The organism is Staphylococcus petrasii (assembly GCF_002902565.1).
GTDB lineage: Bacteria > Bacillota > Bacilli > Staphylococcales > Staphylococcaceae > Staphylococcus > Staphylococcus petrasii.
Map to the genome: position 1 here is coordinate 1 of NZ_PPRC01000022.1, position 46517 is coordinate 46517.

At 32.8% G+C, this 46517-nt stretch carries 45 protein-coding genes; 35 read left to right on the forward strand and 10 right to left on the reverse strand.

What is annotated here, in order from left to right:
- Positions 1-160: 160 nt before the first annotated feature.
- The gene (gene tagH, locus CD127_RS04805) at positions 161-955 is read right to left on the reverse strand and encodes a teichoic acids export ABC transporter ATP-binding subunit TagH (protein ID WP_103298946.1); all 795 of its coding nucleotides are present in this window, start codon (positions 953-955) and stop codon (positions 161-163) included.
- Positions 956-1286: 331 nt separating this feature from the next.
- Here tagH and CD127_RS04810 point away from each other — a divergent pair, with 331 nt between their 5' ends.
- From CD127_RS04810 to tagD, 4 genes are all read left to right on the forward strand, one after another.
- Positions 1287-2099 (forward strand): ABC transporter permease, encoded by an 813-nt coding sequence (locus CD127_RS04810; protein WP_103298522.1) that lies wholly within the window; start codon positions 1287-1289, stop codon positions 2097-2099.
- 103 nt (positions 2100-2202) lie between these two features.
- A complete protein-coding gene (tarB, locus tag CD127_RS04815; protein ID WP_103365959.1) occupies positions 2203-3291 on the forward strand; it encodes a teichoic acid glycerol-phosphate primase TarB in 1089 nt (362 codons plus the stop codon).
- Entirely contained in the window at positions 3288-4352 is a 1065-nt protein-coding gene (locus CD127_RS04820) for a glycosyltransferase family 2 protein (protein WP_103365960.1), read from the forward strand. The genes tarB and CD127_RS04820 overlap by 4 nt, the downstream gene beginning before the upstream one ends.
- Positions 4353-4491: 139 nt before the next feature.
- Positions 4492-4890, forward strand: coding sequence for a glycerol-3-phosphate cytidylyltransferase (tagD, locus tag CD127_RS04825; RefSeq protein WP_103298519.1), 399 nt, complete (start codon positions 4492-4494; stop codon positions 4888-4890).
- A gap of 72 nt (positions 4891-4962) precedes the next feature.
- On the opposite strand, the gene pbp4 is transcribed toward tagD, so the two are convergent.
- Positions 4963-6255, reverse strand: a complete 1293-nt coding sequence (gene pbp4 / locus CD127_RS04830; protein WP_103365961.1) for a penicillin-binding protein PBP4 — start codon at positions 6253-6255, stop codon at positions 4963-4965.
- Positions 6256-6412: 157 nt separating this feature from the next.
- Here pbp4 and CD127_RS04835 point away from each other — a divergent pair, with 157 nt between their 5' ends.
- The 11 genes from CD127_RS04835 to CD127_RS04885 all read left to right on the forward strand — a co-directional run bounded on the left by CD127_RS04835 (position 6413) and on the right by CD127_RS04885 (position 20347).
- Positions 6413-8140 carry an ABC transporter ATP-binding protein gene (locus CD127_RS04835; protein WP_103365962.1) on the forward strand — a complete coding sequence of 576 codons (1728 nt, stop codon included), beginning with the start codon at positions 6413-6415 and terminating at the stop codon, positions 8138-8140.
- 341 nt (positions 8141-8481) lie between these two features.
- Positions 8482-10653 carry a bifunctional glycosyltransferase/CDP-glycerol:glycerophosphate glycerophosphotransferase gene (locus CD127_RS04840; protein ID WP_103365963.1) on the forward strand — a complete coding sequence of 724 codons (2172 nt, stop codon included), beginning with the start codon at positions 8482-8484 and terminating at the stop codon, positions 10651-10653.
- 267 nt (positions 10654-10920) lie between these two features.
- Positions 10921-12150, forward strand: coding sequence for a NupC/NupG family nucleoside CNT transporter (locus CD127_RS04845; RefSeq protein WP_103298515.1), 1230 nt, complete (start codon positions 10921-10923; stop codon positions 12148-12150).
- Between the two features lie 549 nt (positions 12151-12699).
- The gene (locus CD127_RS04850) at positions 12700-13533 is read left to right on the forward strand and encodes a YitT family protein (RefSeq protein ID WP_103365964.1); all 834 of its coding nucleotides are present in this window, start codon (positions 12700-12702) and stop codon (positions 13531-13533) included.
- 208 nt (positions 13534-13741) lie between these two features.
- A complete protein-coding gene (locus CD127_RS04855) occupies positions 13742-14539 on the forward strand; it encodes an ABC transporter ATP-binding protein (RefSeq protein ID WP_103298513.1) in 798 nt (265 codons plus the stop codon).
- A gap of 32 nt (positions 14540-14571) precedes the next feature.
- The gene (locus CD127_RS04860; protein ID WP_103365965.1) at positions 14572-15576 is read left to right on the forward strand and encodes a FecCD family ABC transporter permease; all 1005 of its coding nucleotides are present in this window, start codon (positions 14572-14574) and stop codon (positions 15574-15576) included.
- Positions 15573-16589 carry a FecCD family ABC transporter permease gene (locus tag CD127_RS04865; RefSeq protein ID WP_103365966.1) on the forward strand — a complete coding sequence of 339 codons (1017 nt, stop codon included), beginning with the start codon at positions 15573-15575 and terminating at the stop codon, positions 16587-16589. The genes CD127_RS04860 and CD127_RS04865 overlap by 4 nt, the downstream gene beginning before the upstream one ends.
- Before the next feature lie 212 nt (positions 16590-16801).
- The gene (gene dhaM, locus CD127_RS04870; RefSeq protein WP_103365967.1) at positions 16802-17182 is read left to right on the forward strand and encodes a dihydroxyacetone kinase phosphoryl donor subunit DhaM; all 381 of its coding nucleotides are present in this window, start codon (positions 16802-16804) and stop codon (positions 17180-17182) included.
- 130 nt (positions 17183-17312) lie between these two features.
- On the forward strand, positions 17313-17813 hold the full coding sequence (locus CD127_RS04875) for a hypothetical protein (RefSeq protein WP_103298509.1): 501 nt from the start codon (positions 17313-17315) through the stop codon (positions 17811-17813).
- A 288-nt stretch (positions 17814-18101) separates the two neighbouring features.
- Positions 18102-19169, forward strand: a complete 1068-nt coding sequence (locus CD127_RS04880) for a YkvI family membrane protein (protein WP_103365968.1) — start codon at positions 18102-18104, stop codon at positions 19167-19169.
- Between the two features lie 131 nt (positions 19170-19300).
- Positions 19301-20347: an alpha/beta hydrolase gene (locus tag CD127_RS04885; RefSeq protein WP_103365969.1), complete on the forward strand. Its 1047-nt coding sequence runs from the start codon at positions 19301-19303 to the stop codon at positions 20345-20347.
- Between the two features lie 134 nt (positions 20348-20481).
- Here the strand turns inward: CD127_RS04885 and CD127_RS04890 are convergent, their stop codons facing one another.
- A complete protein-coding gene (locus CD127_RS04890) occupies positions 20482-20988 on the reverse strand; it encodes a GNAT family N-acetyltransferase (RefSeq protein ID WP_103365970.1) in 507 nt (168 codons plus the stop codon).
- 162 nt (positions 20989-21150) lie between these two features.
- Between CD127_RS04890 and CD127_RS04895 the strand changes: the two genes are divergently transcribed.
- The 7 genes from CD127_RS04895 to CD127_RS04925 all read left to right on the forward strand — a co-directional run bounded on the left by CD127_RS04895 (position 21151) and on the right by CD127_RS04925 (position 28472).
- Complete coding sequence (locus CD127_RS04895) at positions 21151-22074, forward strand: NAD(P)H-binding protein (protein ID WP_103365971.1); 924 nt, start codon at positions 21151-21153, stop codon at positions 22072-22074.
- Between the two features lie 15 nt (positions 22075-22089).
- A complete protein-coding gene (graR, locus tag CD127_RS04900) occupies positions 22090-22764 on the forward strand; it encodes a response regulator transcription factor GraR/ApsR (protein ID WP_103365972.1) in 675 nt (224 codons plus the stop codon).
- A complete protein-coding gene (locus CD127_RS04905) occupies positions 22757-23797 on the forward strand; it encodes a sensor histidine kinase (RefSeq protein ID WP_103365973.1) in 1041 nt (346 codons plus the stop codon). The genes graR and CD127_RS04905 overlap by 8 nt, the downstream gene beginning before the upstream one ends.
- Positions 23798-23922: 125 nt before the next feature.
- Complete coding sequence (locus tag CD127_RS04910; protein ID WP_103365974.1) at positions 23923-24684, forward strand: ABC transporter ATP-binding protein; 762 nt, start codon at positions 23923-23925, stop codon at positions 24682-24684.
- Positions 24674-26563: an FtsX-like permease family protein gene (locus CD127_RS04915; protein ID WP_103365975.1), complete on the forward strand. Its 1890-nt coding sequence runs from the start codon at positions 24674-24676 to the stop codon at positions 26561-26563. Before CD127_RS04910 ends, CD127_RS04915 begins: the two co-directional genes overlap by 11 nt.
- A 272-nt stretch (positions 26564-26835) precedes the next feature.
- Entirely contained in the window at positions 26836-27453 is a 618-nt protein-coding gene (locus CD127_RS04920; protein ID WP_103298500.1) for a DUF47 domain-containing protein, read from the forward strand.
- A 14-nt stretch (positions 27454-27467) separates the two neighbouring features.
- Positions 27468-28472: an inorganic phosphate transporter gene (locus CD127_RS04925; protein WP_103298499.1), complete on the forward strand. Its 1005-nt coding sequence runs from the start codon at positions 27468-27470 to the stop codon at positions 28470-28472.
- Positions 28473-29087: 615 nt separating this feature from the next.
- Here the strand turns inward: CD127_RS04925 and CD127_RS04930 are convergent.
- Positions 29088-29915 carry a LysM peptidoglycan-binding domain-containing protein gene (locus CD127_RS04930; RefSeq protein ID WP_103365976.1) on the reverse strand — a complete coding sequence of 276 codons (828 nt, stop codon included), beginning with the start codon at positions 29913-29915 and terminating at the stop codon, positions 29088-29090.
- Between the two features lie 437 nt (positions 29916-30352).
- Between CD127_RS04930 and CD127_RS04935 the strand changes: the two genes are divergently transcribed.
- From CD127_RS04935 to CD127_RS04955, 5 genes are all read left to right on the forward strand, one after another.
- Positions 30353-31030, forward strand: a complete 678-nt coding sequence (locus CD127_RS04935; RefSeq protein WP_103298497.1) for a Bax inhibitor-1/YccA family protein — start codon at positions 30353-30355, stop codon at positions 31028-31030.
- A gap of 321 nt (positions 31031-31351) precedes the next feature.
- A complete protein-coding gene (locus CD127_RS04940) occupies positions 31352-33511 on the forward strand; it encodes a helix-turn-helix transcriptional regulator (protein ID WP_103365977.1) in 2160 nt (719 codons plus the stop codon).
- Between the two features lie 139 nt (positions 33512-33650).
- Complete coding sequence (locus CD127_RS04945; protein ID WP_103298187.1) at positions 33651-34010, forward strand: transcriptional regulator, SarA/Rot family; 360 nt, start codon at positions 33651-33653, stop codon at positions 34008-34010.
- A gap of 163 nt (positions 34011-34173) precedes the next feature.
- Positions 34174-34890, forward strand: a complete 717-nt coding sequence (locus tag CD127_RS04950; RefSeq protein WP_103298188.1) for a YebC/PmpR family DNA-binding transcriptional regulator — start codon at positions 34174-34176, stop codon at positions 34888-34890.
- Positions 34890-35372 (forward strand): cupin domain-containing protein, encoded by a 483-nt coding sequence (locus CD127_RS04955; RefSeq protein WP_103365978.1) that lies wholly within the window; start codon positions 34890-34892, stop codon positions 35370-35372. Before CD127_RS04950 ends, CD127_RS04955 begins: the two co-directional genes overlap by 1 nt.
- A gap of 88 nt (positions 35373-35460) precedes the next feature.
- Here the strand turns inward: CD127_RS04955 and CD127_RS04960 are convergent, their stop codons facing one another.
- A complete protein-coding gene (locus CD127_RS04960; RefSeq protein ID WP_103365979.1) occupies positions 35461-36564 on the reverse strand; it encodes a 5-methyltetrahydropteroyltriglutamate--homocysteine S-methyltransferase in 1104 nt (367 codons plus the stop codon).
- A 218-nt stretch (positions 36565-36782) separates the two neighbouring features.
- Here CD127_RS04960 and CD127_RS04965 point away from each other — a divergent pair, with 218 nt between their 5' ends.
- From CD127_RS04965 to CD127_RS04980, 4 genes are all read left to right on the forward strand, one after another.
- Positions 36783-37421 carry a ribonuclease FAU-1 family protein gene (locus CD127_RS04965; protein WP_103365980.1) on the forward strand — a complete coding sequence of 213 codons (639 nt, stop codon included), beginning with the start codon at positions 36783-36785 and terminating at the stop codon, positions 37419-37421.
- 322 nt (positions 37422-37743) lie between these two features.
- On the forward strand, positions 37744-38598 hold the full coding sequence (locus tag CD127_RS04970) for a LysR family transcriptional regulator (RefSeq protein WP_103365981.1): 855 nt from the start codon (positions 37744-37746) through the stop codon (positions 38596-38598).
- 46 nt (positions 38599-38644) lie between these two features.
- Entirely contained in the window at positions 38645-39865 is a 1221-nt protein-coding gene (locus tag CD127_RS04975) for a sugar efflux transporter (protein WP_103365982.1), read from the forward strand.
- A complete protein-coding gene (locus tag CD127_RS04980; protein ID WP_103298194.1) occupies positions 39865-40353 on the forward strand; it encodes a DUF456 domain-containing protein in 489 nt (162 codons plus the stop codon). Before CD127_RS04975 ends, CD127_RS04980 begins: the two co-directional genes overlap by 1 nt.
- Positions 40354-40469: 116 nt before the next feature.
- Here CD127_RS04980 and CD127_RS04985 read toward each other — a convergent pair whose 3' ends face one another.
- A complete protein-coding gene (locus CD127_RS04985; protein ID WP_103298195.1) occupies positions 40470-41159 on the reverse strand; it encodes a DUF1129 family protein in 690 nt (229 codons plus the stop codon).
- 128 nt (positions 41160-41287) lie between these two features.
- Between CD127_RS04985 and CD127_RS04990 the strand changes: the two genes are divergently transcribed.
- From CD127_RS04990 to CD127_RS05005, 4 genes are all read left to right on the forward strand, one after another.
- Entirely contained in the window at positions 41288-41740 is a 453-nt protein-coding gene (locus tag CD127_RS04990; protein ID WP_103365983.1) for a GNAT family N-acetyltransferase, read from the forward strand.
- Positions 41741-41807: 67 nt separating this feature from the next.
- Complete coding sequence (locus CD127_RS04995) at positions 41808-42356, forward strand: SA0632 family lipoprotein (protein ID WP_103365984.1); 549 nt, start codon at positions 41808-41810, stop codon at positions 42354-42356.
- Positions 42357-42591: 235 nt separating this feature from the next.
- On the forward strand, positions 42592-42888 hold the full coding sequence (locus CD127_RS05000; RefSeq protein WP_103298198.1) for a hypothetical protein: 297 nt from the start codon (positions 42592-42594) through the stop codon (positions 42886-42888).
- A 106-nt stretch (positions 42889-42994) separates the two neighbouring features.
- Positions 42995-43537 (forward strand): GNAT family N-acetyltransferase, encoded by a 543-nt coding sequence (locus CD127_RS05005; RefSeq protein WP_103298199.1) that lies wholly within the window; start codon positions 42995-42997, stop codon positions 43535-43537.
- A gap of 85 nt (positions 43538-43622) precedes the next feature.
- On the opposite strand, the gene CD127_RS05010 is transcribed toward CD127_RS05005, so the two are convergent.
- The 4 genes from CD127_RS05010 to CD127_RS05025 all read right to left on the reverse strand — a co-directional run bounded on the left by CD127_RS05010 (position 43623) and on the right by CD127_RS05025 (position 46365).
- Positions 43623-44189: an LOG family protein gene (locus tag CD127_RS05010; protein WP_103365985.1), complete on the reverse strand. Its 567-nt coding sequence runs from the start codon at positions 44187-44189 to the stop codon at positions 43623-43625.
- On the reverse strand, positions 44186-44647 hold the full coding sequence (locus tag CD127_RS05015; RefSeq protein ID WP_103365986.1) for a YaiI/YqxD family protein: 462 nt from the start codon (positions 44645-44647) through the stop codon (positions 44186-44188). The genes CD127_RS05010 and CD127_RS05015 overlap by 4 nt, the downstream gene beginning before the upstream one ends.
- 5 nt (positions 44648-44652) lie before the next feature.
- Positions 44653-45327, reverse strand: coding sequence for a hypothetical protein (locus CD127_RS05020; RefSeq protein ID WP_103365987.1), 675 nt, complete (start codon positions 45325-45327; stop codon positions 44653-44655).
- Between the two features lie 168 nt (positions 45328-45495).
- Positions 45496-46365, reverse strand: coding sequence for an undecaprenyl-diphosphate phosphatase (locus tag CD127_RS05025; RefSeq protein ID WP_103298203.1), 870 nt, complete (start codon positions 46363-46365; stop codon positions 45496-45498).
- Between the last annotated feature and the right edge of the window lie 152 nt (positions 46366-46517).

Genomic DNA, 46517 nt, shown 5'->3' on the forward strand with positions numbered 1-46517 from the left:
TTGTTGTGTTTTATTAACTGAGGCTATGATGTTCACCTTCTTTATATGTGAATATTATTCATAAGTTCTATTATTTATAGTAGTACTTTTAACTCAATTTTTAAAGTAATAAACTCAAAATAAATAATAAACTTTATTTATTTTGAGTTATAAATTGTTTTTATTTTACAATGAAACGCTTCTCATCTAATTGTTTTCTAAATTTCTTCTGATCCGCTTTAGATTTCTTCTTGAAATCTTTCAAGAATTGCTCATATTTAGGTAACACATCATCTAAATCGCCAAATTCTTTTAGTTTGCCGCCTTCAATCCAGGCAATTTTAGTACAGAACTCACGCACTTGGCGGATATTATGGCTGACAAAGAAAATGGTTTTCTTTGCTTCTTTAAATTCATAAATTTTATCCAAGCATTTTTGAGTAAAGGTTTGGTCTCCCACTGAGAGAGCTTCATCAATGACTAAGATATCAGGATTAATCGTTATATTAATAGAGAATCCTAATTTCGCACGCATCCCACTAGAATAGTTTTTAACGGGTTGGTAAATAAATTCACCCAATTCACTAAATTCAATAACTTGAGGCATAAGTCTTTTAATTTCTTTCTTTTTAAAGCCCATGCATAACATCTTAAATTCAATATTTTCTACACCAGTTAAACGGCCGTTTAGTCCTGCATTAATGGCGATGACGCTAACTTCCCCGTGGCGTTCAATCGTTCCAGAACTAGGTGATAATGAGCCACCAATCATATTACTTAAGGTAGATTTCCCAGACCCATTGATGCCTACTAATCCAATCACATCGCCTTCATGGGCTGTAATTGATACATCGTCCAAAGCAAAGAATGTTTTATTCTTATTTTTAGGGATTAAGGCATCTTTAATACGCTCTTTATTATTGCGATAAATGCGATATTCTTTTGTCACATTTTTAATGTTAACAGATACGCTCATAAGTATTCCTTCCTTACAGATAGTTATATCGATTATAATACATCACACAACAGTTGTTAAATTTATTAACCTAGTGTAAAGTGTATAAGTGATTTTGTATAGTTTTTGTAAATATAAGAGATTATTTTTTCTTTTTTTGAAAATGAAGATTCTACATAAGAACCATTTTTTTAATAAGAAGATATCAGTATATAAAATAATATACCTCTATACTTCAATTATATTAAACTTTTCGAGAAATGTTATATATAATGAATGTAAGTATTCAAATGATAAGTTAAAGAATTTAAATGCCATCGTGGATATTTAAATGAAAGTGTGGTTTATTTCAATGTCGGCAGTAGGCTCTGTTTTTAAAGAACATATAAAAAATTTCTATTTAGTACAACGACTCGCACAATTCCAAATCAAAATTACAAATACTAATAACTACTTAGGTGTAGCGTGGGAATTACTTAACCCGGCCTTACAAATTATGGTTTATTGGTTTGTATTTGGTATGGGAATTAGAAGTAACGCGCCGATTCATGGCGTGCCATTTATTCTATGGTTATTAGTAGGTATCAGTATGTGGTTCTTCGTCAATCAAGGTATTCTCGAAGGTACGAAATCTGTATCTATGAAATTTAATCAAGTTGCGAAGATGAACTTCCCATTATCCATTATTCCTACTTATATTGTGACAAGTAAGTTCTATGGTCATATTGGATTATTGGCTATCATTATCGCTATTTGTATGGGTAACGGAATTTTCCCATCTATACACATTGTGCAATTACTCATCTATGTACCACTCACATTTTTCTTTACTGCATCAGTTGCATTATTCACTTCAACATTGGGCATCATCGTACGTGATACTCAAATGATTATGCAAGCATTATTGAGAATTTTATTTTACATGTCACCAATCTTATGGATTCCTAAAGATAAAGGCATTAGCAGTGTGATTAATGAAATTATGAAATTTAATCCTGTATATTTCTTAGCTCAATCTTATCGTGCAGCGATCTTATTCCATGAATGGTACTTTATTGAACATTGGAGATTATTCCTTTATAACGTAGTAGTTATCTTGATTTTCTTTGTTTTAGGTTCAATCCTACATCGCAGATATCGAGATCACTTTGCAGATTTCTTATAAATGTAAACTAAGGCTGAGACATTTCTATATTTGTCCCAGCCTGTTTTATATATACAGAACGTTTTATTATTTTTATTTTTTTGAAAAGGTGGGAGGTAAACGTATGCGACTAATTATAAAAAACATTTATATGATAATGATTGCGATATTGAACTTCATTTTTAAAAGTAAAAAAGTAAAAAACAACCATATTGTAGTGATGATGACATTCCCTCAAGATGTGTTGCCAATTATTCAGCAACTGCATGACAAAGGATATCAACTTACAGTGATAGCGAATGAGAACGAACAAGAGCGATTAAAAGAATTTAAGAATATTTCATTTATACCCGCTGGAAATAAACAGATTATCAAGCATATTAAAGCGTTAAGTAGCGCCAAAGTTATCGTTATTGATACTTACTATTTAATGTTGGGTGGCTATGCTAAGAAAAAAGGTCAGACTATTATTCAAACTTGGCATGCGTCAGGGGCTTTAAAGAATTTCGGATTAACGGACCATCAGGTAGATTTAAATAATGAAAAAATGGTTAAACAATATCAACGTGTATACCAAGCTACGGACTATTATCTTGTCGGTGGAGAAGAAATGGTGACATGTTTTAAAGAAGCTTTCGAAGCTAAAGATAACCAAATGTTACGTTTTGGATTACCACGATTAATGAATTATTTAAATTTCAACCTTAAGACTGAACAAGCGCGTTTAAAAGAACATTATAATATTACTAACAAATTGGCGATATATGTTCCTACTTATCGTGAAGATGCGAAAGATAATCGCCAATTAGATAAAGCTAAATTTGAAAGTCAGTTGCCAAATTATACGTTAATTAATCAGTTGCATCCATCAATTTCTGGGCATCATTCAGAAATATCTACTTCTGAATTAATGATAATGGCAGATGTGATTATTAGTGATTATAGTTCTCTACCTATTGAAGCAAGCTTGTTAAATAAACCTGTCTTATTCTATGTGTACGATGAAGATAAATATGAGAAAGTACGCGGTTTAAATCAATTTTATAGACAAATTCCTCAACATTATAAAATCGTTAGTGAGGAGGAATTAATTTTCAAAATAAAAAATAGTGAAGATATATTACAGCCGTTATTTAAAGATTGGCATCGCTACAATACTTCTAAAAGCTTACAACAAATTATAGAATTTATTGAAAAGTTGGTGAAAGAATGAAAATAGCTGTGATTATTCCAGTGTTTAATGCAGAACATACAATTCGAAAAGCTGTAAAATCAATTGATACAAAGCATGAAGTTGAAATTATTTGTGTTAACGATGGCTCTACGGATCAAACGAAACGAGTGTTAATGGAATTACAAAAAGAAGTTAAAAATATGATGGTCTACAATCAAGAAAATGCTGGGGCAGCTAAGAGCAGAAATTTCGGTTTAGCCTCAATGTCGGATGATGTTGAAGCATTTATGTTCTTAGATGCGGATGATCAATTCTTGCCAGGCAGATTAGACAAAATGATTGATTATTATGAGAAAAATAAAGAGGTCGATATTGTCATTGGGCAAATTGGTCGTGGTGTAAACGGAGACTGGAAAGTCGTGCCTACGCATGAAGAGATTAATCGCGAGGGCGTGGTTACACTTGCCGAAGCACCTGAAATATTACAATCTATTGGCCCGGGTGGGAAATTATTTAACTCTAAATTTAACGCATTAAGATTCGATGAAGATGTGGTATTTTGTGAAGAACATACATTTATTACGCGTGCTTATTTAACTGCGCGAGATATTCAGTTAATACCGCTTCTTGTTTATGGGTATAATGAGCGAGAAGGGTCGGTAACCGATAAGCGTGCGGATACCTTTTTATCTTATATAGACGATGCGCGTAAAGTGCGCCATCGTGTAATGGAAATGTTGTTACTAACGAATGAGAAAGTATATTACAGTTATCGTATGGATGACTTGATTGTAAGTTACTTAATTCAAGCTTATCTTTTGAAAAATAGTGAAGTAACATCTACATTTATTGAACAAGTAACACGTTATATCAAAGAAATGCAACATACGGAATATTCCGGAGACGCATTATTTAGAATCGTTCAAGCCGTCGAACAAGGCGCAACAAAATGGACACATGAAACGTATGAGGTTTGGAGACAAACACTAGTTAACGTAGGAATAGGGCGTCCGGGTTACTTAAGATTTAAAGCGCAAGTCTTACCTAAAAAAGCAGCATTCAATGGTAAACAGTCGTTAAAACGTATGCTTAAACGATAAACATCTTAGAATGAAGAGGCATAGTGTTGTTTAATTGCTTAACATGTCTGCTTTTATAAAAGATGGTATGTAAAAATTATTTATGCTAAATTAAGATTATGAAAATTCATTAAAGATTTAGTAAAGGAGATAGCAAACAATGAGAAGAGTCATTACTTATGGTACTTATGATTTATTACATTATGGCCATATAGAATTATTAAGAAGAGCTCGCGAAATGGGCGATTACTTAATCGTTGCGTTATCAACAGATGAGTTCAATCAAATTAAGAACAAAAAATCTTATTATGACTTTGAGCAACGTAAAATGATGTTAGAATCTATTCGTTATGTAGATTTAGTTATTCCTGAAAGTGATTGGGGTCAAAAAGAAATCGATGTTGATCGCTACGATGTTGATGTGTTCGTTATGGGTCACGATTGGGAAGGCGAATTTGACTTCTTAAAAGACAAATGTGAAGTTGTGTACTTAAAACGTACTGAAGGTATTTCAACAACTAAAATTAAACAAGAATTATACGGCAAAGACGCGAAATAATATAACATATAAAGACGAAATCCACATTCTCTCCAATTTTAAGGGAATGTGGATTTCGTCTTTTTTAATACATTATTTATGTTTAAAAATACGATATAAAATCAAATAAATGACTAAAATAAAGGCTATGGCAATTAATCCTAATCCTGTGAAAGTTAAGATAGGATGTGTTTTCCATGTACTTTGAGCGATTGAGTCTGCGTGATGAATAGCTGAACGCGTTACTTTTACACTAGGTGGTCCATCACTGTTAGTTAAAAATTGACGAGGATAGTCTATATGAACACGACTATCTTCAATGACATACTTATAATCGTCTTTTTTCATGTTGTTTGGAATAATATCGTATAAATCTTTAGATACGTAATATTTTTTACCATTAATTTTATGTGTACCTTTTGATAATACTTTTTTATATTCATATTGATCAAATGAGCGATTCATTAATGCATTACCAATCATGTTACGTTGCATTTCGCCACCTAAATGTTCGAAATCACCAGCACCCATAATCACCTGATTAATACGTAATTTATCTCGTTTTGTAGTGATAGTATGGTTGTAATCTGCAACATCACTTGACCCTGTTTTTAATCCATCTGTGCCAGGTAAACTCATCTTCGCTCCATCTAAAGAGTGGTTGAAAGTATAATAGGTTACATCATGTACTGTAGGAGCGAGTTGTTTTGTGAAGTCTAAAATCTTAGGTGTGTCTTTAATCACATGGTGATCTAAGATAGCCATATCTTTTGCAGAGGAAACGTTATTTTGTTGATTTTTATATTTTGAGGGGGAAAACTCACGTAGACGTTTGTTCTTAGCGCCTGTAGGATTGACAAAGTGAGTCTCATCCATACCAATTTCTTTAGCTTTCTTATTCATTAAGTCAGTAAAGTTATTAACGTTACCAGATACTTCCTCACCAAGAATTAAAGCAGCTGCATTACTAGAATTGGACACAGTAATTTGAAGAAGTTCTGCGATAGTATAGTTTTCACCAGGGTATAATTTGGTATTACTTAATTCTGGTAAAGTTGACATTTGATAATGCCTTTGCGTAATATGTACTTTGTCATTTAAAGAAAGGTCGCCTTGTTTGACAGCTTCTAATGTGAGATACATCGTCATTAATTTAGTCATTGAAGCAGGATACCATTTTTTATCGGCATTATATTGATATAATATTTGTCCTGATTGGCTGACGTTGATAGCGCCTTTCGGTTGATAGGCATCTGAGACATCGGGATAACCGTATTGACGTGTAATTTCTGTAGGTGTAGGTTCTTTATCCGCGGCTTTAACTATAGGTGCTATAATGAGAGCCGTAGAGAAGATGAGTAAAATTAGGGGAATTATTCGTTTCATTTTATTTATCTTTCCTTTTTATACAAAAATTGTCAATGAAAGTATTCTATCATAATAAAAACTTGTGAGAAATATAATTTTTACACTTCAAAGTTTTGGAAAATATTTATAAGTTTTAAGTATTAAATTGAAAATGAATATAAAAGAGGGCTAATTTATGAAAGGACAAAATCCATTATTTTTCTTATTTAAACGTTTGTCGTGGCCATACGGGTTAATTATTGCAGCTATTATTATTTCTTCATTAGGAAGTATTAGTGGTTTACTTATCCCATTATTTACTGGTCGTTTAGTTGATAAATTTTCAACAAGCAGTATTAATTGGAATATCATCATTCTATTCGCAGGTATTTTTATCGCCAACGCCTTACTTAGTGGTATTGGTATTTATTTACTAAGTAAAATTGGTGAAAAAATGATTTATGATATTCGCTCAATATTATGGGAACATATTATTAAATTGAAAATGCCATTTTTTGATAAAAATGAAAGTGGTCAATTGATGAGTCGTTTAACAGATGACACAAAGGTGATTAATGAATTTATTTCACAAAAATTACCACAATTATTGCCTGCAATCATTACATTAGTAGGCTCTATCATTATGTTATTTATTATGGACTGGCAGATGACATTATTAACGTTTATTGCGATTCCATTATTCATGGCAGTAATGATTCCATTAGGCCGTAAAATGCAAAAAATCTCTATAAACACACAATCAGAAATAGCTAATTTCAGTGGATTACTAGGACGCGTGTTAACAGAAATGCGTTTAGTTAAAGTGTCTAATACAGAACGCCAAGAATTAGACAATGCGCATAGCAACTTACGTGAAATCTATAATCTTGGATTAAGACAAGCTAAAATCACTGCTGTTATTCAACCTATTTCAAGTCTCATTATGTTATTAATGATTGCGGTTATTCTAGGTTTTGGCGCTATTCGAATTGCTACAGGCGCTATCACTGCAGGTGCTTTAATTGCGATGATTTTTTACGTGATGCAATTATCTATGCCGTTAATGAACCTTACAACGCTTGTTACAGATTATAAAAAAGCGGTAGGTGCAAGTAACCGTATTTATGAAATTATGCAAGAACCAGTAGAACCAATGATTGATTTAGAACCAGTTAGTCACGTAAACATCACTGCTGGAGAAATAGAATTTGCAGATGTAAATTTCAAATATGATGTTAAAGATATTTTGAAAAATGTCTCTTTCCGTATCCCTCAAGGGGAAGTAAGTGCTTTTGTTGGCCCATCCGGTTCAGGTAAGAGTACGATTTTCAACTTAATTGAACGTATGTATGAAATTGAATCAGGGGATATCAAATATGGGAATCAAAGTATTTACGATATTCCTATGGCAAATTGGCGTAATCAAATTGGATACGTAATGCAGTCCAATTCAATGATGAGTGGTGCGATTCGCGACAATATATTATATGGTATTAACCGAGAAGTCTCTGATGAAGAACTGATTAAATATGCTAAATTAGCTAATTGTCATGACTTTATCATGCAATTTGATGATGGCTATGACACATTAGTCGGCGAACGTGGTCTGAAACTATCAGGTGGTCAAAGACAACGTATTGATATCGCCCGTAGTTTTGTTAAGAATCCAGATATTCTATTACTTGATGAGGCAACAGCGAACCTAGATAGTGAAAGCGAACAAAAAATACAAGAAGCGTTAGAAGTATTAATGGAAGGGCGTACAACTATTGTCATTGCGCACCGACTTTCTACTATTAAAAAAGCAGGACAAATTATCTTCCTCGATCAAGGCCAAGTGACAGGACAAGGTACACATGCAGAATTGATGGAGCATCATGAAAAATATCATCAATTTGTAACGACTCAAAATTTAACAGAATAAGATAATCAAGCAGGTTGGTGAATGTAATCATTCGTCAACCTGTTTTATTTTTTTCATTAACTTGATATTGTGACGAATAAAACTTTTAAAAGAAATAGAGAATCATTTGAATTGAACTTTGAGAAACCCCTAGCGAATGAATAAACGATAAAGAAAATGGTATACTTGTTAGTAACGGCGAGGTCATAGCGTTTAAGAAGCTATGGAATGGAAATGGCTAGAAATATACGCTTTAAAGATGTAAAATGAAGTGAAAATTTGGCGTAACACACGCTTGGAAAAATTAAGAAATAATTATTAAAATCTACCTATTATAAATAGATTAACTGGAGAGAAATGTTTTGAATAAATTAACGATTATTATTACATATTATAATGATGAAGATTACATTGCTGAATGTATTGATAGTTTAAAAAGTCAAAGAAATCAAGATTTCAACATTGTGATTGTGGATGATGGTTCGACAGACCAATCAACAGAAATTTTACAACAAGCCTTACAGTCTTACGATAAAGAGATTAATTTCATCCAACTTCCTGAAAATACGGGTCATGCACACGCGCGAAATGTGGCACTTAAAGAAGCGGATGGACAATATGTAATGTTTCTTGACGCAGATGATCAGTTAGCTTCATATGCAATTGATTATTATTTCCGTCACCTTAATGGTTTGGACACTTTAATTGCACCAATCCATAAATTCGCAATGCAACGCCCACAATATGTCGACCAAGATAAAGTGCGTCTACAATATTTATCACATAAAAAGAATCCTAACTCAATTTTGAGAAAAGAATCTGTATGTAATATTTTATTTAGAAACGCTATTATTAAAGCACATAATATTCAATTTAATGAGAATTTAAATATCTTTACGGATACTTCTTTCGCTTTAGAATACTTAAAATATGCGGAAAACTTTGTGAGAATATTAAACTTCCCATTTTATTTCCGCGGAGAAGTATATGATCCATTTGTTGGTAATACATTAAGTGGACAAGATTTTATTCATAAATTTGATGATTATGTAGATAGTTTCTTTGACGCTATGCAAAGAACGAAAGACAAAAAGATAAAAAACTTCTTAATTCAAAGAATGAAAAATGAAATTAAAAAAGGTTTTGATCCTTCATTAAGAGATATCAAATCAAGATATCTTACATTAGAAAGTTCTTTAGTCAAAGTAGTAAAAGCTTTAAAATGGAACATCATCAAAGACGGAAAATTATTATATAATCTAGAAGTTTTATTCTTATCAATGGATGATGTGGAAAACGCAAAATATGTTAACGATCTTCGTAAACGTTCTCGTTTAGTTAAGAACATTGTGACGAATAGTAAAATGAAAGAACGTTCAAGATATCAATTAATAGATAGTGAAGAAGCGGTTGATCCACATACGATTGTCTTTGAATCATTTGGGGGTAAAAATTATAGCGATAGTCCTAAATATATTTATGAATATATGCAAGACCATTACCCACATTTAAATTATATTTGGGTATTTAATAAACCAGAAAATAATAATGTCCCGGGAAATGCTACTAAAGTTAAAAAAGGTTCAAAAGAATATTACGACGCATATGCTAAAGCAAAATATTGGGTATCAAATGCAAGATTACCATTATATTTAAATAAAAAAGAAAACCAAATGTACATTCAAACTTGGCATGGTACGCCGCTTAAACGTCTTGCTAACGACATGAAAGTTGTGAGAATGCCAGGTACAACAACTGCTTCATATAAGAAAAACTTCTATGCTGAGGCATCTAGATGGGATCATCTTGTATCACCAAACCGCTATTCATCAGATATATTTAAAACTGCTTTTTGGATGGACGAAGATAGAATTTGGGAAATTGGATATCCTCGTAATGACGTCTTAGTAACACGTCAAAATGACACTAAATACCAAGATCAAATCAAACGTAATTTAAACTTGCCTAAAGATAAAAAAGTAATTATGTATGCACCAACTTGGCGTGATGATGAATTTGTGAAAAAAGGCCAATACTTATTTGACTTGAAGATTAACCTTGCAAATCTTCAAAAAGAAATTGGTGACGAATACGTTATCTTGTTAAGAATGCATTATCTAATTGCTAATGCTTTAGATTTACATGGTTTCGAAGATTTTGCTATCGACGTTTCCAACTACAATGATATTTCTGAATTATATCTTATCTCTGATGCATTGATTACCGACTATTCTTCAGTAATGTTTGATTTCGGTATCTTAAAACGTCCACAATTCTTCTTTGCTTATGATATTGAAAAGTATGACAAAGGATTACGTGGTTTCTATATGGATTATATGAATGATCTTCCAGGTGAAATTATTACAGATGAATTCAAACTAGCTAAAGAATTAAAACAACTAGATCAACACAAAGTAAAATATAAAGATAAAATTGAAAAATTCTATAATGATTTCTGTTCATTAGAAAAAGGTAAATCATCTCAATTTATTGGAGATTATATTTATAACGATATTGAGAAAAATGAAAAATAGAATTTTATGACAAGAGGCGCTAAAAATGTGATTTAAAACATAATACATTTTTAGCGCTTTTTAAAGTTCGCTAAAAAGAATGAAACCCCATAATTATACAAATGGTATTCTTTAAAATAATATTTTATCGAATATTCTCTCATGGTATAATGTTAAATATATTATTTACGGAACTTTAGTGCTTTAAATTTGGGGAAAGTACGGTTCTGTTAAACTGAGTAATTTTTACATAGTGAGTTGAAAAATTAAAGTCTAGGTAGGTGCCTCATGTTTTTAATCATTAATATCATTGGGTTACTTGTATTTTTGGGAATTGCCGTTCTATTTTCCAGAGATCGCAAAAATATCCAATGGAAATCAATTTTGATTCTTGTTATTTTAAACCTTTTCCTTGCCTGGTTCTTCGTATACTTCCAAATTGGTAGATCCATCGTTGAAGGCTTAGCTGCAGCAATCGCTTGGGTGATTCAATCAGCACATACTGGAACTGGCTTTGCATTTAGTAGTTTTACAAGTGGTAAACAAATGGATATGGCTATTAGCGCCTTATTCCCAATCTTGCTTGTTGTGCCACTATTTGATGTATTAATGTATTTCAATATTTTACCGAAGATTATCGGTGGTATTGGCTGGGTATTAGCTAAAATTACACGTCAGCCTAAGTTTGAGTCATTTTTCGGAATTGAAATGATGTTCTTAGGTAATACTGAGGCTTTAGCGGTTTCAAATGAACAATTAAAACGCATGAAAGAAACACGTGTTTTAACGTTAGCTATGATGTCAATGAGTTCTATTTCAGGTGCGATTGTTGGTGCTTATGTACAAATGATTCCTGGTGAACTCGTATTGACAGCCATTCCGCTAAATATTATTAATGCTATTATTGTGTCTTCTATCTTGAATCCAGTAACAGTTGAAGAACGCGAAGATGTTATTTATAGCATTAATAATGGTGAAACTGAACGCCAACCATTCTTCTCATTCTTAGGAGATTCTGTATTAAACGCAGGTAAATTAGTGTTAATTATTATTGCGTTCGTTATCAGTTTCGTAGCTTTAGCTGATTTATTAGATCGCTTTATCAATTTAATCACTGGTTTAGTAGGCGGTTGGATTGGTTTGAAAGGCAGCTTCGGATTAAACCAAATCTTAGGTGTCTTCATGTATCCATTCGCGTTATTACTTGGATTACCATGGGGAGAAGCATGGATTGTGGCTCAACAAATGGCTAAGAAGATTGTCACAAACGAGTTTGTTGTAATGGGTGAGATTACTAAAGTAGTTAAATCTTATAGTCCGCATAGACAAGCGGTTATTTCAACATTCTTAGTGTCATTTGCTAACTTCTCAACAATCGGTATGATTGTTGGTACACTTAAAGGAATCGTGGATAAGAAGACTTCGGATTTCGTATCTAAATATGTGCCAATGATGCTTTTAGCAGGTATCCTTGTATCATTATTAACAGCAGCTTTTGTAGGTCTATTTGCATGGTAAACCGACACAGCTAAATATTTCTTCGAAAGAGCAAGTTTGAAATTATGCTTATCTTACATGATTTCAGATTTGCTCTTTATTCTTTGAAAATGAAGAACAAAAACCTGACATACGATAAAAACCAAGTATGTAGAGTGAGGAGACACTCTATATACTTGGTTTTTATGGGAAATGAATATTAATGTACTTGTAACGGTAAGGACTAGGTACTGTCACAGTACTTCGAGCAAAATTTGTTTTGTTACTATAAACAACACAAAGGAGATAACTTCTCTTATTAAGAAGTTATACACAGTATAGCAGAAACCATCTTGTAAGTAAACGAAAAATTCAGAAAATTTTTATTTGTTCATAAATTGTTCTTATATTTAGATTATATTCAAACCTGAGTAAATCTATAGGGATATTCGATAATATCAAATAAATTATTATAGTTTAAATTATTTAATTTTTATTTATTTATCATTTTTTAGAATAGTATATTGTAGCTTTATCAGAGAGTATGCTAACATTTTTAATGATAATACAATAAAAAAGGGGTTGGTATGTGTGAATAAAAACATTAAAGATTTACTCCTTGTGATACTAGGCTCTTTCATATTCTCAGCTGGAGTTAATTCATTCATTATTTCAGGTAATTTAGGAGAGGGAGGCGTAACGGGGATTGCCATCGTATTATATTACGCTTTTCATATCTCTCCATCTATAACTAACTTTGTAGCCAATGCGGTACTAATAATTATCGGTTATAAATTTTTGAATAAAAAAAGTACAATTTTAACTATTATTGCTACTGTACTTATTTCTGTATTTTTAGATTTAACAGATTCTTGGCATGTAGAAACTGGAAATGTCATTATTAATGCAGTGTTTGGTGGTATCTGTGTAGGTTTAGGAATTGGTGTTATCGTACTAGCTGGTGGTACTACTGCTGGTACAACTATCCTTGCTCGTATCGCTAATAAATATTTAGAAGTAAGTACAGCTTACGCACTATTATTCTTTGATTTATTAGTAGTATTAATTTCATTAACAGTACTTCCATTGCATAAAGCACTTGTAACAGTTATCTCATTATACATTGGTACAAAAGTAATGGAATATGTTATCGAAGGTCTTAATACGAAAAAAGCTATGACAATTATTTCTAATAAACCAGAAGAAGTTGCTAAAGCGATTGATGAACAAGTAGGGCGCGGCCTTACAATTATTGATGGCCATGGCTATTATACTAGGGAAGAAAAAGATATTTTGTATGTAGTAGTAGCTAAAACACAAGTTTCACGAGCAAAACGTATTATTAGAGAATTAGATGAAAATGCATTCCTTGTAGTACATGACGTACGCGATGTATACGGAAATGGTTTCCTAGCAGATGAATAAGCAAGATCCCTAAAGAGATTAAATCATGAAATATGATTTAATCTCTACTTTTTTGAAATGGTCATTACACTGTGAAAATGTTATAATATTGCCATTGACTATGATAATTATTATCAATTAAGAATTGATATATACGAATCAACATATACGAAAAAAATATCATTTAACAACGTAGTAATAGATTTATTTTCAAGAAAGTAGGGAAATTATGAATCGTTTAAAAGCACAAGAAGTTGAGATTGGGTACGGAGATCATACGATTATTAATAATTTAGATGTTGAAATTCCAGATGGTAAAGTGACTTCTATTATTGGACCGAACGGTTGTGGGAAATCAACATTATTAAAAGCTTTATCACGTTTGTTATCTATTAAAAATGGCGAAATTAAATTAGATGGAGAGAATATTCATACGCAATCAACGAAAGAAATTGCTAAAAAGATTGCTATTTTACCTCAAACACCTGAAGTTGCAGATGGTTTAACAGTTGGAGAGCTTGTATCTTATGGACGCTTTCCACATCAAAAAGGTTTCGGACGTTTATCTGCAGAAGATAAAAAAGAAATTGATTGGGCGTTAAGCGTTACAGGTACGTCTGAATTCCGTCATCGTTCTATTAATGACTTAAGTGGTGGGCAACGTCAACGTGTATGGATCGCGATGGCATTAGCTCAAAAAACAGATATCATTTTCTTAGATGAACCAACAACTTACTTAGATATTTCACATCAATTAGAAATCTTGGAATTAGTACAACAGCTTAATAGAGAACAAGGTTGTACAATAGTCATGGTATTACATGATATTAACCAAGCTATTCGTTTCTCAGACCACTTAATTGCGATGAAAAATGGTGAAATCTTAGCTAGTGGTTCAACAGAAGAAGTATTAACGAAAGATATTCTAGAACGTGTATTTAATATTGATGTAGTGTTAAGTGAAGACCCAAGAACAGGTAAACCTTTACTTGTGACTTATGACTTATTTGAACGTACTTATTCATAATACGAACGAAAATAAAGAAAAGAGAAATAATTATGACAACGAAAGAGAATAAAGGGGCATTTGGGTTTATAGGCTATATGGTTCTAGTATTTGCCTTATTAATCATTGCCTTGTTGATTTCAATTTTAATAGGAGAAGCTAAAGTCAATTTCTCAACTATTATAGATGCGATTTTTCATTATAATCCAAAGAATCAACAACATAATATTATCAGTGAAATACGAATTCCTCGTGATTTAGGTGCTATGCTAGTAGGCATGGCACTTTCAGTAGCGGGGGCAGTCATTCAAGGCGTAACAAAAAATGGTTTAGCTGATCCGAGTTTAATTGGATTAAACGCGGGTGCTTCATTCGCATTAGCGCTCACATTTGCATTTTTCCCTCAAGCACCATTTCTTATGATCATGTTTGCATGTTTTATTGGAGCAATGTTAGGCGGTTTCATTGTGTTAACGATTGGCCGTTCAAGACGAGATGGCTTTAATCCAATGAGAATTATTTTAGCAGGTGCAGCGGTTAGTGCTTTACTTACTGCGCTCAGCCAAGGTATAGCCCTTGTATTTAAATTAAATCAATCACTTACGTATTGGACAGCAGGTGGCGTTTCAGGTACGACTTGGCCACAATTATTATGGAGCGGTCCAATCATTATCATCGCTATTGTCATTATCATTGCGATGAGTAAACAATTAACGATTTTAAATTTAGGCGAATCACTAGCTAAAGGGTTAGGACAAAACATTACCCTAGTGCGAGGTATTAGTTTATTACTAACAATGGTTTTAGCTGGTGTTGCTGTATCTATGGTCGGCCAAATTGCCTTTGTAGGTTTAATGGTACCTCATATCGTGAGATTTTTAGTCGGTACTGATTATGCAAAAGTCTTACCTTTAACAGTCTTGACAGGTGCATTATTAATGCTAGTTGCCGACACCGTAGCGCGAATGATGGGCGATGCTCCAGTAGGTGCTATCATTTCATTCATTGGTGTGCCTTACTTCTTATACTTAGTGAAAAGAGGAGGTCGCACAATATGATACATCCTAAACTAAGACGCAAACAAATCATTACACTAATTACCTTTGCTATCTTATTGTTTGCCGCATGTACATGGAGCATTTCTTCAGGAGAATATAAAATTCCGGTAGGACGTTTCTTTAAGACGTTAATTGGCCAAGGCGAATACTATGATCAGCTTATCTTAATGCAATTTAGATTTCCACGTATGCTAATTACAATTTTAGCAGGAGCAGCGTTAAGTTTAAGTGGTGCCATCATTCAAAGTGTGACTAAGAATCCAATCGCTGAACCAGGAATATTAGGAATTAACTCTGGTGGTGGATTCGCAATTGCACTGTTTCTAACAATTGGACAAATTCATCCAGATAATTTCATCTACATCTTACCTATTATCAGTGTCATTGGTGGTATAGCTACAGCTGTTATCATTTTCTTGTTTAGCGTCAATAAGAAAGACGGTATCACACCTGCTAGTATGGTATTAATTGGTGTAGGAATGAACACTGCTCTATATGGCGGTTCTATTACACTAATGTCGAAATTTGATGAAGATCAATCAGAATTTATTGCCACATGGTTCGCAGGAAATATTTGGGGCGACGATTGGCCATTTGTGATTGCTACACTTCCATGGTTAGTCATCCTTATCCCGTATTTAATTTATAAATCTAATGTACTGAATTTGATAAATACACACGAACACATCGCGAAAGGTTTAGGCGTTCGTTTAGAAAGAGAACGTGTTATCCTATTCTTTGTTGCCGTTATTCTGTCATCAGTTGCTGTTGCCGTTGCAGGTTCAATCGCCTTTATTGGCTTAATGGGCCCACATATTGCTAAATCCATTGTCGGTCCACGCCATCAATTATTTTTACCCATTGCTATCTTAGTTGGCGCATTCTTACTTGTCTTCGCAGATACGCTTGGTAAAGTAATTCTTGAACCAACCGGCGTTCCAGCAGGAATCGTAGTAGCAATTATCGGCGCACCATACTTTATTTATTTAATGTATAAATCTAAACATATTTAACTTATAGCAAGGGATATTTTCTTATTTAAGAAGATGTTCCTTGCTTTTTTTATTTTTTGAAAATGCAGAACCAAACACGTTTGCCAGTAAATAATTGATTGAAATGGTGAGTGCACTTGTTTTGCGCATTCGAAAAATGATAGCGTATACAAAAAGGGTGCATTATAATGTAGGCAAAAGATACAGTAAAAGAAAGTTGGAGGTAAATAATAATGGCGACAATCGTAATTGTGAGTCATAGTGAAGACGTCGCAAATGGGACTAAAGCCTTACTGAATAACATGGCAAAAGGTGTTAAAATAATTGCATATGGTGGCGTAGACAATGGACTAGGCACGTCGTTAGATGAAGTTAAAAAGGTATTGAATAACATAGATGATGATCCTTTATGTTTTTATGATTTAGGTTCAGCAGAAATGAACATCGATTTAGCAATTGAAACATATAAAGGTCCTTTTAAAATAAAAAAAGTAAATGCGCCAATTGTAGAAGGTAGCTTTGTAGCAGCTGTTAAATTATCAGTAGGCGGAAGTGTGAATGAGGCAATTGAAGAAATTGATAAAGCTTCGTTTAAGTCAACTGCTTTTAAATAAAAAACAGTCGTATTTCAATACCTACTAGAGTAAAAAATTAATGTTAATTTATTCATTTATAAAATAGAAAATAGAATTAATTATGGTAAAATAATAGTATTGTGAAAAACAAGAATAGGAGGGCAATACCATGCAAGAGCGCATCACGAATTATGTACTGAATGGTGAATTTGAACAAGTTAGACAACTTATGTCCCAAGCTGACTTCTTAGACTTTGAAGAAGCTTATATTTCTAGTGCCCATGAACATGAAAGTATGATGTATTATACATGTATCTTAGATATGATTAAATTTGAAGAAAGCGCTGAATTGCATGACTTAGCATTCCTATTATTAGTTTACCCATTAAGTGAAGTGGAAGGCGCGCTCGATTCAGCGTATTATCACGCACAATCTTCTATTCAGTTAACTAATGGCCAAGAAGTTAAAAGTTTACTACAAATGTTGTTACTACATGCCATTCCTGAACCTGTCATTTCAGATTCTGAAGCATTTAAAGTAGCCAAACAAATTTTAAAATTAGATCCCAATAATCATGTGGCAAGAAATGCGTTAAAAGAAACAGCAAAACGTATGGATAACGTGGTGGTTGATATTAATGAGTTGCAACAATATGGTCGCTCTAATTAAATAAATTTAACGAAACCAGTATGAGGGGGGTAAGTGCTTCTTTGATACTGGTTTTTTATTGATATATATCTTTCTTGAAAGTACATCTTCCTCTTTAACTAGTTACTCATTTATGAAAATATCTTCAAATATTTACATTTTCACGAAATTATTTAATTTGTTCTAACCGTCATCAGAATAGGTATGATAGCCCAAAACGTTGTCAATTACCGAATATACACTGTTGCATAATCTTTTCAATACGTTATAATTCACAACGTGTCAAATTTAAGGAGGTTATTATATCACATGGGGTTAAATAAAGAAGCTGTAAAAATTGGTCTCGCTTATGTGGGTATCGTAGTTGGTGCTGGTTTCTCAACTGGCCAAGAAGTTATGCAATTCTTTACACCATATGGCCTATGGTCATATATTGGCGTATTACTTTCAGGCTTAATTCTTGGTTTCATTGGTCGTCAAGTTGCGAAGATTGGTACCGCTTTTGAAGCCACAAACCATGAGTCAACATTACAATATTTATTTGGAGAAAAGTTTAGTAAAATCTTCGACTACATTCTAGTCTTTTTCTTATTTGGTATCGCTGTAACGATGATTGCTGGTGCAGGGTCAACCTTCCAAGAAAGTTTCGGAATTCCGACTTGGCTTGGCGCTCTGATTATGACAGTTATCATCTATTTAACATTATTACTCGACTTCAATAAGATTGTTAGCGCACTTGGTATCGTTACACCATTCTTAATTATTATGGTAATTCTTATTGCCGCTTATTATTTATTTGCTGGTAGCGTTCCAATCAGTGAAGTCAATCAAACAGTAGATAAAACAAGTGTCTTTTGGGGCGTTGTAAGAGGATTAATGTATGGCGGTTTAGCCTTTGCAGTAGGCTTTAGTACCATCGTTGCTATCGGCGGCGATGCTTCTAAACGTAAAGTATCAGGCGCTGGTGCAATGTTTGGTGGCGTTATTTATACTATCCTATTAGCATTAATCAATTTCGCCTTACAAGCAGAATATCCTAATATTAAAAATGTTGAAATCCCAACATTAACATTAGCTAATGAAATTAGCCCTTGGATTGGACTTGTACTAACTATTATTATGTTAGCAGTAATGTACAATACTATCTTAGGTCTATGCTATTCATTCGCTGCTCGTTTTACAGAACCTTACAGTAAAAAATATCATATCTTTATTATCATAATGATGATTGCTGCGTTTATCCTAAGTTTCGTTGGATTCGCAGACCTAATTAATTTCTTATATAACATTATGGGTGTCGTTGGTCTATTCATCGTTGTAGCCGTATTAATTAAATACTACCTACGTAAGAAAGACGATGAAGATCACATTGCTTAAACCCAGACTTTACAATTTAGATTGAATGTTTTACCCTTAAAAGCAATTCGTGAACTTGATACGGATTGCTTTTTCTTTTTTTGAAAAGGCAGAACCAAATAACCAATCTTCAGTTGAAAGGACTGCAGGGGATGACGAACCAACGTAAATGGCTAACCATTACAAGTATAGTGGTGTTAATTGTGGGAGGATTGTTAGCGTGGAATTTATATTCACATTATCAACACACCCAAAAACAGAAAATTGCCCGGGAAAAGATAAAAGTCGATAATCCGAACGTCAAACTTTTTCAAAATATAACTTATAATACACATATACCAGGCAGTCAATTAGATATCATGACGCCTACTGACGTGGATAAAGATAGTAAATTGCCCGTTATCTTTTGGATGCATGGTGGTGGTTATGTAGCAGGAGATAAACAGTATAAGAATCCATTACTTTCACAAATTGTAGAACAAGGCTATGTAGTCGTTAACGTTAACTACGCTTTAGCGCCAAATTTTAAATATCCTACACCTTTAATACAAATGAATGAAGCGGTACAATTTATTAAAAATAATAAAGAACATTTCCCGATAGACTTGGACCAAGTTGTAATAGGTGGAGATTCGGCTGGCGCGCAATTGACAAGTCAATTTGTCGCAATGCAAACTAACCCACAGTTACGACAAGAAATGAATTTCAAACAACAATTTACACCAAACCAATTGAAAGGTGCTATCTTTTTTGGAGGATTTTATGACATGAAGACAGTTAGAGCGACGGAATTTCCTAGAATTCAAATGTTTATGCGCAGTTATACCGGGAAAAGCCGTTGGGAAACTGACTTTAAAAACATTTCTCAAATGTCTACCATTAATCAAGTCACTAAAGATTATCCAGCAACCTACTTATCAGTAGGCGATGCCGATCCATTCTATAGTCAAAATATTGAGTTTTATCATAAACTGAAAGAAGAAAATGTGCCTGTTAGCACATTATTTTATGATGGTTCACATCATCTACATCATCAGTATCAATTTCATCTTGATAAACCAGAATCTAAAGAAAATATGAAACGGGTTCTTGAATTTTTAAGTCGTAATACGTCATCTTCTGGTGTTGAACAACAACAACAAGCACCACTAGACGGTTCGACAAATTCAGATAGCCATTTCTCATTATCACCCTATTAAAAATAACAATAAAAACGTCCTGAGAATTGAAGTCAATTCTTATCAGGACGTTTTTATTGTAGCGGATGAATTAAATGAGTAACTAAAATTAATAAATATGACTATGATTAGCGTATAATATATACTGTAATTATTCAGATAAGTAGCTTTGCCATGACGTATTTATTGTAGTATTTGCCATCGATGTATAATTTGTCTTTAAGTTCGCCTTCAATATTAAAACCAGCACCTTTAAAAAGTTCAACAGCACGATCATTTTCAGGAACAATTGAAGCTTCAAGACGTTTAATGTCGTGATTAATTGCCCAAGCCTCTACAGCATTGATAAGCGCTAAACCGACACCATGTTTTTGATATAATTGACTGACGCCAAGTGTAATCACGGCTTCGTGTTTGGTACGCTCTAACTCTTCAGTGGTAACTAATGCAGAGCCTACTAATTGGTCATCTTGTTCGGCAACATATATCGTATTACGTGGAGAGGTAATAATGCGTTCTAGATAGTCGCTAACACTTGAAACACTTGGTGTGAATTCGCCAGGATTATATAGTGTATAGTCCGATTCATCATAGATTTTGCTAAGAAGTTTCATAAAGTCTTCAACGTCTTTGATACTGATTTCGCGAATGATATGAGCCATTTGGCTTCCTCCCAATATAATGCATTTAAAGAGGATAGACCTTAAAATCTTTGTAATTAAATAGATTTAGGTCTTCCTCTTATCTCAAAGATTATTATACCAATATTTTTTGTATATACATATAATAAAAAAATTTTGAAAATAAAAGGAGTATTTCTAAATATGAAACCGAATGTATTATTAGCTGGCGGTAGTGGTTATATTGGTAAATATATTAGTAATGCAATAGAAAATGATGTTAACTTATATGCATTGTCAAAGTACCCGAATACGAAAAAAGAACATAACGACCGCATACAGTGGTTGCAACGAGATATTTATAACTATGAAGATGTCGTAGCAGCTATGGAAGGGATGGACATCGCCGTTTATTATTTAGATCCGAATAAAAACTCTGCTAAATTAACTCAAGCAACGGCACGTGACTTAAATTTAATTGCCGCAGATAATTTTGCGCGAGCGGCAGCTAAACAAGGAGTTCATAAAATAGTGTATGTGAGCGGTAGTCGTTTCGACAGTGAAACGGTCCAACGTCTGGAAAGTTATGGCGTGCCAGTAGAAACAACAAATACCCAAATTAAACGACCTCATATTAACGTAGAATTGCAAGTATCTAAGTATGATGATGTACGTACAGCGTTACGAATTATCTTGCCTAGAAAGTGGACATTAACGCACATAGTTGATTATTTCTTTACATGGCTTAATGAGACACGTGGAACGTTGGTACATACGTATAAAAAAGATGATAATTATATTATTTATTCACGTAATAAGGCTAAGCCATTGTTAATTTTAAAGAAGATGGAAAACGATAGTGGACTAGTTACATTACATCTTGTAGGCGGTTCAATGGTTAAACCTAATTTTAAAAAGCAAGGGAAGTTAGAATTTCGCCAAATTAAAAGCACGCGTCTCGTCATGGTTCATTTATACGATTACATTCCTAGATTATTCTGGCCAGTGTATTATTTTATTCAAGCGCCAATACAAGGTTTAATCATGAGAGGATTTGAAATTGATTGTCGTATTAAACATTTCAATGGACGCGTCCAATCTGGAGAAAAAATGAAATATACAAAATGATAAGGTGATAAAATCATGCAAGTATTATTAGTAGAAGATGATCAAACATTATTCCAAGAATTGAAGAAAGAATTAGAACATTGGGACTTCTTTGTAACAGGTATTAACGATTTCAGTGCAGTAATGGAAACATATGAAGAAGCTAAGCCAGAAATCGTCATTATGGACGTGCAATTACCTAAATATGACGGTTTTTACTGGTGCCGTAAAATTAGACAAGTATCTAACGTACCTATCTTATTTTTATCTTCTCGAGATAATCCAATGGATCAAGTAATGAGTATGGAACTTGGCGCTGACGATTATATGCAAAAACCTTTCCATACCAATGTACTAATTGCGAAATTACAAGCCATTTATCGACGTGTATATGAATTTGGTGCGGAAGAAAAGCGTACATTGAATTGGCAAGATACAATAGTTGATTTATCTAAAGATAGTATTCAAAAAGGCGAGACGGTCATTTATTTGTCTAAAACAGAAATGATTATTTTAGAAATGCTTATTCAAAAACAAAATCAAATTGTTACGCGCGATACCTTAATTACAGCATTATGGGATGACGAAGCATTTGTCAGTGATAATACGCTAACTGTGAATGTTAACCGTTTAAGAAAGAAATTAGCTGACATCGAAATGGATACGCAAATTGAAACTAAAGTAGGCAAAGGTTACATGGCACATGAGTAATATTAAGTGGTTTTGGTTGTTTCTAAAAACACGAAGTAATTGGATATTTTGGATAGTATTTTTACATCTCATTTTATTAGGTATTGCTTATATTGATTACGATATTGCGATTCGCAGTGTAGCTTATATTGTATTGTTAAATCTTGGTTTAACGTGTATATTTCTTGTTTTTACTTTTCTAAAAGAAGTAAAAATATATCAACATTTGCACAATAATAAAGAAATTGAAGAAATTAAGCATAAAGAATTAGCAGAAAATCCATTTCAACAAGAAATGGTCGATTATTTGTATCGCAAATTAACGAATCAAAAAGAAAAAGTAGTGGAACAACAGCTTCACATACAAAATACAGAACAGTCATTAACTGAATTTGTGCATGATATTAAAACACCTGTTACAGCAATGAAGCTATTGATTGACCAAGAAGAAGATGTGGAACATAAAAAAGCATTATTGTACGAATGGGCGCGCATTAATGAATTATTAGATAAGCAACTTTATTTAACTCGATTAGAATCAAAAAATAAAGATATGTACTTTGAATTAGTTCCTTTAAAGCGATTAGTAATTGATGAAATTCAATTAACACGCCATATTAGTCAAGCTAAGGGAATTGGCTATGATTTGAATTTTGATATTACGCCTGAAGTCTATACAGACGTGAAATGGTGTCGCATGATGATACGTCAAATTTTATCAAATTCATTGAAATATTCTCAAAATCAAGACATTGTCATTCGTTCTTTTAATCGCGAAGGATATGTAGCACTGGAAATTAAAGATTTCGGTAGAGGAATTAGTCATAAAGACTTACCACGTATATTTGAACGCGGATTTACTTCTACAGCGAATCGTAATGAAACCACATCGTCTGGTATAGGTTTGTACTTAGTTGATAGCGTGAAACAACAGTTAGGAATTGATGTGGAAGTAACATCTACCGTCGGCGAAGGAACTACTTTTGTGTTAACTTTTCCTAAGCAAAATGAAATCACAGAACGTATGGGTCAAGTGACAACACTGTCATATTAAATGCGTGATTTGTTATTTCATCTTCATTTCTATTATTACTTTAGAGGCTATAATAAAACTGACTAAACTAGTACGAAATACATTAACAATGTTGAATATAGAGAAGAATGAGGTGAATCATCCAGTTGACAATATTAGAGGCGAAACAAGTAACAAAGACATATGGCACGAAACAAACGGCGCAAGAAGTACTAAAAGGCATTGATTTAGTCATTGAGGAAGGCGAGTTCGTGTCTATTATGGGACCGTCTGGTTCAGGTAAAACGACTTTATTAAATGTATTAAGTTCGATTGACTATTTGACTCACGGCTCGGTTATATTAGGAGACCAACAATTAGAAAAATTATCGAATAAAGCATTATCTGAAATTAGAAAGAAAGATATAGGATTTATCTTTCAAGAGTATAACTTATTGCATACCTTAACAGTTAAAGAGAATATTATGTTGCCGTTGTCGGTTCAGAAACTGAGTAAGCAAGAAATGAATGAACGATATGAACGCATTACAAAAAGGCTTAACATTTTTGATATTAGTAATAAATATCCTTCAGAAATATCTGGTGGACAGCGTCAACGTACGTCAGCGGCGCGTGCATTTATCACACATCCAAAGATTATCTTTGCTGATGAGCCAACTGGAGCATTAGATTCCAAAAATACGCGAGATTTGTTGCAACGTTTCCAAATGATCAACGAATTATATAATGCAACGATTGTCATGGTGACACATGATCCTTTAGCGGCAAGTTTCTCTAATCGTGTCGTTATGTTGAAAGATGGGCAAGTGTTCACGCAATTGTATCAAGGTGAAGATGATAGTCAAACCTTCCATAAAGAGATTTTACGTGCTCAAAGTATTTTAGGTGGCATGGTCTATGAGTTTTAGTCATATTATATGGAAGAATTTTAAGCAAAACGTAACGCATTATGCCATTTATCTCTTCTCACTCATTCTTAGTATTGTGTTGTTTTTCAGTTTTATTACTATTAAGTATGTTCATAATTTACATATACATCAATCACTATCAATGGTACGAGAAGGCTCTCAGATTGGGAGTTATTTTCTATTTATTATTATTATCGTTTTTATTATCTATACCAACATGTTGTTTATAAAGCGACGAAGTTATGAATTTGGGCTTTTACAGACAATCGGTTTAGATAAAAAGCGTATCATTTACATGTTAATGCTAGAACAAATATTTATCTTTTTACTTACTGCTATTTTAGGTATTGGGATAGGTATTTTAGGATCTAAGATTTTATTAATGATTGTATTGAAAATTTTAGGCATACATACTTCAGTATCCATTGTCTTTAGTTTTCAAGCCATTGGCCAAACGTTATTAATTTTAGTGATGGCTTACCTTTTAATTATCATACAAGCTTGGATATATTTAACTAAGCATTCCATTCAGAGTTTAATGAAAGCGTACGAAAATAAAGATGAAAACCAAGTGACGCTCACTATTAGTGAAATTATTTTAGGAATATTGGGAATCGTTTTAATTCTCGCAGGTTATTATTTATCAACGCGCTTCTTTGATTTAATAGATAATATTTTTATACCTTTCATTATTCTATTTCTTACAGTTATCGGTGCTTATTTCTTCTTCAGAAGTACCGTTTCGCTCATATTAAAGATGATTAAGCGTTTTAAAGGTGGAAATGTCAGTGTGAATGATGTTATTTTTCCATCGTCACTAATGTTTCGTATTCGAAAGAATGCATTCTCACTAACAGTTTTGGCAGTTATTTCTGCAATTACAGTCTCTGTACTGTGCTTTGTGGCGCTTAGTCGAAGTTCTTTAAACAATGAAGTGCTTTTAGAGTCACCTCATGAAGTGACATTGAAAAATGCGAATATAGCAAATGAACTTGGAATTGAATTAGAGCGCCATCACATCAATTATAATTATGACTTTAAAGAAGTAGTTTATTCTCAATTATATAAAGACCATTTGTTTGATGTGAGCCCAGGTAAACCCTATGCCGTAACGGTTACTAGTGACAAATATTTTTCTAATATTTCTTTAGAAAAAGGGCAAGCCACGCTACTCATACCTAAAGGGGTAGCACACGGGTTGATGCAACATAGAGCTCATGGAACAGCAGTAATAGGTACTAAGAAACACAACGTTAAAATTAAACTGAATAATGTAGTAAAGAAAATCTACTTTGAAGAAGATGTGGATTTGGGTGGACCTACATTAGTTCTAAATCATGATGAATATGATTATCTTAAAGCACATTCAAAAAGTAAGAATGTGGTGTCGCAATATGGGTTTGATTTAAAACATAACAAGGATCTTCCTAAATTAGAACGAATAGTGAGTAATTTGAATAAGGATGTTCAAACAAGAAGCCAAGTCGTAAGTGAAATATCTAGTTTAACTGGTATTTTATTATTCGTTTCATCATTCTTAGGTGTCGCTTTCTTAATTGCGACAGGATGTATTATTTATATTAAGCAAATTGATGAAACTGAAGATGATCTAGAAAATTATTCAGTGCTACGTAAATTAGGCTTTACCCAAAAAGATATGGCGCAAGGCTTAAAATTAAAAGTGGCGTTTAACTTCGGTTTACCATTAATTATTGCATTGTTACATGCCTATTTTGCTGCTTTAGTATTTATGAAATTGATTGGATTCGGTAATCAAAAACCTATATTTGTAGTTATGGTAATTTATACAATCATTTATAGTATTTTCGCAATTATTGCTTATAACCATTCTAAGCGAACAATTAATCACTCAATTTAGAAAAATTGAGCTAATATTTTCTGTTTGTAAAGAATTTGTAAATGTAATTGTGGATATGTAAATTTTGTGATATTTTCAAGTAGGGACAAATTCAGTATTAGAGTCTTACATTTAAAAAAAGTAAAACATTATATTTACATAAAATTTACAAATTTTCAGAAATGGACATTTGAAAGTTCTTATCGTAAATGTATTCTGTATATTAAATTGTCTTACAACGAATAAAAATTAACGATGTGGTTGGCAACAATCGCTAAATTGGAGGCTTTATAATGTTTACTAAGAAAAAGGATAAGTTCATGGTTCAATTAGAAGAAATGGTATTTAACTTGGATCGTGCAGCAGTTGAATTCGGGAAAATGGATTTCAATACGCATTTAGATTTAAAAGCTTATTCTGACAATATCAAAACATACGAGTCACATGGTGACGAACTTATGCATCAAGTTATTACAGATTTAAACCAAACATTTATTACACCAATCGAACGTGAAGATATCTTATCTTTATGTAACGCTATCGATGATGTACTTGACGCTATGGAAGTAACAGCTGGCATGTTTGAAATGTATTCAATTGAATACACTGATGAATATATGGCTGAATTTGTAGAAAACATCCAAAAAGCAGTAGCGGAAATGAAATTAGCTGTTGGATTATTAGTTGATAAAAAATTATCTCACATGCGTATTCATTCTATTAATATTAAAGAATTTGAAACAAACTGTGACGGTATCTTAAGACAATCAATTAAACACATTTTCAATAGTGAAACAGATCCAATCACATTAATTAAAATAAAAGATATTTATGAAAGCATGGAAAAAATAGCAGATAAATGTCAAGTTGTAGCAAATAACTTTGAAACGATTATTATGAAAAATAGCTAAGGGAGTTTTAATTTATGGATTATGTACTAATTATCACTATAGCTATCGTTGTATTTTCTTTAATCTTTGACTTTATCAATGGTTTCCATGATACAGCCAATGCGATTGCTACAGCAGTATCTACACGTGCATTAACGCCAAGAACTGCAATTTTATTAGCAGCGATTATGAACTTCGTCGGTGCCTTAACTTTCACTGGCGTAGCTGGTACCATTACTAAAGATATTGTAGATCCATTCAAATTGCACCATGGTTTAGTTGTAGTATTAGCAGCAATTTTGGCAGCAATTGTATGGAACTTAGTGACTTGGCTTTATGGTATTCCTAGTTCTTCATCACATGCATTAATCGGTTCAATAGCAGGTGCTGCTATCGCCGCTGAAGGATTTGGAGCACTTCACTATCAAGGTTTCACTAAAATTATTATCGTATTAATTGTTTCACCAATTATCGCGTTCTGTGTTGGTTTTATTATGTATACTTTAGTAAAAATCATTTTCAAGAATGCGAATTTAACGAGAGCAAATCGTAATTTCCGTTTCTTCCAAGTATTTACTGCGGCATTACAATCATTCTCTCACGGTACGAATGATGCGCAAAAATCAATGGGTATTATTACATTAGCCTTGATCGTAGCAAATATACAAGATGGTTCGAATGTTGAACCTGAACTTTGGGTTAAAATAGCCTGTGCGACTGCCATGGGTCTTGGTACTGCCATTGGTGGTTGGAAGATTATTAAAACAGTTGGTGGAAACATCATGAAAATCCGTCCAGCTAATGGTGCAGCTGCTGACTTATCATCAGCATTAACAATTTTTGTAGCTTCATCATTACACTTCCCATTATCAACAACACACGTTGTATCTTCATCAATCCTTGGTGTAGGGGCTTCTAACCGTGCAAAAGGTGTAAAATGGAGTACAGCACAACGTATGATCATTACTTGGATTATCACATTACCAATTTCTGCGCTATTAGCAGCAGTTATATTCTGGATAATGAGTATCTTCTTATAAAAATCGATTCAAAATAGCTACATACAATATATAATTAAAAATCCTAGTATACTAAGTCATCTCAACAGATGAGAGTATACTAGGATTTTTTGTTTGGCTATAAATATAGAAAATGTATTTTTTGAAAGAAAAACTATAGTATTAAAGTATTTAAATCAGTGGTTCCAAAATGGATAACGAAGTGTGGGGCCCCAGCAAAGAGACTTTCGCATAGAAAGTCTACAAACAAAGCAAGCTGGGGATAATGAGGGAGCAGGTTATCAATGTACGTAAGTGTTCAAACACTTACGTAAGTAGTTCTAAGATAGATTACGAAGTGTAGTTGTGAAGACTCCTAGGGGAGCAGTGCTAGTCGAAGACTACAGGCTGAGACAGCACCCCTGGAAAGCGACACAACTTAAACGAGTAAACATCTATCTAAGAACTACTTTATAAGACTACAGGTTTAAGCCTTTCCCGCAAGAAAGCGTCGCAACAAAATGAGTAACATTCATCTAAGAACATCTTTACAAGATCACGACTCTACCTAGCCTCTACTAGTAAATAAAGAAAGACTTAAATATAAACTTAGCCCCTTCATAACATTTGGTTATGAAGGGGCTTTTTAAAACAAAATTAATGAATATAATTATAACTTGAAACTGATGATGCAGGAATAATACGTGTATTTGTATTATAAGGTCCATTTAAATAGTTCATCTCAGAAACTAGAATACTTCCATCTGCATTCACACGTTCTACATATGCCACATGTCCGTAGAAGCCATCAGTAGATTGCATAATTGAACCAACTGTAGCCACGTGGTTAACTAAATAACCATCTTGTGCAGCATTACCTGCCCAGAATTTTGCATCAGACCAATATGTACTAATAGGTAAGCCAGCTTGTGCACGACGATTAAACACATACCATGTACATTGTCCACTTGTATATAAATTTTGATGACTATATGTAGGAGAAGTATAACCATTTCCGCCATTACTTGTAGCAGCCTTAGGAGTAGCTGTAGAAGTAGTAGCATTACCACTAGGAATTTTTAGTTGTTGGTTTGGCATAATTAAATATCCAGATAAATTATTAGCTTTCATAAGGGCATTTACAGAAACGCCATATTTTTTAGCAATACTAGAAAGAGAATCGCCTGATTTCACTGTATAAACTGATGATGACGTAGAAGTAGTATTTGAACTTGAATTTGAAGCGCTTGAACTATTTGTAGCACTTGAACCACCAATTGTAAGTACTTGACCAGGGAAAATAATATTATTAGAAAGATTATTATTTTGTTTGATACTATCTACTGATGTATTGTATTTTTTAGCGATACTCCATAAAGATTCGCCAGCTTGGACAGTGTGTTGTGTCGACGCTTCAGCGTTATGATGAGAAAATAATGCGACGGCCCCAGATGCAACTGAAACTGCGAATGCTAACTTTTTCAAACTTGATATCCTCCTTGAGTCCTGATAGTTTATTAAAAATATAATTAGTTTACTTAATACTCATAAATTCATTCATATATCACGTAAATATGTTATCAAAAATTTGAACTAGTTTGGGCGTTGTTATTATCTTGTAATATTATTAACATTTGACTTGTTTTTTGTAAAAATGGCTCATCCATTGACACGCTTAAGTTTAAAGCCTATGTAATAATATATATTTTTTATAAAAGAAGAAAATTGTAACATTTCTTATTCATGTAACTTCCAAATTTTACAATTAAATAGATGAAAATATGTATATTAGTGTTAAAACATAGCTGATTTGAGGAAGAGAGATATATAAGAAAATGGATTGAAACTTTTAAAATTTAATTATCATAAGTTACAATCAAAATAATAGAGTAAATAAAATTGATTGGAGAGAGGTTAGATATATGGCGCATTCTTCAAATGCTTCTCAGCAAAACACTTCTGAAAATAAACAAAAACAAAAAGCACACGATAATCAACACTCTCATGCTTATTCCAAAGTTTGGCTCTTTTTCACATACTATTGGATTATTTTTGGAATAGGTTGCTATTTTGGACAATATTTACCAATGGAATGGAGAAAACCATTATCGATCGCTTTATTTGTGATTATTTTAGCCACATTATTTATTAAACGTGCACGTAAATATGGGTTAATTATTTCTCATATTTATGCTATTATCGTCGGCTTATTATCCTACGCCACTTTTACAGCATACATGCAGAATTTAGGTGCAGAAGTATTTTATAAAAATATTTTACTAGCAATAGGTGCATTCATTGTATTTGGTATTTTAGGTTACTTCATTATTAATGATGCTTCTAGTTTAGGAAAGTATTTATTTGTAGCCCTTATTGCACTTGTTATTGGTGGATTAATTGGAATATTTGTACATAATCCAATTTACCACACTGTCATTACAATTATTGGTTTAATTCTATTCTTGCTATATACCTTATATGACTTTAATAGAATGAAAAGGGGTAATTTTACTCCTCGAGAGATGGGTTTCAACCTCTTTATTAACTTATTAAATATTATTAAAGATGTGTTAAGGTTAGCAAATCGCTTTAAAAACTAAAATTTAAAAGATATAATATTTTATTATATGTCAAAGATGTTGACGGATTGTTTTCAATCATTTCAATTTTGTAGAGTAATCATTTTATGATGACAAGTTACTTTATATATTTGTAAGAATTGAGGGCAATTAACGTGACATCTTTTTTTAACTTTTTTGAATTTCAATTTAATAAGAAATTAAAATTAATTTATATATAAGTGTACTTTTGATTTAGTATTAATGTTGTGGTAGATTTACATTTAAACACTAAATTGATGTTATTAAGGACGTAAATTAATCAAAAGAGTAAAGCTATCAAGAAAAGAAAGAGGTGAAGATATGTCCAGTGCTTATTTCCACTTATTAACGAAACATGAATATAACATGACACGTTGCCAAGATGGGAGTATTCTTCTTTTTCCAATAGAAGGTCAATTAAAAGTAAAACATTTTACTAAGTTGATTACTGTAGAAAATGAGATTTATATCATTAACAACTCAGATATCTTTTCTATTAGAGAAAATACTAAAACACTGATGCTATATATATCGAGCGATTGGTTTAGAGAACAAGGGTATAAATTCTTCGACTATAAGTATTCCACGAATTTAGTAAAATCGATGAATGCCATAAAACGTTCTTTATTACAAATAGCAGATAATTATTTAAAAAATGCGACGACGTCAGAGGACACTCAACCTATTGTAGATATCGTTAATATTATTGGTAAACAAGGAAGTATTGAAAAAAACATTGCGAATAATCAATATAATTTCTCATACTATGGCGAATTAAGTGAAGTATTGGAATATATCAACAACAATATAACTGAAAAGTTAACCTTAAAAGATATATCCTCTAAATTATTTACATCTAAATCTAATCTGTCAGCGCAGTTTAATCAATTATTAAATATAGGCTTTAAAACATATGTCGACACTCTTAAAATAGCTAACTCTTTTGAATTATTATTAACAACTAATGACACTATTAGTTTAATTAGTGAAAAAGTCGGTTTTAGTAACGCTTCTAGCTACTCTAAAACATTTAAAAGTTATATTGGTGTTACACCAAATGAATATCGTTCGTGTAGTAAATATGAAAAATCAATTATCATGGATTATGAACATCAAATTGATGATAGTCTAAAAAATATAGAAAATATTATTAGATTAAAACAACAATATTATGATCAAAAAATTGAACATAAAATATATGTAGATTCTAAAATTGATACAAAAGTAAATCCTTATTATTTAGTAGTTCAAGTTAATAATATTGAAGAATTGAAATTGTTATTTTTAGAAGATTTTGCTAAACCTCTTTTTCATAATGACTCTACATTAATGTTTTATCTAAGAATTAACATGCGAGATATTAAAGAAAAACTTACAGTCAATGAACGCCAGCAACTTTTTGAATATATTATAAAAAATAATCTAAATGTCACTTTTAAATTAGAGGATTTAAACTTAGTTGATTTCCTAGAATCTAATTACGAAGATGTAATGACTCACTTTACAGCGCAAAATGTAGATATAAATAATACGCAACAACTTGGGTTAGTATTTGACTTAGAAGATATTGATTTAAAAGCGATTTACCGCGTGATTTTAAAAATCCAACATAAAACAAATCGATTTACCTTTGAATTAGAAATCAGTAAATTGCTTAATGATCCCGTTCTCTTTAAAACATTAGAATCACAAATAAAAAGAATCAATTTTGAGTTTTTATATATTGATAATGCAAAATTAAAAATGCCTTACTTAATTGAACAACATGATCGATTATTGGTTAAGAACATTTTACGCTATCAGAATATACGAGAAATTTTAAAACAAATTGATTTAGAAGAACAAAAAATTATATTTTTAAATTTTGAAAATCATAATTTTATCGATAATATGAATAATGATCTCAATAATAGTGCGCCTCTTTTAATGGAAACCATTATTAAAACTGCATGCTATTTCAATGGAATCGGTTTTAATTTCAAACAACATCCACGCTTATTTAATGCACTTCATTTATTTGATGAGAATGGCTTTAAATCTATACTGGGCACAATGATTGATCAGATTATCATGATGACTAACCAGCCTAAATATGTTAAAGATAATTATATTATTACTGAGGAAAAGGATTACTATACTGTTTTTGTATATGATTGGCGTGTATCTGAAAGTGAATCCATCGATATGAACTATGATCGAGCGGACGTTTATATAGATTTCAAAGAAGATCAAGTAAAAAGAACGTATTTAGTTAAAATACAAAAAATTGATAATTACCATGGAAATATTAATAATGTGATATCAAAAGATATTAGAGATAAATATGATTGGTCGAATACATTCCTAAAACGAATGGATCAACTCATGCATCCTTCATATAAAATTAGAGAGCATAACTTTAAAAATGAACCATTAAAAATAAAACTAAATTATAATTCCTTATATGTTATTAAAGTTTTTAAAAACAAAAAGATTAAATAATAAAATATGTTGTACAACAATATTTAAGTTTGTTAGTAAATTTAACAAAAATTTCAAAACAAATGAAAAGGACAGGCCTCCAAATTTAAAGGATAATATAAGATGAGTTGTCCGCTTATATTTGGAGGTGCAAGAAGCATTGAATAATGACAAACTGAATAAATTGCTAGAATTCTATAAACAATATAAAGCATTGTCAGAATATATAGATAAACAATATAAGTTGACATTAAATGATTTAGCTTTATTAAAACTAGCTCATGAACATATCGCAGAAGATCAAATGTTAATGCAATCATTCTTAAAAATTGCAATTGACGAGTTAGATTTGAGTAGAACTAAATTATTAGTTTCAATTCGCAGACTTATAGAAAAAGAAAGATTAAGTAAGGTACGTTCTACAGAAGATGAGCGTAAAATTTTTATCTACATGGATAAAAAGAATATTGAAAAATTTAATGCTTTATTTGAAGATGTTGAAGAATTTTTAGATATTTAATCTAAGAGATGGGAAATACTGACGGTCATGGCGCTTTGTCAGTATTTTTTATTTTCAAAAAAAGTAACGAAACAGTTAATTACGACATGATACGCCTACTTTAGACAACACTAAAGTAATACTATATAATAAGGATTATTGAGTATGAAAGTGAGATGACATTATGGGACGTAAATGGAACAATATTAAAGAGAAAAAAGCCCAAAAAGATAAAAATACAAGTAGAATATATGCTAAATTCGGTAAAGAAATCTATGTAGCTGCAAAATCAGGTGAGCCTGATCCAGAATCTAACCAAGCACTACGTTTAGTACTTGAAAGAGCTAAAACTTACTCTGTACCAAACCATATTATCGATAGAGCAATTGATAAAGCAAAAGGTGCTGGCGACGAGAACTACGATCACTTACGTTACGAAGGTTTCGGTCCAAGTGGCTCAATGTTAATCGTTGACGCATTAACAAATAACGTAAACCGTACTGCATCAGACGTAAGAGCAGCATTCGGTAAAAACGGCGGAAACATGGGTGTATCTGGCTCAGTAGCTTACATGTTCGACCATACTGCTACATTTGGTATTGAAGGCAAATCAGCAGACGACGTTCTTGAAGCGTTAATGGAACAAGACGTAGACGTAAGAGACGTTGTAGAAGACGGCGACTTAACAATCGTATACGCTGAACCAGATCAATTTGCACAAGTACAAGACGCTTTACGTCAAACAGGCGTTGAAGACTTCAAGATTGCAGAATTTGAAATGTTACCACAAACAGATATTGAATTATCTGAAGAAGACCAAGCTACATTTGAAAAATTAATCGACGCACTTGAAGATTTAGAAGACGTGCAAAACGTATTCCATAACGTGGACTTAAAATAATGGATGCAAACGCAGAATATTGGATAAAGCATCTTAACCTTACGCCACACCCAGAAGGTGGCTATTATAAAGAAACCATGCGAGAACATATGAGTAACTCAGAAAGAGCACCATTCAGTAGCATCTATTTCCTACTGAACACAGGCGATATCTCACACTTCCATCGCATCGATGCCGATGAAGTATGGTATTATCACGCAGGCGCACCATTAACGATTCATATGGTTACACCAGACGGTGATTATCAAACTGCACAATTAGGGCCTTTTTTGGAAAAGGGGAATGTATTGCAACACCTCGTGCCAAAAGGTACCATCTTCGCCTCAAGCCTAACCCACACAGAAGGTTATAGCTTAGTAGGGTGTATGTGCCAGCCAGCATTTGAATTTAACCACTTCGAGTTATTCACGCAAGACGAGTTACATCATATGTACCCCGAACATAAAGAAATTATCCAACGCTACGCTTTACCACACAAATAAGCTACACCGAGCACCCACCACTCACCCCCAAAAGGGCGCGAGTGAGTGGCGCGTGTCTCCGTGTAGCTTTCTTACATTAACAAGCCTATCAATCCGCACTACCCAATAATTCATTCGCCAATTCCACAACATATTCTAACTCCGCCCATTGCTCTTCTTCAGTAAGGCGGTTACCTTCTTCAGTAGAGGCGAATCCACATTGCGGACTAATACAAATATGGTCTAAATCCACATACTGTTGTGCCTCTTTGACACGTTGCTTAATTAATTCCTTATCTTCAAGTTCCGACGTTTTCGATGTAATTAAACCAAGTACGGCATACGCCTCTTTATTAAAATAACGTAAAGGTTCGAAATCGCCCGAACGATCATCATCATATTCTAAGAAGAAACCATGCAAGTGTTCTTTAAACAAATACGGCGCAATGGCTTCGTAACCACCTGAAATCGCCCACGTAGATTGGTAATTACCACGACAAATATGTGTCGTTAAAACTAAATCATCTGGTAAACCGTCTACTGCCTCATTAATTACCTTATACGCTAGTTCTCTAGCTTGTACTTTTTCTTCATCTGTACGTTGACGTCCACGTACTTTTTGAGTGCCTTCAGTTAATCCTGCCCAATACACATCATCGATTTGGATGTAACGTGCACCTAAATCATAAAATTTTTGTAAAGATTGGTGATATACTTTAGCGATATCATGCGCAAAGTCTTCAATATTAGGATAAACCTCTTCATTTAATATATTAGGATGGAATAATTGGTTAGGACTAGGAATGGATACCTTTGCTGTAGCGCGTCCATCTACTTTGTCATATAAAAATTTAAAATGCTCAAAGTGGGGATGTTGAGGGTTATAGCTCACTTTATCAACGACTCTAACATTATGAGGACGTGTTTCTACACCTTCAAATTCTAAACCGTGTTCAGGTGTATAACCTTCTACGCCGTTAATATTTTCTAAGAAATCAAAGTGCCACCAACTACGACGGAATTCGCCATCAGTTATACTATGTAAGCCAATTTCAATTTGTTTTTCAATAATACGTTCAATTTCTTCATTTTCAATTTGTGTTAATTCTTCTTGAGAAATTTCATTATTGTTAAATTTAGCGCGTGCCTCTTTTAAACGTTGAGGACGTAAAAGACTTCCTACGTGATCAGCTCGAAATGGTCTAATTGACATATACAAAACTCCTTTACACTCTATTTAGAATTTTCTAACAATTTAAAATAAAGTTATCAAATACGAGTATTTTTGTCAATTTTCCCTAAAAGATTAATAGATGTAGTAAAATAAATATGAAAAATTAATGACTATATGTGCGAATTGCAATTACATACGACTTAAGATGACATCACTAGGTCAGTTTAATATAATAATGACAAGGAGTTGGTGGCTTTATGAAAATAAAATACATAGATAAACGTCACTGGCGTCGCCTTATTGAACGTGATTACATAGAGGTTAAGGTAAATAATAATAGATTTAAGGGTATTATTGGCTTTGTCACGATGAGGAAGGTTCGTGAACCTTTAGAGGTGACGGTAGTAGGCCAGGATATAGTTGTAGCTAAAGACAACTATCAATGGTTACAAATCTTGCCGGAGAAGAAACGCTATAGTATTACTGCAATGTTTGATGATAAAGGTCAACCATTGGAATACTATTTTGATATTAATATTAAAAATATTACGCAAAAAGGGAATGCGAGAACATTAGACTTATTTCTAGATGTTTTAGTCTTACCCTCCACAGGCGAATATGAACTCGTAGATGAAGATGATTTAGCATTGGCTTTGAAAAATGGACAGATTACTAGAAAACAATATCATGAAGCCTATATGATTGCGCATCAATTGATGATTGAAATCAGTGAGAACTTTTCAGAAGTTAATCAGCGTATTATGTATTGTTACAACAAGATGGTGGGCAAACTGAATAAGCCAAACAAACCAAACAAACCACATAAACCAAGTAAAACAAACCATCATAAAACGTATAAGCATCATATGAAACAAAGCAAATCTCATCCTAAATAGCGCACGCACATCGCGCATAGCACATGTCGCACGTCGCACAGCACGTTACACATCACATGTGGCATATCCGTGCATAGCACACGCGCTTCATACGTCGCATTTCGCAATTGGCACGGAACAACATCGCACGTAGCGCATTGCCCATCATACGCATCGCGCATCCGAACACCATATATCGCGCGTCTATGTGTTCCATGTGTATTCCATGCAACATCTTAAGTGTCGTTTACAGCATTAGTTTAATTAGTATAAATGACCTTCACTATCAATTATCTTAACAGTCATAGCCATATTCGTGGATAAACAGAAGTAGGGGGAAGCTATGAAAATAGAGGATTACCGTTTATTAATTACATTAGATGAAACAAGAACGTTGCGCAAAGCTGCTGAAATTTTATATATTTCACAACCTGCAGTAACACAACGTTTAAAAGCCATTGAGCATTCATTTGGTGTAGATATATTTATTCGTACAAAGAAGCAACTTATCACAACCACAGAAGGTGCAATGATTATTGAGCACGCACGTGATATGTTAAAACGTGAGCGATTATTTTTTGATAAGATGCAAGCACATATCGGAGAAGTCAATGGAACAATATCAATTGGCTGTTCATCATTAATAGGACAAACGTTGTTACCAGAAGTGCTTAGCTTATACAACTCACAATTTCCAAATGTAGAAATCCAAGTTCAAGTAGGATCAACTGAACAGATTAAAGCGAATCATAGAGATTATCACGTCATGATTACACGTGGGAATAAAGTAATGAATTTAACGAATAGCCATCTCTTTGATGATGACCATTATTTTATTTATCCGAAAGAACGTCGTGAGGAAGTAACTAAATTACCATTTATAGAATTTCAAGCCGATCCAATTTATATTAATCAGATTAAAGAATGGTATAATGAAAATCTTGATCAAGACTATCATGCGACTATTACAGTTGACCAAGTTGCGACATGCAAGGAAATGTTAGTCAGTGGTGTGGGTGTAACGATTTTACCTGAAATTATGATGAAGAATATTGATAAGAATTTATTTGAATTTGAAAAGGTCAATATCGATTCACAACCACTTATCCGTTCAACATACATGAGTTATGACAGCAGTATGTTACAACTTCCACAAGTTGAATCATTTGTTACGCTCATGCTGAACTATATTCGATAATAGTTTCTAAATATTGCAATTGATTCGAAGAACTGAGGTGTAGTCTATGTTTACAGCATTATTGCATATTAAAAACTATAAGTTATTCGTTGTAAATATGATGTTATTAGGAATGGGGATTGCCATTACGGTGCCTTATTTTGTTTTATTTGCAACAAAGGAATTGGGTATGTCTACGAACCAATTCGGACTACTGTTAGCCTTAGCTGCAGTCAGCCAATTTACGGTGAATTCTATTGTAGCGCGTTTTTCCGATACCCATCATGTAAATCGGAAAGTCCTGATTATAAGCGCATTATTGATGGGAGCCATCAGCTTTTCAATTTATTTTTATATACATAATGAATGGCTATTTATTATTGTATATGCCATTTTCCAAGGGTTATTTGCACCTGCTATGCCTCAACTTTATGCATCTGCAAGAGAATCTATTAATGTATCCTCGTCTAAAAATAATGCCAAATTTGCTAATACCGTGTTACGTTCTATGTTCTCATTTGGATTTTTATTCGGTCCTTTAATCGGAGCATACTTAATTCAATATTTAGGCTACGCGGGCTTATTCGGTGGTACTGTTATCATTCTTTTATTTACATTAGTACTTCAAATCTTCTTCTATAAAGATTTGAACTTAAACGCTCAAGAACAAGTGGGCGGCACGACAAATGTTGAGAAAACAGCGCCGAATATGTTGAAAGACAAAACACTTTTTATCCCATTTATTGCCTTTATTTTATTACATATTGGTCAGTGGATGTATACAATGAACATGCCTTTATTTGTGACGGATTATTTAAAAGAACAAGAAGGGTATGTAGGTACATTGGCAAGTTTATGCGCCGGCTTAGAAGTTCCATTCATGGTAATACTAGGTATTCTATCTGCGAAACTTGCGACACGTACATTATTGATTATTGGTGCGATTAGTGGCGGCGGATTTTACTTTAGTATTGGTGTATTTGAGAACATTTATATGATGATGGTTGGCCAAATTTTCTTAGCACTATTTTTAGCTATCTTGTTAGGACTAGGCATTAGTTACTTCCAAGACATTCTACCTGATTTCCCAGGTTATGCATCGACACTTTTTGCGAATGCTATGGTCATCGGTCAATTGCTAGGAAATTTATTAGGTGGTGCTATGAGTCATTGGGTTGGTTTGGAAAATGTCTTCTTCGTTTCAGCAACATCTATTTTCTTAGGCATGATCCTAATCTTCTTTACTAAAGATCAAAAATATACAGAAGCGGATGTGAGAGTAAAATAATGTCAGCAATTTTATGGATTTTAATTATATTAGCGTTCATCATCGCTTTTATTGGATTAATTAAACCGCTTATACCATCTGTGCTTATATTATGGATTGGCTTTTTAATTTATCAATTTGGCTTTCATGATAAAGGACTATCGTGGATCTTCTACGTAGCGATGATTATATTTACCGTCTTTATTTTATTATCAGACTTTTTAATGAATAAATATTTTGTTAAACGTTTTGGTGGTTCTAAATTAGGTGAATATGTCGCGTTAATCGGTGTTATTGTAGGATGTTTTGTCTTACCACCATTCGGAATTATTATCGTACCATTTGTAGCTGTATTAGTCGTTGAATTAATTCAAGATTTTGATTTTGGAAAAGCGCTGAAAGCAAGTTTCGGATCAGTAATGGCATTCTTAGCAAGTACAGTTGCACAAGCCATCATCATGGTTATTATGGTCATTTGGTTCTTTATTGATGTATGGTTTGTAGGATAATTTAAATTGAAAATATATAGTCACACGATACGAAAAGCCCATAAATGCGCTTATGCATTTATGGGCTCTATTTATATCAATAGTATTTATTTTGAAAAGATAGAAAAATAATTAACCTACAAAACGGTATTTGAATCTTGATTGCCAAAATGATGTTCAATATAAAAAGCAATCGGCGTAATAATAAGCGACATAATAATAAAGGCCCAATTACTAATACGAACATAAGGACCAAAATTTAAAAACGATTGTGGAATAAAAATAACGTAAAATAACGCAATTATTAATAAAATAATGAGTCCATAATTAAACACCCATATCCAGTGAGAATTATTAAAACTCTGCAATTGAACCGTTTTAAATATGACGAGAATGAATAAAAATATAATAAAAATACTAACAATTACAGTAAGAGGAAATGAATATAAGTAAACATCATTGTTATCTCCACCGATAAAGAAACCTATGAACCCTTTGAAGAAGCAAAATATACCGATTAGAAACATAAAATTACGAAAAATATACTTAAAGATATTTTGAAATGTTTCATTTGGTAGCGATTTAATTTCTTTCTTCGCATGTGCCTCAGGATCATGATTGAAATATTCTAAAGCTAATGTGCCTTCTTGTTCGGCAGCGAGTAGTTCCTTTAAAATACGATTAAGCATAAGCTCACTATCGTGTGGATTAACACGTAAATCAGCACGGACATACGTCATGTAGTTTTCAAAAATTTCTCTATCTGTATTATTTAGGCGTAATGATTTAACATTATTTTCACGTGCTAACTTGGCAGTGGATTTCATTTGTTATTTAATCTCCCTTAACGTCTAAACTTTTTTAAATTTAAAAAAATAGATTAATATATGTTAAATATGGATAATCATATCATAGTTAAGTATAGAATATAATCTGAAAATAGAGGATAAAGTTTATGCAAAAGTTAAAAATTGAAGATACAAAATGGATTGAAACGATTGCGAGACTCCATGAATATTATTTAGAACAACGTGAAGTGGATTATAATGCCACACGTATGTCGATTGCTTTAAGACAAGAAATGATTATTCGAAGACTTCAGTATAGCGACGATGTGATATTTATAGAACTTGATAGCCAAACAGCATCACAATTAATTGCTTTTATTTGGGGGCATCATGAACGAAGCTTCGATACAGTAATAACGGAAATGTTATATACGAGCCCTCATTTTCGAGGAAAAGGGTATGCCAAACAGTTAAAATTACAATTAGAACAATGGGCAGTTGATCAAGGCGCTTCAGCGATAGAAGGGACAGTAGACGCTAAAAATGAAGAAATGATTCACATTAACAAAGCGAGAGGATACGAAGTCAGCCATCTCAAGATGCGTAAAGACTTGAGGTAATCCAATGAACAGATTTTTAATTCGTGTTAAAATAAAGTGTATTGACTTGTAATTAAAGGAGACAAACATGAAGAAATGGTTAGTACTTTTGCTATCTGCAACACTCATGTTATCTGCATGTGGTAAGAGTGACGAAAGAGCATCATTAGAACATGATATTAAGCAATTGAAAAAAGAAAATGATGAGTTAAAAAATCAGAAAAAAGATTTAGAAAAACAAAAAGCGAAGTTAAATGATCAACGCGAAAAATTAGAAAAAGATGTAGACCATTCTGTAGCGACTGAATCAGCTAAAAAAGAAGACGATAGTAAAGAGAGCAATAAATCGAAGGAGTCTTCAGATAGTTCAAGTAACGAATCTAGTAACTCATCAGAGTCAACATCTTCTCAAGATACTCAAAGCAATGATTCATCTGAAACATCATCAAATGAGAATTCAAACGCTCAAAATACTAATAATAGCGGAGATAAGTCTAATTCCAATAGTAGTAATGAGACAAGCGATTCTACTCAAAATTCAACTACTGATAATAACTCAACTGAAGATAATAGCTCATCTAGTGAACAAAATGGTTCAAATGACTCAACTCAAGATAATCAATCAACATCTAATTAATACATTCAATTAGTACTTATGAGCGATATAAGCACGGTATGTAAAAAGTTTGATTATAATTGAGGTAGGGTAAAAGTAAGACAAATGCTTACATTTGCAAATACAACTCGTACATAATAAAAAATCGTATTAATAAACGATGAATATATGTAGTTATGAATTATTCATAATAATGAAATTTCAAAAACTAATCTAGTTATAATTTTAAATAAAAACAATATTGGAGAGATGACTTATGCATGAACAAGATTTTCACATTTTAGAAGGCCGCGACATCACATTACCAGAATTAGGTCGTGAGATTGAAAACATTACTGGTCGTACAATCGTAGACTCTACTGGTGAAATTAAACGTGTCGTTGCACATTTACCAAACTTTGAATCAGATACAGATACATTTGTAGCGACATTCAAATTAAATCATCGCAATGATTTTGTAGATGCGACATTTATTGCACCGAAAGATCAACGTGACCGATTAAAAGAAATCCCGGTTCACATTAAACTTATCAGTTATATTTCAAAAGCTTAATTAAGAAATTTTAATAAAATGAAGTATAAGTAAAGTGTGTTATGGACCTTTCAACCATATCGCACTTTTTTAATAATTGTATTTTCTCTGTACTGAGGTGGTCGTAATGGTAGTTTATATTGAGACAGAAAGATTAAAATTACGCGATTGGGAACAAGAAGATTTATTACCTTTTCAAAAAATGAATGCTAACCCACAAGTGAGACGTTATTTCCCAAGCTTATTAAGTTATCGCCGTTCAGAATTAGATATGAAGAAGATGGATGAGATTCTGAAGGAAAAGGGTATTGGTTTATTTGCAGTCGAACTTAAAGAAACGGGAGAATGGCTAGGGTATATCGGCGTGAATTACCTGCCTAAAGATAGCAAATACCCATTCGATGAATTGCCACTATATGAAATTGGTTGGCGTCTTATCCCAGAAGTTTGGGGCAACGGTATTGCGACAGAGGGTGCAGAAGCTGTACTCGAATTCGCAAAAGAAAAAGGCATAGAAGAGGTATATAGCTTTACAGCTGAAGAGAATTTACCTTCTAGAAAAGTAATGGAAAAAATTGGTATGACCTTTTACGACAACTTTGAATTACCAGAATTAAGCAAATACCATATGTTAAAGCGACAAATACGTTATTATAAAAAATTGTCTTAATAAAATAGACAAAAAAGCGACATTGAACAGGATGTGTGGTATCTATCCTCAATGTCGCTTAATTATTTATCTTATTACTGCCTAATTAATCATATGTACGAACGCCTAAAGGTTTGTAGTTTAACAAGCCTTCAATTAATTCTTCTTTTGTATCATAAAGTGGCGCTAAATCTTTATATTTTTTATCAATAAAGCCTTCGCCAATCATATGAGCAATCAATTGTTGAAGCGGTTCAAAAAAGCCGTTTAGATTGAAAACGCCGATAGGTTTTTGATGAATACCGATTTGTGCCCAACTATACATTTCAAAGAATTCTTCAAGTGAGCCCGCACCACCAGGCGCCATTACAAAGGCATCCGCTAATTCCGTCATTTTTTCTTTACGTTGATGCATTGAATCCACTAGAATCAATTCACTTACTTTTTGACTCGTAATTTCACGCTCATCTAACATTTTAGGCATAACACCAATCGTATGCCCGCCATGATCTAATACACCATCTTGAATAGCGCCCATAATACCAACTGAACCAGCGCCAAATACTAATTCATAACCTTGTTCAGCCATATACTTACCGAATTTATAGGCTTCTTCAACGTATATAGGATCATTTCCTTTACTTGCACCACAATATACCGCAATACGTTTCATATTGTATCCTCCTTCAATTGTTGAATAACTTGATTAAATGCAACTCTAAATTGACGTTTATCTTCTTTTGAAAATGGGGGAGGCCCTTTATGTCGACCACCTTGATGTCTAATAAGTGCGTTATTATAACGTTGTTGTAACAACATATCTATATTTTGATTATCATAAATATGACCTTTATGATGCATCACCACTCGAACTTTAGATAATAGTAAACTAGCAAGACCATAATCTTGTGTAATGACAATATCATTCGATGTGGCTAGTTGAATGATTTTATAATCTACGGCATCAGGCCCATCATCTATGTATAACGTCTTTACATGTTCAGGATAAACCTTATTTGAAAAGTGACTAAAACTACGTAAAATTGTAACAAAAATGCCTGTCCCAGTAGTTAATTCAATAACCGAATCGACTACTGGACAAGCATCACCATCAATAAATACTGTTGTCATAAAAATTATGCCTTAGTATAATCTTCTTGTTTATTTTGAGTTGCTACACTATCAGCATCATAATCTTTAAGTTTTTTCATTTCTTTGATGCGTGCTTTTTCTTGTTGTTTTTGAAGTTTCTTCTCTTCTTTATGACGTTTATCAATATTCTTTTGAAGTTTTTTATCTAATTTGTTAACTTCTTTTTTATTTTCTTTTTCTAGCTTTTCGCCTTTTTTCTCAGTTTCATCATCAAGTTTACCAGGTGTTAAGCCAACTTTTTCTTGATAATTTTGAGTCTTTTTCAATTCTTTAATACGTTGTTTTTCATTTTTTTCACGTGCTTTATCTTCTTCTTTGTGGCGTTGTTCAATATTTTTTTGAAGCTTTTTATCCATTTTGTCAGCTTCTTTACGATTTTTCTTCGCTAATTTTTCGCCTTTTTTCTGAATGTATTTCGGATCATTTTCTTTCGCAATTTTTTTCAATTCGCGTTTATTATCGAATTCTTGTTTTTTATCACCAAAATAATCTTTAACATCTGAAGCTTTATCAGCAATCGCATGTGAAGCATTTGATGTAGCGTGTGAAGCTTTTTGAACGTCAGGATGAGACTTAATGCGTTTACGTTCCACAATTAGTGGCACAAGAAAAATTGGTAATACATTAATCGTTGTTTTAATGATCGTCTTTTTGTCCATACTCGTTGCCTCCATTAATTTTACTATATCTCTTCAATACCCTATGATACATGAAAGTAAACGAGGGCACTAGCGGAAACACTTGTTGTTGAGAGCGCTTTTAAAAATAAAAAAAGAACAAGAAATCGTATTATTAAATAGATTTCTTGTCCTCGTTTTAAGCTAAAATTAAATATGTTTACCAATTCCGAAGCCGAAATAAAGAATTGCGATAAAGATAACTAACACGATTCGGTAAATAGCGAACGGAATTAATTTAACTTTATTAATTAAGTGTAAGAATGTTTTGATTGCGATTAAACCAACAATAAACGCAGCTAAGAATCCGATTAAGTAGAACGGAATATGTGCAAGTTCAATGTATTGGATGTTTTTAACTAATGATAATGCACTTGCTGCTAACATAATTGGCACAGCCATAATGAATGTGAAATCTGAAGCCGATTTATGGTCTAATTTCATAAGTACACCTGTTGAAATTGTAGAACCAGAACGACTGAAACCAGGCCACATTGCTACTGCTTGTGAAATACCAATTACGAATGCTTGAAGATAAGTAATTTGGTCCACAGTTTGTGGGTTCTTAACTTTAGTGCTAAATCTATCTGCTACAATCATGTAAATGGCACCAAGGAATAAACCAATCATAACAGTAGGAACACTGAATAGATGTTCTTCAATAAAGTCGTCGAATAAGACACCTAAAATACCTGCTGGAATCATACCAACTAATACGTGTAATAAGTTTAAACGACGTGGTTTAGAACGGAATTCTTCATTAATAGAAGAATTTCTATATTTACCAATATGTAACATTTCGAAATAACGCTCACGGAAGACCCAAGCTGCCGCAAATACAGAACCTAATTGGATTACAACTTTGAAAGTGAAAGCTGAATGAGGGCCTAGAAATTCAGTTGATTTTAACCACATATCATCAACTAGAATCATATGTCCCGTTGAAGATACTGGCGCAAACTCAGTTAACCCTTCAACGATACCTAGGATTAAAGCCTTGATAAACTCAATAATAATCATAAGTAACCTCTTTCTTTTATTAAAAAATTAAATTTTTGTAGTCTTAAAATATATTGTTGTCAAAATTCACTTTATTATAATATCATATTAAATTAAAGCTTTGCTAATGATATTAAAGTAGAACACTATAATCACCATAAAAATAGAAAGAG

What these genes read in the sequence shown, in the direction of transcription:
- tagH (WP_103298946.1), bottom strand. Translation starts at nt 955, where the DNA reads ATGAGCGTATCTGTTAACATTAAAAATGTGACAAAAGAATATCGCATT.
- CD127_RS04975 (WP_103365982.1), top strand. Translation starts at nt 38,645, where the DNA reads ATGTTTACAGCATTATTGCATATTAAAAACTATAAGTTATTCGTTGTA.
- CD127_RS04880 (WP_103365968.1), top strand. Translation starts at nt 18,102, where the DNA reads ATGGGGTTAAATAAAGAAGCTGTAAAAATTGGTCTCGCTTATGTGGGT.
- CD127_RS05005 (WP_103298199.1), top strand. Translation starts at nt 42,995, where the DNA reads ATGGTAGTTTATATTGAGACAGAAAGATTAAAATTACGCGATTGGGAA.
- CD127_RS04980 (WP_103298194.1), top strand. Translation starts at nt 39,865, where the DNA reads ATGTCAGCAATTTTATGGATTTTAATTATATTAGCGTTCATCATCGCT.
- CD127_RS05015 (WP_103365986.1), bottom strand. Translation starts at nt 44,647, where the DNA reads ATGACAACAGTATTTATTGATGGTGATGCTTGTCCAGTAGTCGATTCG.
- CD127_RS04890 (WP_103365970.1), bottom strand. Translation starts at nt 20,988, where the DNA reads ATGGCTCATATCATTCGCGAAATCAGTATCAAAGACGTTGAAGACTTT.
- graR (WP_103365972.1), top strand. Translation starts at nt 22,090, where the DNA reads ATGCAAGTATTATTAGTAGAAGATGATCAAACATTATTCCAAGAATTG.
- CD127_RS04995 (WP_103365984.1), top strand. Translation starts at nt 41,808, where the DNA reads ATGAAGAAATGGTTAGTACTTTTGCTATCTGCAACACTCATGTTATCT.
- CD127_RS04940 (WP_103365977.1), top strand. Translation starts at nt 31,352, where the DNA reads ATGTCCAGTGCTTATTTCCACTTATTAACGAAACATGAATATAACATG.
- CD127_RS04820 (WP_103365960.1), top strand. Translation starts at nt 3,288, where the DNA reads ATGAAAATAGCTGTGATTATTCCAGTGTTTAATGCAGAACATACAATT.
- CD127_RS04985 (WP_103298195.1), bottom strand. Translation starts at nt 41,159, where the DNA reads ATGAAATCCACTGCCAAGTTAGCACGTGAAAATAATGTTAAATCATTA.
- dhaM (WP_103365967.1), top strand. Translation starts at nt 16,802, where the DNA reads ATGGCGACAATCGTAATTGTGAGTCATAGTGAAGACGTCGCAAATGGG.
- CD127_RS04955 (WP_103365978.1), top strand. Translation starts at nt 34,890, where the DNA reads ATGGATGCAAACGCAGAATATTGGATAAAGCATCTTAACCTTACGCCA.
- CD127_RS04885 (WP_103365969.1), top strand. Translation starts at nt 19,301, where the DNA reads ATGACGAACCAACGTAAATGGCTAACCATTACAAGTATAGTGGTGTTA.
- CD127_RS04935 (WP_103298497.1), top strand. Translation starts at nt 30,353, where the DNA reads ATGGCGCATTCTTCAAATGCTTCTCAGCAAAACACTTCTGAAAATAAA.
- CD127_RS04925 (WP_103298499.1), top strand. Translation starts at nt 27,468, where the DNA reads ATGGATTATGTACTAATTATCACTATAGCTATCGTTGTATTTTCTTTA.
- tarB (WP_103365959.1), top strand. Translation starts at nt 2,203, where the DNA reads ATGCGACTAATTATAAAAAACATTTATATGATAATGATTGCGATATTG.
- CD127_RS04835 (WP_103365962.1), top strand. Translation starts at nt 6,413, where the DNA reads ATGAAAGGACAAAATCCATTATTTTTCTTATTTAAACGTTTGTCGTGG.
- CD127_RS04810 (WP_103298522.1), top strand. Translation starts at nt 1,287, where the DNA reads ATGTCGGCAGTAGGCTCTGTTTTTAAAGAACATATAAAAAATTTCTAT.
- CD127_RS04990 (WP_103365983.1), top strand. Translation starts at nt 41,288, where the DNA reads ATGCAAAAGTTAAAAATTGAAGATACAAAATGGATTGAAACGATTGCG.
- CD127_RS04895 (WP_103365971.1), top strand. Translation starts at nt 21,151, where the DNA reads ATGAAACCGAATGTATTATTAGCTGGCGGTAGTGGTTATATTGGTAAA.
- CD127_RS04905 (WP_103365973.1), top strand. Translation starts at nt 22,757, where the DNA reads ATGAGTAATATTAAGTGGTTTTGGTTGTTTCTAAAAACACGAAGTAAT.
- tagD (WP_103298519.1), top strand. Translation starts at nt 4,492, where the DNA reads ATGAGAAGAGTCATTACTTATGGTACTTATGATTTATTACATTATGGC.
- CD127_RS04845 (WP_103298515.1), top strand. Translation starts at nt 10,921, where the DNA reads ATGTTTTTAATCATTAATATCATTGGGTTACTTGTATTTTTGGGAATT.
- CD127_RS05000 (WP_103298198.1), top strand. Translation starts at nt 42,592, where the DNA reads ATGCATGAACAAGATTTTCACATTTTAGAAGGCCGCGACATCACATTA.
- CD127_RS05025 (WP_103298203.1), bottom strand. Translation starts at nt 46,365, where the DNA reads ATGATTATTATTGAGTTTATCAAGGCTTTAATCCTAGGTATCGTTGAA.
- CD127_RS04915 (WP_103365975.1), top strand. Translation starts at nt 24,674, where the DNA reads ATGAGTTTTAGTCATATTATATGGAAGAATTTTAAGCAAAACGTAACG.
- CD127_RS04865 (WP_103365966.1), top strand. Translation starts at nt 15,573, where the DNA reads ATGATACATCCTAAACTAAGACGCAAACAAATCATTACACTAATTACC.
- CD127_RS04970 (WP_103365981.1), top strand. Translation starts at nt 37,744, where the DNA reads ATGAAAATAGAGGATTACCGTTTATTAATTACATTAGATGAAACAAGA.
- CD127_RS05020 (WP_103365987.1), bottom strand. Translation starts at nt 45,327, where the DNA reads ATGGACAAAAAGACGATCATTAAAACAACGATTAATGTATTACCAATT.
- pbp4 (WP_103365961.1), bottom strand. Translation starts at nt 6,255, where the DNA reads ATGAAACGAATAATTCCCCTAATTTTACTCATCTTCTCTACGGCTCTC.
- CD127_RS04855 (WP_103298513.1), top strand. Translation starts at nt 13,742, where the DNA reads ATGAATCGTTTAAAAGCACAAGAAGTTGAGATTGGGTACGGAGATCAT.
- CD127_RS04860 (WP_103365965.1), top strand. Translation starts at nt 14,572, where the DNA reads ATGACAACGAAAGAGAATAAAGGGGCATTTGGGTTTATAGGCTATATG.
- CD127_RS04950 (WP_103298188.1), top strand. Translation starts at nt 34,174, where the DNA reads ATGGGACGTAAATGGAACAATATTAAAGAGAAAAAAGCCCAAAAAGAT.
- CD127_RS04965 (WP_103365980.1), top strand. Translation starts at nt 36,783, where the DNA reads ATGAAAATAAAATACATAGATAAACGTCACTGGCGTCGCCTTATTGAA.
- CD127_RS04920 (WP_103298500.1), top strand. Translation starts at nt 26,836, where the DNA reads ATGTTTACTAAGAAAAAGGATAAGTTCATGGTTCAATTAGAAGAAATG.
- CD127_RS04875 (WP_103298509.1), top strand. Translation starts at nt 17,313, where the DNA reads ATGCAAGAGCGCATCACGAATTATGTACTGAATGGTGAATTTGAACAA.
- CD127_RS05010 (WP_103365985.1), bottom strand. Translation starts at nt 44,189, where the DNA reads ATGAAACGTATTGCGGTATATTGTGGTGCAAGTAAAGGAAATGATCCT.
- CD127_RS04960 (WP_103365979.1), bottom strand. Translation starts at nt 36,564, where the DNA reads ATGTCAATTAGACCATTTCGAGCTGATCACGTAGGAAGTCTTTTACGT.